We start from the raw sequence: 42810 nt of genomic DNA, 5'->3' as shown, positions 1-42810 counted from the left end.
CGTCATGGTGGATCAGCTCAGCTCATTTGCGTCTGAAGTAACCCGGGTGGCGCGTGAGGTCGGCACCGAAGGTGTGCTGGGTGGCCAGGCGAATGTGCCCGGCGTTGCCGGTACCTGGAAGGATTTGACCGATAACGTTAACTTCATGGCATCCAACCTGACCGGGCAGGTACGTAACATCGCGGATGTGACGACGGCTGTTGCGAAAGGAGACTTGTCGAAAAAAATCACGGTCGACGTTAAAGGTGAAATTCTGGAATTGAAGAACACCATCAATGTCATGGTGGATCAGCTCAGCTCGTTTGCCTCTGAAGTAACCCGCGTGGCACGTGAAGTGGGCACTGAAGGCAAGCTCGGTGGTCAGGCGTTTGTGAAAGGGGTGGGTGGGACCTGGAAAGATTTGACCGATAACGTCAACTTCATGGCATCCAACCTGACCGGGCAGGTGCGTAACATCGCCGAGGTGACGACAGCGGTGGCGAATGGTGACTTATCCAAGAAAATCACGGCCGACGTCAAGGGTGAAATTCTGCAATTAAAGAACACCATCAACGTCATGGTGGATCAGCTCAGCTCGTTTGCTTCTGAAGTAACGCGGGTGGCGCGTGAAGTCGGTACTGAAGGTAAGCTCGGCGGTCAGGCGAATGTACCTGGTGTAGCGGGTACCTGGAAGGATCTGACCGACTCGGTCAACTCCATGGCGGGTAACCTGACTTCTCAGGTGCGTAATATTGCTGATGTGACGACGGCGGTGGCGAATGGCGACCTGTCCAAAAAAATTACGGTCGACGTGCGTGGTGAAATCTTGCAGTTGAAAGACACCATCAATACCATGGTGGATCAGCTTAATTCCTTCGCTTCAGAAGTGACACGGGTGGCGCGTGAAGTGGGTACAGAGGGGCGTTTGGGCGGCCAGGCGAATGTACCCGGCGCCTCTGGTACCTGGAAAGATCTGACCGATAACGTGAATTTCATGGCATCCAATCTCACCGGGCAGGTACGCAATATTGCCGACGTGACGACGGCAGTGGCAAATGGCGATTTGTCCAAAAAAATCACAGTGGATGTTAAAGGCGAAATTCTGGAATTAAAAGACACTATCAACGTCATGGTGGATCAGCTCAGCTCATTTGCGTCCGAAGTAACCCGTGTGGCGCGTGAAGTGGGTACTGAAGGCAAACTCGGTGGACAGGCGCAAGTAAAAGGTGTTGGTGGTACCTGGAAAGATTTGACCGAAAACGTGAATTTCATGGCGGCCAACCTCACAGCGCAGGTACGGGGTATTGCCGGTGTGGTAACAGCCGTGGCTAATGGGGATCTTAAAAAGAAACTGACCGTGGCTGCGCAGGGTGAAATTGCATCGCTGGCCAATACCATTAATGAAATGACGGACACGCTGGCCGTATTTGCCGACCAGGTAACAACCGTTGCTCGTGAGGTGGGTGTCGAAGGTAAGCTCGGTGGCCAGGCCAGTGTGCCAGGAGCATCGGGTACCTGGAAAGATTTGACCGAAAACGTCAACCAGCTTGCCGCCAATTTGTCGACCCAGGTACGTGCGATTGCAGAAGTGGCGACCGCGGTAACACGAGGGGACTTGTCACGCTCGATTCAAGTTAAGGCACGCGGTGAGGTGTCCGATCTCAAGGACAATATCAATGAGATGATCCGTAACCTGAAAGAAACGACACAAAAGAATGCTGAACAGGATTGGCTCAAAACCAATCTGGCACGCTTTACCCGTTTGCTGCAAGGCCAGCGTGATTTGAGTACGGTCACCAAGTTGATCCTGTCTGAACTGGCGCCGCTGGTATCTGCCCATCATGGAGTGTTTTACATGATGGACTCGAATAACGATGCTCCCTTGCTGGAAATGATCGCCAGTTATGGCTACCGTTCAAGCAGTAAATTACCGACCTCCTTTCTGCCTGGCGAAGGCTTGGTAGGGCAGTGTGCCTTGGAAAAAAACCGGGTATGGTTGACCAATGTGCCGCGTGACTATATCAAGGTATCATCCGGCCTGGGCTCTGCGCCGCCGACTAATATCGTGGTCTTGCCTATCCTGTTTGAACAGCAGGTAAAGGCGGTTATCGAGATTGCCTCGCTCGACAAGTTCACGCAAACGCATATGGGTTTCCTGGATCAGTTGATGGAATCCATCGGCGTTGTTTTGCACACGATTGAAGCGAATAGCCGTACTGAGAGTCTGCTGACTCAATCCCAGTCACTGGCACAAAAACTGCAACAAACGAACCAGGAGTTGGCGGAAAAAGCCAGCCTGCTGTCCGACCAGAATATTGAAGTGGAACGCAAGAATCGCGAGGTCGAACAAGCCAAACTGGCGCTGGAAGAAAAAGCAACGCAACTGGCACTGTCATCCAAATACAAGTCCGAATTCCTGGCCAATATGTCGCATGAATTGCGTACGCCACTGAACAGCTTGTTGATCCTTGCCCAGCAACTGAGTGACAATCCTCAGGGTAATTTGTCTGGCAACCAGGTGGAATACGCTAAGACGATTTTTGGCTCCGGCAGTGATTTGCTGACGCTGATCAACGATATTCTCGATTTGTCGAAAATAGAATCCGGTACCGTCACGCTGGAGCTCAGCGAATCGCGCCTGTCGATACTGGCGTCTTATGTAGAACGTACTTTCCGCCACATGGCAGAAGCCAAGAATATCAATTTCTCGATTACCCTCGACCAAGGTTTGCCAGCTGCGATCAGAACCGATACGACACGCTTGCAGCAGATTCTTAAAAACCTGCTATCCAATGCCTTCAAATTTACCTCACGCGGGGAAGTGCGGCTCAGTATTGGCGTCGTGCAGTCAGGCTGGACTGCTGACCTGCCACAGTTAAGTCATGCTGATGCAGTACTGGCTTTCTCGGTGGCAGATACAGGCGTTGGTATCGCCAGCGACAAGCTGCAATTGATTTTTGAAGCTTTCCAGCAGGCAGATGGCAGTACGGCACGTAAATATGGCGGTACTGGACTGGGGCTTTCCATTAGCCGCGAACTGGCGCGTTTGCTGGGAGGGGAAATCCGTGTGACCAGTATAGTTGGACAAGGCAGTACATTTACATTGTTCTTGCCGTATAGCGGAGGTGGGCTGATTAGCCAGATGCCGCAACAAAATGCAACTTCAGCCCCCCCGACACTCACCAGAGTGCTGGAAGCCCCCATGACTGGTTCTGATGGATTGGCGCGTGCTGTATCGATTGAAGCGGCGACGATGAGCCTGAACTATGCTGAAGGTGAAGCTGCATTCGATGACAGGAATATGATCGCCAGTGGTGATCCTTCCTTGCTGATTGTCGAGGATGATGCCAGGTTTTCTGCCATTTTGCTCGCTTTCGCTAGGGAAAAGGGCTTTAAGGGCATCGTCAGCCAAAGCGGTGATGCAGCGCTGACACTTGCACGCGATTACTGTCCGACCGCCATCCTGCTCGATATAGATCTGCCAGACTGTGATGGTTTTACCGTGCTGGACCGCCTGAAGCGCGACCCAGGCACGCGGCACATTCCTGTACATATAATGTCCAACTCGGACGAGCGCGAGCGCGGTCTGCAACATGGTGCCATTTCTTATCTGACCAAGCCAATCAAGCGCGAAAGGCTGGAAGAGGAATTTAACCGCATACAACAATTCCTGATCAGAAGGAAACGCAGTTTGCTGGTAGTGGAAGATGAAGATTTACAACGTGGCCGCATTGTAGATCTGATAGGTGAGCATGATGTACAAATCACTGCCGTAGAAAGCGGTCAGAAAGCGCTGGAAGCGCTGAGAAGTACACATTTTGACTGTATGGTGCTGGATCTGACTTTGCCTGATATCGATGGTTTTGAATTGCTGGAAACCATCAGCAAAGATAAAAAACTCAGGGACTTGCCTGTCATCATTTATACGGCCAAGGAGTTGTCGCGCAAGGAAGTCACCAAGATACGCAAGGTCGCTAAAACCATCGTCGTCAAAGATGCCCGTTCGCCAGAACGCCTGCTTGATGAAACGGCACTGTTCCTTCATCGCTCGCCTGCCGATCTGCCCGAATTGCAAAGACGCATGCTGGAAGACATGCACGCGTCCGATGGCACGCTGGCTGGGCGCAAAGTACTTGTCGTTGATGATGATTTGCGTAACATCTTTGCCCTGACGACAGTCTTGGAAAGGCAGGATATGAAGGTCGTTTTTGCGGAAAACGGCAGGGATGGCATAGAACTGCTGGAACAGGATCCCGAGATTGAGATCGTCTTGATGGATATCATGATGCCGGAGATGGATGGCTACGATACCATGCGCGCCATCAGGAAAGTACCCAAGTTCAAAAGCATGCCCATCATCACCTTGACGGCCAAGGCCATGAAAGGTGACAGGGACAAGTGCTTTGAAGCGGGAGCGTCAGACTATATTACCAAGCCTGTAGATAGCGCGCAGTTACTGTCACTGATGCGTGTCTGGCTGACGGAATAAGCAGGTATCCGATGAACGCATCAAAAGTCGAGGATATAGAACTCGATATGCTGCTGGAAGCCATTTACCGCTATCGCGGTGATGACTTCCGCGGTTTTGATCGCATGGTATTGGTGGAAAAACTCAATACCTTAATGAAGCAGAATTCGATCAAAACCTATTCAGCATTACAAGACAGCATATTGCATGACAACGCGCAGTGGGATGCTTTATTGCATGCTCTTCTCTTGTGCCCATTTCCCTTGTTTGGCGAACCACAGCGACTACAATTCTTGCGCAGCCAATTATCACCATGGCTGCGTTCACATTCGCATACCCGAATATGGATGGCAGATTGTTCCAGTATTGAAGAAATTTACACCCTCGTTATCTTGCTCCAGGAAGAGCAGGTATACGAAAAAGCGGCAGTCTACGTAACCTGTTCAAACGAAGCACTTTTGCAAGAAATGACGGACACAGGGTTCTCTGTCGGGAAATTCGCTGAGTATGAAAAAAATTACTTTTCAAGTGGCGGGCACGGCAGGCTGGCCGACTACTTTCAGGAAAAAGACGGCAAGCTGATACTAACGGATCATCTGCAAAAAAACCTGATCTGGTCACAATTCAGCCTGATCACGGACACATCGTTTAATGAATTTGAACTGATCAGTTGCCGTAGGGCGCTCCTCAATTTTGGCGTTGCCCTGCGTCACAGGGCCTTGCGCCTGTTCGCTGCCAGCCTTACTCCATTTGGCTTGCTGGATGCGGATTTAGCCAGTCATTACAGCAACAAGATCAATATGGCATGGCATTATCAGGCTATCTCGGATGAATATGGCTTGTACCGATATCATCCTTAAGGCGGAGCTGCTTTTATCATTGATAAATTATTTCTGCCATTTTTGCAAAAGTCTTACCATGATGGTTTCATCTTTTTTCAATGTGAATTTCCCTTTTCTAGCCGCACGTTCACTTGCATGCCATTCCTCTGCCAATGTCCCTTCCATATATGAAATGGCGACTTGTGGATGGATATAGCACTTACGGCAGACTGCCTGAGTATTACCCAGTTTCCGGGCAACCCGGCGGACGGCTTCGGCCAGGTTGCTACGGGCGATTGCCTGTGTTTCTGCCGCGCCGATTTCCAGCAAGGCTTGCACTGCAAAGCTTGTTCCAGCCCAGGTCCTGAAGTCTTTGGCCGTAAAGTCACCATTGGCAGCGCTGCGTATGTAATCATTCACGTCAGTAGAATTAATTGTGTGAATCTGGCCTTCCTCGTCCAGGTATTGAAAGAGTGTCTGGCCAGGAAGGTCCAGCATGGACTTGATGATACGGCATAGTTTTGGTGCTCGTAGCTTGATGGTATGTTTCACACCGCTTTTGCCACGAAAGTCAAACTGAAGATAGGAGCCGGTCAGATGCACATGTTTTTCTCTGAGCGTCGTGATGCCATAAGAATGATTGGTGCGCGCATACTCATCATTACCTATGCGCATGCTGGTATCTTCTATCAGGGCTACTACCGTAGCGATGACTTTCTCGCGCGGTAGTCCCTTCATTGCCAGTGCCTTGCTTACCTGTTTTCTTATCTGAGGTAAAGCCGATGCGAACGGCAGCATGTTGTCGTACTTGGCCTCATCTCTGATGCTACGCCAATCTTTGTGATAACGATATTGTTTGCGTAACCGCGCATCCCTTGCTGTGGCCTGGATATGTCCATCTTCTTGCGTACAAATCCACACATCAGTCCACGCCGGAGGAATGGCCAGGGATTTTATACGTGCCAATGTTTGGCCGTTTTTCAAGGGCTTACCTTGCGGAGTGAGGTATCTGAACGCCGTTTTTCCACGGCTGTTGACAGGGTAGCGTCGAATTCCTGGCATTTGATCGCTGACGTAAGACAAGCCTGCCTTTTTTGCAGCAAATTGCACATCGCTTTTTATTAGTGAAACAGTTTTCTGCCTCTTGATGCCAGAGTTTGCAGCAGGATGTCGGTTTGCGATTGTAGCGGGTGTCATGTCTCAAGCTATTTTTTTAGATTGAGCATCACGATAAAACAGAACGGCACGGCGAGCTGTCAGATCTTTTGATATGTCAGGGTAGGAGAGTAGCTAATCAGGATAAGGCATTGCATGATCGGGAGAGAGTGGTGGAAGCAATGACAGCAAATGTTGTGAATGAAGATAGCGTTAAAGCGTACCGGAACGCTTTAACAGGCTTGGAAATAATAAAGCCATGATGAGACGGTGAAGTCTACATTAGCTACAAATTTCCAAACCTGTTCTTTCCTTGTTGGCTAAGGCAATTGTTCACACAATCGCACAACCACGCTATTCAGTTTGAATAGCAATAAGGAGTTAACGATTTTTGGAATCAGGAGCGGATTTGGAATCGTTACGTTGGGAGTTACCAGAACTATTATTGCCGCTGGCAGATTTTGAGCCCTGGCCGGAACCTTGAGCGTCATTTTTGTGGCTTTGCTGACCGGCCTTCACGTGTTGCTCGTGAGTACCGCCTTGAGTGTTACCAGATTTTTGAGGTTGGTTGTTGTTTGCTTGAGTAGGCATACTTAACTCCTTAAAGTTTTCCGCTGAATGCCGCGGTCGCGTTTTACTGATCGGTTGCAATCAGTAAGGACATCATAGTTGCAATTTTTTTTAGAGGGAGTAGGACCAGCGTAGGAAAACGCGCCATATCCATGTCAGATGATGTAAGCCATATGTTGACGGTGCAGTTTCATGGCTTTGCAAGTTGGCAGTGCGTGTAAAAAAATATTCAAAACCATAGGAATAGAGGTCGATGGCATGAACCTGGTTTTTGCATCTGACAGTCTGTACGCGAACGTACAGTTATTAATGTCGTATGTCTTTAAAATCGAGTCATGCCAGCCAAGAAAGATAGTGATGAATACTGCTGTCGATACCGCGAATCAGTGCACACCTTCAACATCCACCGTTCAGTGCTACCCTGTGCAATACACGATCAATGGGCATGTGCAAAAAATCGATGTCGAGGCCTGGGTCACTTTACTTGACCTGTTGCGTGAAAAATTCAAATTGACTGGTACCAAGAAAGGCTGTGATCATGGTCAATGCGGTGCTTGCACCGTTTTAGTTAATGGGAAGCGTATTAATTCCTGCCTGACGCTTGCCGTCATGCAAAATAATGCCGTTATCATTACTGTGGAAGGTCTGGCTAAAGGCCGCTTGCTTACTCCTTTGCAACAGGCATTCATACAACATGATGCCCTGCAATGCGGGTATTGCACACCTGGTCAATTATGTTCCGCAATAGGCATGATGGCAGAAGGCGAAGTCAGAACTGTAGACGATGTCCGTGAATTGATGAGTGGCAATTTATGCCGCTGCGGGGCTTACCCGCAAATCATGGCGGCTATTACTGAAGTCATGGGCCTGACTACGCCAGAAGACAATACTGGGGCGGACATGGTACCCGGGGCGGTGGCAAAATGAACCCCTTTTCATTCTCTGCTCCTGTTGATGTTGCTGTGGCTTTACAGCAAGTAGGCATGGACAGATCAGGAAAAGCAAAATTCATTGCAGGTGGCACCAATCTGATTGACTTGATGAAGGAACATGTAGAAACGCCCGGCAGTCTCGTTGATATCAATCACTTGCCCTTTACGCTTATAGAGCCCAGTCCTGGTGGTGGCTTGCTGATCGGTGCAATGGTCCGTAATGCTGACACCGCCTATCACCCCTTGGTCAGGCAGCATTATCCCTTGTTGTCTCAGGCGATATTGGCAGGGGCATCCGCTCAAATTCGCAATATGGCCAGTAATGGTGGGAACTTATTACAAAAAACGCGCTGCGTGTATTTCTATGATGTAGCCGTGCCATGTAATAAGCGTCGACCCGGCAGTGGATGCCCTGCCATCGGTGGCTTTAGCCGTCAGCACGCCATACTTGGTGCCAGCGAGATGTGTATTGCTACTCATCCTTCCGACATGTGCGTGGCCCTGGCTGCCTTGCAGGCAATCATTCATGTCCGGTCTTCAGACGCATCAAGGCAGATTGCATTCGCCGATTTTCATCGCCTGCCCGGTGACAGGCCCGACATTGATACCAGCCTGGCTGATGGCGAACTTATTACGCATATCGAATTGCCACCTGCACAGCAATTTGTAGACCATTGCACCTATCTGAAATTGCGTGACCGCGCATCGTATGCCTTTGCACTGGTGTCAGTAGCTGCTGCGCTTGATATCGCAGACGATGGCAGCATACATGAGGCACGCATTGCCCTTGGCGGTGTCGCCCACAAGCCATGGCGCATGCCTCAGGCCGAAGCACTGTTGGCCGGCAAATTACCAACAAGCACAGCGTTTGTCAGGGTTGCAGATTCTTTGTTGAAAGATGCACAGGGGCAGGGCGATAATGACTTCAAACTTGGCATGGCACATCGCGCAGTCGTACGCGCCCTGGAAATGGCAGCCGCTTCTCCTAGGCATCAGCCTGATGTCACAAGGGTGGCAACATGACAGACCTGATCAGCGCATTGCACAGCCCCGTTGCCGATGAGGGAGCAGGTTTCGTCACTACAGGCATGCCGGTCTCCCGCATTGATGGCCGTGACAAGGTCAGTGGTCAGGCGCATTATGCTGCCGACATAGATGATGCAGATATGTTGTATGGAGTAGTGGTCAATAGCAATATCTGCAAAGGACGCATCGCCAATTTTGTGCTGGACCGGGCATTATCCGTGCCAGGGGTGGTTGATATTATCACTTATAAAAATCGTCCCAAAATACGTTCTTTTGATCTGTTCTATAAAGATATGGCGGCACCCGGCGGGTCGCCATTTCGCCCTCTGTACGATGAAAAAATTCTATATAGCGGACAGCCAGTGGCATTGGTACTAGCCCAGACGCTTGAGGCCGCGAGCTATGCGGCTTCGCTGGTGGAGGTTCACATCGATATTGAAAAACATGAAACCGATCTGAAGAACAACTTGCAACATGGCCGGGAACCCGGCAATACGCGAGGCGGTTCACCACCACCCAGAGAAAAAGGCAATGCTGACGAGGCCTATGCACAAGCCGCATTCAAAATTGAAGCCGAATATTGCAGTGCTGCCGAACATCACAATCCCATGGAATTGTTTGCCACTACGGTAATACATGATGATGACGGCCATCTGATGATTTATGACAAGACCCAGAGCTCACAAAACAGCCGCTGGTATGTCAGCCGCGTGTTTGGTCTTTCCAGCGATAAAGTCACGGTAAGAAACCCTTATGTAGGTGGCGCCTTTGGTGCTGGCTTGCGGCCGCAATACCAATTGCCTCTGGCCGTGATGGCTGCCCTTAAATTGCAACGTTCGGTCAAAGTCGTCATGACACGTCAGCAAATGTTTGGCATAGGTCATAGACCCGAAACCGTGCAGACTGTGAAGCTGGCTGCCGACCAGGATAGCAAGCTGAAGTCGATTATCCATAAAGCCATCACAACTACATCCCGCTTTGAAGAATATGTAGAAACCATCGTCAACTGGTCTGGACAGCTTTACGCATGTGACAACATCAAACTTGCTTATGAGCTGGTCAGTCTGGATCAATCCAGCCCGGTGAATATGCGCGCACCAGGTGCCGCGCAGGGCATGCATGCGCTGGAAGTGGCGATGGATGAACTGGCTTACCAACTCCGCATGGACCCGCTTGCATTCCGCTTGAAAAATTATGCTGATATTGACCCTTCTACGAGCTTGCCGTATTCGACCAAAGAACTGCGCGCCTGCTACCAACAGGGGGCCGCCCGCTTTGGCTGGCAAAACCGGCCCCTGGAGCCTCGCTCCATGCGTGAGGGGAATGAACTCATCGGTTACGGCATGGCTACCGGCATATGGGATGCCATGCAATTCTTTGCACGCGCCAGTGCAGTGTTGCACGCCGACGGTCGTCTGGTGGTTAGCAGCGCTGCTTCTGATATAGGGACGGGCACTTATACCGTCATGGCCATGATTGCTGCGACAAGCATGGGGCTGCCGCTAGAAAAAATCGTCTTCCAGTTAGGTGATTCCACTTTGCCGGTGGCACCGGTAGAAGGTGGCTCATCCCATGTCATGACAATAGGTTCGGCGGTACAAGGAGTATGTGAAAAGTTGCAAAAGCACTTGTTCAAGCTGGCGAAGAAAATGCCTGAGTCATGCTTTGCCAAAACCAGTTTCAAACAGGTAGAATTTGCCGATGGCAGCATGCGCATCCATGGAAAAGCAGATGCCGCCATTTCATTGACAGATATCATGTCTGCTGCAGACGAAACGCGCATAGAAGAAAAATACCTGATGTTGCCATCTGTATTGAAACAACACAAATACCAGCGGGCTACCCATTCAGCTGTGTTTTGCGAAGTCAGGGTAGACGAGGCATTGGGCACTGTGCGTGTGACACGCGTGGTCAGCGCGATCGCGGCCGGGCAGATCATCAACACCAAGACCGCACGCAGCCAGATCACTGGCGGCATAGTCTGGGGTATCAGTCAGGCATTGCTGGAAGAAAGCTGTATGGATCACAAGCTGGGCCGCGTCATGAATCACAGTCTTGCCGAATATCACATAGCCGTGAATGCAGACATCCATGATATTGACGTGATTTTTGTTGAAGAAGATGACCGCATTGTCAGCCGCCTGGGCGCAAAAGGCGTAGGAGAAATTGGCTTGATAGGTGTGGCTGCCGCGGTCAGTAATGCGATCTTTCACGCAACCGGCCGTCGTTTGCGTAGCTTGCCGATGACACCCGAAAAAGTCATGCAATAGACACTCATATAATCCAGGTCGGGACACTCTGTTAATTCCGGCTTTTTACATATGTCTATACGGTCTGACGCCAATATACTGCTTACCCTGCCTCGCTGAAAAACACCCGCTGGTGCGGGTGTCATACAACTAGTTTTACAGCCGGTTTTATAGCAAAATACGCCCAGTTTGTTCATGGGCCGAAACGGTTGATTTTGCCACTGATGACCATCATCAGACTGTAATAAGCCATTAGCAAGGCTTGGGCAACCTGGACATCTTTATCTTTCGTAAAAGGTGCCAGCATACCACCTGCGTTGAAAGCGAGATTACCGAGTGTGTCTGGCACGATGGCTGGGTCGTCATCGGGGCCGTCAGACTTGGCCTCGATGGTATAGTAAATATTGGCAATAACTGGTGTGTTCCAGGTCAGATTAAGAGCGAATTCCAACCACTGTGACAGTGCTGATCCGGCAAAAAAAAGGTCTATCACGAAGCCTTTGAGGAGAGAGATATCGGTGAGGATGCCGTTGAGTTTCTGATCCCAGCGCAGACCACGCCACATGATCGTCGAGATGTCTGGCGATACATAGGCGATGTTGGACACGGCAGCGATTGCAGGCCAAATGATGGTCGGCTTTGGCAATGGGTCCTCTCCTTCGCGGGCGGGTGGTGATACAGGAGGAGTGTTGAAGGAGGCCAGTATCATTCCCAGGGCACCTGCGATGGTGCAAAAACCAGTCACAAACGCAAAAGTCTCCAGTGCTTTACCATCGATTACTGGTGTATCGGTGGCCGCCATCAGATGCGCATCAGCCCTCACGCGTTGCGGGGCTGCATTTGACTGACGTGAGGGGGCAAGTATCTGTTGAACTTCAGTAAGTCCGACTGCGCTGATCAATGATTTTGTCAGTGCTGCATCATGCGGATATGGAGTGGAACCCGAGGCGATCTTGTAGACGATGGTGGCCGGTATGGCGCTGATGAGGCAGATCAAATCCAGGAATGACAGATCTTCATCCGCAACTTCATGGTATAGCCAGGACAGCACCGGAATATCTATTTTTGCCGTCAGCAAATCCAGGATGCCACCTGCAAGCTGGGAGAGCACGTCAACAGTGGCCAGCACAATATTCTCTGTGGTTTGCAACAGGCTGTCGGCGACGATGGTGAGGAATTTCTGTAATATCTGCGTCAGCGACAGCGTCCCGAATTGGTCGATGATGCCAGTCTTGAGTGAATTGGCAGCACCACTCAGCGTGGCTTCTTCGCGCGAGAGCAAGTCTAGCAAGTCTTTGAATATGGATTCTGTGAGGGTGGGGGTAGTGTAGGAAGAAACGGCAGCGCTTGCATTGCCTTGAAAATGATGCAAGCCAAGATTGGCCGGTGCACTATGTTGGCCGTCCAGCGGTCCGTGCGCCGCAGCGGTCGTATCGGGGGTTTGTCCGAAGGGGGGGATGTCGGCCCATTTATTGATGTCGTTTTGCAGGCTGGTGAATGCTGCTGTGATCTCTGCCTTGTCGGCACGCAAATTGGTGATGGCTTGGCGAACATATTGGGTAAAGACATTCTTCATTACTTTATGTGTGGCGACTATGTCCTTCCATAAGAAGAGAAACTCCAGGAACAGTATCAAATCTTCGATTGCGGTTTTGATGGCGTTAAATACCCATTTGACTGCGCCAACGACAGCTTCAGCACTATCGAGAATGCCTTGATAGACCTTGCCAGCGATTTTGGCGATAATACTCCATACCCCGCTTGCCGCATCTTCGACGATATCGACGGCGCTTTCCACGCCCGACTCCAGCCACTGGAAGATATCACCAGCATCGGCAACGATGGCATCCGGGAAACTGACCAACGCCAATGTTTGCCTGGGCGCTGGCAGCTTGCCGGAGAGGAGGGACGGGTGTTGGGGCGCGCTACTTGCAAGCCTGGTGTACGCCGCCATCAACTTGCTGTTGGATTTCGCCACCGTCTTGAGATCACTGCCGGGAGTGTCTGGCGGCACCAGCGGACGTGTGCTGCCATCGGCATTGGTGATCACTGCGGTTGTCAGGCTCGCTTCAGAATTGAGCTGTGCCACTTTGTTCATCGGCCCATCCATGGGGTTGATGGACACCGTTGTTCCACCCGGTACAGAGACGACAAACCGTGTGCCATGGATGGTATTGTCCACGCTTTCGATGATAGTGACACTGCCGAGTTGATCGGTATTTACGGTGACTGGTGTGGTGTCGAGCACGTAGTACAGATTGTTGATGAAGAAGCTGCCGCGTGACAGTGCGCTTAGCATTAGCGGCGAATTGGCTACTGGCCGATTGCTATCGTCGCTTAACTGTAGTCTGGTGGTGTAAGAAGAAAAACTGTGCGGTACAGTAATTGGTGCCGGTGCTGGCATGTTGATCCTGTGGCTAGTCCATAAACCTGTCTGCGGTGACCGCGTCATCTTGAATATGGCATCGTCGCCGACGGCAAACAGGGTGTTGCCAGAATTGGCTCTGTTGACATACGGCGAAACCTGATCGATACCTGACAGTATCGGCAGCGGGTGACTCCAGGCTGTGGCTGTCGTCAACGCCTGGTTGGCGCAGACGGAATAAAATACCTGATCATCCTGATTCAAGCCCCAGATATAGGTCTGGCTGTCAGTGCGATAGGCGAACAAACGTGTTACGCCAAGCAGCAAGCTGTGTTCAAACAGTAAAGTCGCGGTGGCAGAATCTTGCTGTGCCGCGCTGGCGAAATAATACAATGCGCTGCCGCTGGTCACGAATAAGTCTGTAGACATGTCCGGATTACGGGTCGCTGCGATAGCGTCGGCAATGATTCCACCGGGCAGGTCAAGCCGGGTCGGCATTGGCGGGCCATCGCCAAAAATATTGATCAGCGGGGCAAACACCAGTTGGCCGCTGCTACCAGCCTTGCCTGCGGTATAGATGCCGTCCACCATGCCATTGGGCAGACGGCCCATGCAACTGCTGTAGTGACCCGTTTCGACGTCGACAGGCAAATCGTGGCGATGCCAATAATAACCATCCGTTTTTGTGGGGTCAATATAAAACCTGATGACGTCCTGGACGGGGCTGGCAGGGTCGCGCAGTATATCGACAACGATATACTGTCCACCACTGCCAGTTTCACCCAAGAAAACATGGGCGATCTCCAGTGTGGTGGGCTTTACCATAGGATTGTCGAACTGAATTGAATGCCAGTTCGGTGCGCTTGCCCAACTGATATCTGTGTTGGAATTGCCCAAGCAAAGATATAACTGGTCTCCAGAATTGCCGGTCACCACCATGGCGATACCGAGCGAACCATCGTTGGCACTTTGACCCGCTTCAAAAGTACGGCAGGCAGCGTTAGTTTGTCCTGGAAAATCTAGCTTGATGCGCGCGGAACTCAAGTCAATTTTTGACCAGCCAGCGACAGATTGGCCACTGCTTTCGCAGATCAGGTTAAACACGCCATCGGTATCAATTGCAAACAACAGGGTATGTCCGTCTGCAGTCTGCAAAGCTTCAAATTTTTTTTGCGGTGAAATTAATTCGGCATGCAGATAATTTTTCATCAATTCGGATGAAAACGTCAGTTGTGCGTTAGACATTGCGTTCCTCATTCTGTATGGTTTGGATATGGAGCGTCCAGGCATGGTGGACACTCCGTTCGGTCTTGTGATGTCAGTCCTGCGCTGATCAGTTCAAGTCCGGTTCAAATCCGGCCTGACACCAGCCAAGCATCCATCAACTTGGTTTTACATAGGTAATTTTTGCGACCAGGTCCTGGTGCTCAGAAAACGCCACGTCTTTATAGGTAAATACGCGCGCCCCTGGAAACACGAAACTTTGCAATCCCAGACCGGGAATATCGGTGATCTTGGTAGACAGGTAACCGGTGACATTCTTTTTAATGTCTTCACCAATATCCTTGACGCTGGTGAAATGATTAGCAAACCAGCCAGCGTCTGGCGATTTGGAATTATCTTCCGGGGTACTGACAGGATTGCTGATTTGCAGTTGCCCGTTTTGCCCGACTGACAGCGTATAAACATCGGTCAGAGTTTTGTCAAACGGGTTGTAGGTCACATCTGATAAATCCCACTTCACATAGGCCCTTATCTTCAGATGCTGCACGATAGTGATCTGGTTTCCTTTGAAGCTGACGCTGCAGTCATAATTACTCCAGAGTTTCAACTTCCCATAAGTTGCTCCAGCACTTGTATGGTCTTCGGCACAGCTGTGATAACTGATGCTCAACACAGCGTCGCCACTGGGTGGGATAACGACGGTTTGCGGTGTTTTTCCCGGGCTCAAAGTCCAGTTATAATCGACAATACCGGTAATCGGTGCCCAAGTATGGTCGCAGGTAACATACACACTAACGCCGATGCAGGAATTGCGAATGACGGGCATCAGAATGTTTTGATAGTAGTTCGCCAGCGTATTGCGGTTGATGGCGATCACACCACTTTCATTGTTAAGCTCTGTGGGATCGACCCAGTTCCAGTCAAAGCTGGCCACTCCAGGCAAAGCGTGATTGTTGGCGGCACACAGATAATTCAATGTGGTGACCTTTTTCTGATCAGGTGTGGGGGTGGGGATGACGACACCGTTGCCATCGAGAAAAAGACCAACTTCCCGTTCTATGCCGGTTAGACGCAATGTGGAGCCATCAGGTGTGTTGGCGACTGCGTGAACTGACAGCACAGGTACGCCATGCGCCTTGAGTGTCGCAAAATAACCATTCACGAAAGAACGTGTCAGCACCGTGGCGGCATCCGAAGTCGGCGCGAGCCCCTCTATCACTGGGATAGACTCCAGTGCAGCATTGTCCAGGTCAAACAGCAACTGTTGCAGGCTGAATGCACCAGACCCGAGATTGACCAACTGATTCAGGAGAGCTGTTTTCTCGGCCGGATGACTGTTGAAGTAGGGTGTGTCGAGCTCTTTGCTCAGATCTTGATAGACCAGATTGACCTTGGTCGTAAAATACCAGGATTTGTTGGCAGGTTGCGACCAGACATTCCACGCGCCAACGCTGCTGAAACCACCTGGCGGCGTATTCTGGATGATTTGAAATTCACTGCACAAGAGATTGAAGGTGACATTGTTTGCTGATGAACCCAGGCTAACGATGGCAGGTAAGTCCTGCGGCAAGATGCCGGGCGGTAACCCCAGTTTCATTTTGATGCCAACCATGAAACGGCGCATCGTCAACGCGGTGATGCGAGGATCGCTGTAAGTGGTGCCGTCAGGTATCGTAAAGGGGTCAATGCCATCGGTACGCGCCTTGAGATCAGCCAGACTGATGGCAATAGTGGGATTACCCAAATCGTCAGCAAGAAAGCAAAACACCGTTTCGGGTTGCGAGATTGTACTCAGATACTCTTTCAGTCCATCGTTAATACTGGCCTCAGTTGTTGCAACCACGAAGTCATAGTTATATTTAGGGCTTGAAAGAAAAGATTGATTTGCAGACATGATGTTCCTTATCGGTTAGAGGGTTATGTAGCGGTAGCTAATCTTTGCCATCGCAGTTAACAAACAACAGGAAACTAAAAATCTGATACTGCTCATTTCCTTACCAGATCAACGCACTAACGGTGCCCGTGGCAGCTGACAAGCTCCTTAGTCATTGTGAAATAGGAACAGCTTTTAAAATGTTGGCTGGCTGTGGAGGCTTATCGATGGCTGTCTGTTATGCAATCCTTTAATTTCCTTTTTTGCATTATAGTGAGACAATAATTTTCATTAAATAGTCTGATTGGACTATAGAACTGCAATCTGCTTACTTGCTATGCTCCACACGAAACCAGTGAATGCCGTTATGTTGCCGACCACCATTCTCCTTGTTGACGATCATGCTTTAATGCGGGCTGGCCTCGCACTGCTATTACGTTCAAGTATTTCCGAAGCTCAAATTGTGGAAGCGGCCTCACTTGATGAAGCCATGCACTCTACCGCCCAGGTGCCCAGCATTGTCCTGCTGGATATTCAATTGCAGGGGTTGAATGGTCTCGATGGAATTGCGCTGCTTCAGCGTAAGTGGCCGCAAGCGCCTATTGTCATGCTTTCCTCGGACTCGTCGCCAAAAACGGTGCAACAAGCACTTGAGAGAGGGGCTATTGCTTTTGTCTCCAAAGGAGATACTGCTGATAACATACTTACGCTTGTCGGCCAGGTGCTAAGTGGACGGGTAATAAAATTCCCTCGTCCTGGCGAGGCGGATACAAACGAAAATCGTTTTGAGCAGACACATTTGACGCCGCGACAAAGCGAGGTATTGAATTTACTTTGCCAAGGATTGGCTAACAAAGTGATCGCACGACGACTCAATCTTTCAGAAAATACTGTACGCGCCCATGTGCAAGCGGTACTGGCATTCCTGCAGGTTACAAGTCGTTCTGAAGCGATTTTCGTGGCTCATCGCCGCGGGCTGATCGGTTAGCCGGAGAGATCAAAGCGGATGCAAGTCAACCAGGCGATTCTTGGCGAGCGTGTACGGTATGCAGAAAGTAATTTCCTTGCTACCGCACTCATCAATCTGACCGGAGTATGCGCAACTACATGGGTATTTTGGAGTATCGTCAACCATGTCTATTTGCTTGGGTGGGTAGGGTGCTTTGTTGGTTTAACTATCACCTGGTTTCTAGTTATCCGACAATTTCGCGGACATTCATTAAATGCAGAACAAATCTACCGTTTGTTCGGTTTCATCAGATTGCTTGGTTTTGCAACCAGTGTCGCCTGGGCTGTAGGCATGTTTTTCTTTTTCCCCTTCGGTCAACCCTTGGAGCAGTTCGCATTCTTTTGTGCGGTCATTTTGCTGGGGGTTTGTACGGCAATTTATTTTGCACATGACTTTCGCGCCTTCCTTAGCACTTTCCTTCCATTTGGCCTATCAGCCGTTTGCATCATGGCGAGCCAAAGACCGTTTATTTTGCCGTTGGTGCTGTCAATTACCATGTTCATTCCTACACTGACAGTATTCGCACGCTATCTGAGTAAAATGGTAAGTGATTCATTGCGACTACGTTTTGAAAATATTGAACTGGTTGCTGAACTCAAGACACAAAAAGAAGTGGCTGAATCCGCGACCTTGGCGAAATCTCGCTTCATGGCTGCAGCCAGTCATGATTTACGCCAGCCTGTCCATGCGCAAGGCTTATTTTTAGAAGTCCTCGCTCGCAGCGAACTTTCTGCTGACCAGCGACAGGTTTTGGGTAACATTCGCTCAGCATCTACCGCATCCGCTGAAATGCTGGACAGCTTGCTCGATTTTTCGCGCATCGAAGCAGGTGTCATCGAGGCAAATGTACGCTCATTTCACCTGCAAGCCTTGTTGAACAAGATTGAAAATGATCTCGCACCGCAAGCCAATATCAAAGGCATTGTGTACCGTTTGCGAGAAACAAACATTGCCGTTCAGTCCGACCCTGCACTGGTGGATTTGATCATACGTAATCTGATATCAAATGCGATTCGCTATACCGATCAGGGAGGTATCTTGGTGGCGTGCCGCAGACGCGGTGATTATGCTGTGATAGAGGTATGGGATACTGGCATCGGTATCCCGGTATCTCAGCATAAGGAAATTTTTCGAGAGTTCCATCAACTCGGCAATCCTGAACGAGATCGTCGAAAAGGACTGGGATTGGGTCTTGCGATTGCCAACGGTTTGACGCAGAAACTTGGGCATTTATTAGAATTGAGGTCCCGCCCGGGACGAGGCAGCGTGTTCAGACTGGTCTTACCTTTGACCAATGCCAGTGTTGTGGCTCAAAATGACATTGGTGACGCGCTCTGCAACACGTACAAAATCAGTGCCAGAGTGCTGGTAATTGATGACGAGGCATCCGTACGAAATGGTATGACTCAATTACTGGATGCCTGGGGCTGTCAATGCAACGCCGTTGAATCAATCGAAGATGCACTAGTGACTACTCGACTGCTTGCGCCGGAAATCATTATCAGTGACTACCGCTTGCGGGAATTGAATAATGGTGCTCAAGCTATTGCCATAGTACGCAAGCAATGTGGTGAGGACATACCCGCGCTTTTGATCACCGGCGATACCGCACCGGAGCGACTTCGGGAAGCAAGTGCCTCGGGTATTCCTTTACTGCACAAACCGGTTTCTCCTGCGCTACTTTATCGCCGAATGACTGAGTTGCTGAATGAGTCACGGCACGGATTTGACAATGAACGAACAGAAGTACACGAGTTCAATCAGTAATAAAGTATCTCCGGGCAAGCGCGGTGATTGCCTGAAATCAAGAGCAGAATATTAGAGAGTTGATTAAGCTAATCGGTTGCTGGCTTATTTGTTTCATGCACGGGGGATAACCCTTTCCTACTCAAAGTTATTCTGTCAGCAAGAATAGATCTGAGTTCCACCATCATATTTTGCTGCGCTTCGATCTTTGCAATAGCGCTTGCCTGCTCGACTTCCATCCTGTGTATCTGTTCCTTTTGGTTATTGCCTGCCGCAACAGACTGAAGCAGCAGTGCCTCCAGTTCTTTGATTTTGATGTCTTTTTCTTTCAACTGGGGTTCCAGCACCTTTGCCCGTTGCTCTATCGCACGCAGTGCATCTATCTGGCTACTGAGCTTTCGGTGGCTGGCCTGTTCGTCATAAATCGTTTTTTGCGCTTGTGATATTTCAGCGACCCAGCGTGCCCCGTCCTGGTTGAGACGAGTTACTTCATTCTGTTTGGCGACTAATGCCTGTTGCAGTTGCCGTAATTCAGCCTGGAGTTGTTGCACTTGCTGCTCGTGGCTACGGATGTCCTGGTTCCGTTGCTCTTTCACCGAGTTGCGGTAATGTTCAAGAGCATCCCGGGCATGTTGATGCTTCTCTTCGAGCGATAGCCGGTGGACATCATTTTCAGCCAGACGTTCCTTGAGATCGATCACTTGCTGGGCCAGGGTATGGTGGGCCATGGACTCACTTTGCAATACCTCTTTTGTTTGCTCGTGTGCTTCGATTTCTTGCTTGATGGCTGCAATTGTCAGATCCAGTTTTTCTTTTACTTGTGCATGTTTTGAGGTGACTTCTTTAATTTCTGCGGCATGCTGCAGATCCTTTTCAGTGAACTCCATAGACATGTCAACAATACGGCTACTTGCCTCGGATTCTAACTGGCTAGCGAGCTGAGCGACCAGGTTTTGTAGGGCTGCACTGATCGAGGTTTTTCCATCCACTGGGCTACCACTTTCTTCTTCCAGTTCCTTTAAATATTTATGAATAGTGGTTTTTGAACCAGTATTGCCTAGCGCAATTCTCACCGCATCTACTGACGGATGACGTCCTTGGGCCAAGATTGAATTACGTGCTTTTTCAACTTCAGGTTTAAGCAATCCGGTTCTGGCCATGTTTTACTCCATGAAATTTAGTAATGTGGTACGTATTATGTAATTACATACTATTTAATTATAAATTACAAGGTTAAGCATAAATTAATTAACACCGGATAAGATAGGTTTATCCAGTGTCATGGTCAAAAATGGACTAAAATCGACGAATTATTTGATATGGTACCAATTGGCCAATGAAACGAGAATTTGGGGCAGATGCAGCATGAGCAAAATCGATCATTACTTGCATGCCGGCACCCGCGACAATACGCGGGTCGCGTATCAATCGGCTGTCAGACACTATGAAGTGGAGTGGGGCGGTTTCTTGCCTGCTACAAGTGAAAACATCACCCAGTACCTCGTTGATCATGCCGAAAAACTCGCCATCAACACATTGCGCCAGCGCCTGGCCGCTTTGGCGCAGTGGCACATAGACCAGGGGTTCCCAGACCCAACCAAAGCCCCCTTAGTCAAAAAAGTACTGCGAGGCATACAAAGAGAGCATCCAGCACAGGAAAAACAAGCCAAGCCTTTTCAGCTTGACCAGCTCGAAATTGTTGATCGCTGGATAGAGCAGGCGATTGCCACTGCGAATGCAACCGGCGACCGGGCTGCAGAATTGAGGCACACCAGGAACCGGGCATTGCTGCTTTTGGGTTTCTGGCGCGGGTTCCGCGGAGATGAGCTGACCCGCCTGCAGGTGGAATACATTGAGATCATTCCTGGTCAGGGCATGAGTTTTTTCTTACCCTATACAAAAAGTGACCGCCAGAATAAAGGCGTAACTTTTAAAGCGCCGGCACTAAAGCAGTTCTGCCCAGTTGCCGCTTATGCGGCCTGGAAAGAATTGGCGGCACTTGAGTCCGGCCCAGTATTCAGATCGGTGAACCGCTGGGGGCAAATTGGGGAGCAGGGACTTCATATGGACAGCTTGATACCTCTGCTGCGTACCATATTCAAGGATGCTGGCATCACTAACCCCAATAACTATTCGGCGCACTCACTAAGGCGTGGATTCGCCAACTGGGCAACGGGTAATGGTTGGGATCTGAAAACCCTCATGGAATACGTAGGCTGGAAAAGCGTACAAAGCGCCATGCGGTATGTGGATGCGGCCGATCCTTTTGCGCAGCACAGAATTGAGTCAAGTTTGAGCACATCAGACCAAATGCCTGGATCTATGTCCATGCTGAAGTAGGAGTTTTGGCTGCGCATGCCACTGGCACGTCAAAAAACTCTTGAATCATTTGGCAAATCCTGATGAAAATCAGTGTTCTTTTACAAAAAAAGAATAGGCATTTTTCAGTCTTGGAATGTATTACTCTAAAGCTGTTGCATAGGTGTTCTCGCTATTTACTAACTTAGCAATGAAGCGTTTCATATGTGGGTCTGTGCGCTCAAGCGGAACTTCTTCGAACGAAAACCAACGTACATCCACAAACTCGCCTTCATCAAATTTAAAACTTTGGTGGCGACTGGCGCGCACTACGTACCATAGCGAAACGTCCGTATGTCCTGCTGTCAGTCCTACAGTCGTTGTTATGGTCACGAATAGAGGTGCCCCTATTGGATGTGATGCCGCAAAGCCGAGTTCCTCTTCTAATTCACGCTCAACTGTGACACGCGGATGTTCGCCTTTTTCAACATGTCCACCTGGCGGAAGCCACAAATGGGCATTCCTATGATCCACCAATAGGACATGTCCATCATCTACAACGACAAAATATGACACGAGATGCATTGGCGGCGTGGCTGGCTTTGCTATGCGACACAAATCAACCCCGGAGTCTATCCATGCAAGGCAACGGGAAATATCATCACGCTCCATGGCGTCGAAGGGAGCGATAGAAATAACTTCATCTCGGATTTTCTTACGCATAGTAGTTTTTAGTAGTTAGTGGTGCTTTGCAATGAGCGGCATGAACGGGAGAGCATTATGCAGCAAATCGATTGCTGGAAACATATTAAATATTGACGCAATTTTACGAGAAATCCATGCCTTTATTCTGGAGGCTATTTTACATAATATAAATTATGCGAAATTATAGTCATTAAGGGCAAGCCAAAAATGATTGTAAAGAATATTGAAAATTATCTAAACAAGCGCGACAAATGGTTTCTATTTTATCGGGCCCAACGCCGTCGGCTTGCCTCCGCGTCTGGTATCGGAGCTGCATTTCAGCAGCTTATTTAGAATCTGCTTTCGTTGCACTACCATTTTGCAATTCTGGATGCTCAGTCAGTAATTGTTTTTGCATGGCGGTGATGCGACGTAATTTTTCTTCGCCTTTGGCAATCTCTGCCGGTGCTATACCCATGTTACGGGCGCGAGTGATTGCTTCGCGCAAGCGTGGAAGCTCTTCGTCTGCGGCCTGTACATAGGCAGCATACAGGTGCGTGTTTTGGCGGGCTTCGTACTTCTGGTAGGCTTTCGGATCAGCCAGTTCGGCTGCAGTGGGCATTTCCTTAGTGCCTTGATCATGCTGGATAGGTGGCGTGCGTGGATCGCCATCGCGGGTAGCCGCCAGGCTCTGGGCAGCAGAAAGTTGTGGCCCGGTAGGTAGCAACGGCACGAATTTTCTTTCCTCTGTGCGCTCTGGAAATGGCGGCGGCCACGAGGCTGCACGCTCACGTTCAGGCTTTCCTGGTCCAATGGAGCTGGAAAGATTGACTTTGGCTTGCTGTTGGGTCTGGCTGTCTTCAGGCTGCGGCCAGAATTGCCAGACTGTCAGTCCTGCCGTTACCGTGATTGCTGTTGCGATGAAAATGCTCTTCATAAATGTAAATGCCTTAGCTCGCTAGTTATTTATTAACTCATTCATTCAGCAGTGCCACCTGGTTGATCTCAATTCTTGCGTTCTTACGCAATTGCGCCTGTAGAGTCGATAACTGACGGATGGCTTTTTCCTGTGCCAGCGCCCTGCTGGCTTGATAACGCACGGTTTCTGATGCTGGATCCTGATAGCCTTCATTGCGTTTTTCCACCAGTACGATTTCCCAATAGGCTTTTTCGTCAGGTGCTACAGCAGCGCGTATGGGTGGAGATACCTTGCCGGGTTCTTGCATGTAGGCCAATTGCGCCAACCAGGATAATTTTCCTTGATGGACAATGATGCCCATGTCACCACCCTGCTGTGCATCAGGTGCGATGGAATACTGCCGTGCCAGGTCGGCGAAATTGGTGCCTTGGCGTGCCAGGTCGGCGACCTGCCTGGCCAGCACCTCATTGGCGAGGCGAATATGACGCGCTTTAACAGAAGTAATACGCTTGAACTCTTCCTTGTGAACTCGATAGTAGAGCTGTACTTCTTTGGGTTTTACTTCAGCCGCAAGCTGATTTAAGAGTCTGCTTTCCGAATCGGTATCTGCACCTATACCATGCAGGCTCATGATGGCTTGCACTGCATTTTTTTCTTCCAATGCCCGCCTCAGATCCTTGAGTGCCGACTCACCAAAGCGCTGACGTGCCCAGTCAAGCACATACAAATTGGCCAGATAGAGTTGCGCCTGCTGACGAATGGAGTCACGGTTACGGTTGAAAAACTCCACCCTTCCCTGCACATTCTGGCGACGGAAGATGTCATGCAGGCTAATACTGGCAGCTGGTGCGAAGTTGCAGCGCAAGACCATGACACGGGCAGCAACAGTCTGCTGTGCCAAGTTCAGACTATAGTCAAGCATGAGCCTGCTTCTGGGGCCGAAAACACTGTTCAACTCGTCTTCATCCAGCTTGCCTTGCTCCCGAATCAGCGCATCCAGCCTGCCACCTGCAAGCTTGCTGATAGCTGTTTCCAGATCTTTGCGATAAACGGTTCGCAGATAGCCGCTCAACTGATTATCCAAAGTCACATCGGGTTCAAAAGCCACCCGCCTGGATGACTGCAGTTCCTCTTCGGCAAACCGGCCACGGGCTTCTTCCGCAAGCAAGCGGTTGCTGACGATGCTGTCGAGGATATCGGCACGCCTGGTTTTGGGTTTATCCAGTTGCGCCATGTGGGCAAATACATCCAGTGTTAGCTTATAGACAGGAGTGCCATTGAGATGTGCTGCCAGTTCGTGTTGGGGTGTGGCCTGATTCATCACCATCACAGTGGGGGCAATGTCCACAGCCATTGCAGTGGACATTGCTGAACACAGTACAGATAGGCAGCCAACAATGCCTATTACACGCATTTTTCGTTGCAGGCCGTAGCCTTGTCTGTACATGATATGCCTCAACTGTTCAGGCGATTGGCGGCACGGTTCAACACATGAACCATCATGGCAATTGCGTGTGGCACGACCAGACGACCAGTGCGGACGCGGTCACTCTGGTCGGTAGATGAGAGAACGATACCGCCATTTTGATAAGAATAGGTACCGCCTTGTGTCAGTAATTGACGTATATCGGTAGCGTTAGGTGCCAATGGTGTGAAATCGGCCATCGCGGCTGCCACCAAAGCCGGGTCATTCAGGCTCTGGCTATCGTAATAGCTGTTGACCCATTGTTCCCAACCTGAGTGATTACGGGCTGATGTTGTCCAGGTATGGTGGGGCTGCAGCAAATCAGTAGAGTGCATGACAAAGCCCAGGCTCTGCAGGCTGGGGCTACTCAGGAACTGCTGGAACCAGTATTGCGCCAGATTATCGATGGGCTGGAAGGGGATTTTTTCAAAATCAGCATATTGGCTGGGTGTGGAATAACCACCCAGGCGATAATGTGCTTCGGTCACTCCATATGTGTTGTATTTGCTGCCGTCGCCAAACCAGCCCTTCATGCCACCAGGACCGTCATCAAGATAATCACCAACCAGCCAGGATGCCGCCAGATTGTCTACATCGCCAGCCACGGTAAGCTTGGCATAGTTATAGCCGCCAAAAGGGTTGCCGTGCACATCAGGGCCTGCAGTATGGTTTTGGAAATGCCAGTATGAAGTGTATTTGACGATGCTTTGTGCTGCACCCCAGACTGGTGCCAACTGGCAGTCGCCGGTAACAGCGCCGCAAATATAGGTATCGGCAAAGTCATCTACATCGTAAGCACCCTGGCCCATCGCTGTGGCGAATTGGTCTACGGTAATGCCAGCGCGTGCCAAGCCGCTTGCCAGCGCTTTATAGTTGGTCTTGTCAGGGTTGTTTTTCATAAAATTAACCGCGTCGATGGCAATACGACGATGGGTCTCTTGCAGGAACGCATGTGCAGGTGCAAAACTACAGAGCAAGGTGGCTATAGCCGCCAGTTTGAGAACAGATTTCATGGAACGTCCTTCAGGTTTGAGTATAAAAAGGAGCGAAACTTGGACTGCTGAAATGATCGCCGCGACAAGCCCCCATCTGTCTACGCAGAATGAATTGGGAAGCCATCGCAAGCACGCATAAATATTGGAAATTAAATAATATTAGCGCATTAGCTTTTTAACATGAACGGAAACTGAAAGCTTACTATTTTCTCTAGAATGTGACCTCTAGTTTTAGGTAACCAGCGCGTCACTTTTTGTGGGTAGATATTCAATTGAAACGAAATAATTCGTTACTCATATTTATCAAAATTGGATTTATCAAAATGGTAAACTGACGTTTTAGTTGTGATTTCTCAACATGAGAAAGTATTTGGCTTTTGTCGCCAAAATTTAGCCTATATTTAGTGACCTTTCTCTTTTAGATTTTTTATGCAATCGTTTAGCAGCACAAAGACAATAACAAACCCAGAAATTTTGTACGGTGAGGAAAGGCTTGATTTTTTACGAGAGGAAGTGCTGGCAGATTTGCTGGAGACAAGCGCGAATGCTTTTCCCGACAAGCTAGCCCTGATCTCTGGCGAACAGTCTGTCAGTTATCGCCAGTTAAATGCTGATGCAGATCGTGTTGCCTCTGTCTTGATTGCTGCCGGTGTGCGACCTGGGCACATTATTGGCTTATGGCTGCCGCGTGGCGTTAATTTGCTGCTTATGCAGGCAGCCATTGCCAAATCTGGTGCTGCCTGGCTGCCATTTGATGCTGATACCCCTATAGACCGCATAGCTATTTGCCTCAATGATGCAAATGCTTTTGGCATCTTGAGTTGTCAGGCTTTTGCACCACAATTAACCGGGCTAAGCTGCCAGAAATGGCTGGCTGAAGAAGCTTTAACTGATGTTGGGCAAACTATATTAAAGCGCGGGGTTGTCAAAGGCAGTGATCCAGCCTATGTGATTTATACCTCAGGCTCTACAGGCAAGCCTAAGGGCATATTGGTGAATCAGACCAGCATCTGCCATTTTTTACGTAGTGAAAACCATGTGTTGGGCATACGATATGATGATCGCGTGTACCAGGGATTTTCATTGGCATTTGATATGTCATTTGAAGAAATCTGGATCAGTTATCTGGTTGGCGCCACTTTGTGGCTGGCACCAAAAGAAATTACGGCTGATCCAGATGCTTTGCCGCTGGCCTTGAATGAAAACCGCATCAGCGTTTTACACGCTGTCCCCACCCTGCTCGCTTTGTTCAGCCATGAAGTTGATAGTCTGCGCCTGATTAATCTGGGTGGTGAGATGTGCCCCGAGGTGTTGGTCAAGCGCTGGTCGCGTCCTGGGCGGCAGATGTTCAATACCTATGGGCCGACGGAAGCCAGTGTATCGGCCAGCCTGGCGCAATTGCAGCCAGATCAGGCTGTCAATATAGGCAGGCCTTTGCCGAATTATTCTTTGCTGGTTATTGCGACCGATGTTGAAAACGGTCTGCGCCTCTTACCGGCAGGTGAAACTGGCGAGCTTTGCATTTCCGGCCCCGGCGTCGCGATGGGCTATCTTGGGCGACCTGATTTGACTGCTGAAAAATTCTTACCCAATCCCTGGACCAGAAATTCACATGAAGCCAGGTTGTATCGCACCGGTGACCTGGCCTGTTTTAATCCTGACGGCAGTGTGCAATGTCTGGGACGGGCTGATGATCAGGTGAAAATCCGCGGCTTCAGGGTTGAGTTGGGTGAAATTGAGTCTGTTTTAGCCAAACAAACTGGTGTGGGTGCAGTTGCCGTTGTCTTGCGTAAGGACGAAGAGATTGATCAGATTGTGGCTTTTATGGTCAACGATCAATTGCCTGCAAATTCTGAAGCCAGCGCTTTTGCACAGCATGCCGCTATCTTGCGTGCAGAATTGAGCCGGGTTTTGCCAGTTTATATGGTGCCTGCCAGGTTTGAATACCTGGCTGAAATGCCAAGACTGACTTCGGGCAAGATTGACCGCAACACGCTCAAGAAAATCGAGTTGGCCAAACAGGCGGCGAATAACGATTCTGATGTTCCGCAAACCGAAACAGAGGTCGTGCTGTTTGAAGCTTTGGCCAGTCTGTTTCCTGGGCAGGCAATACAGCGTGCATCAGATTTTTTTACAGATCTGGGTGGCCATTCTTTAATGGCAGCAAAGCTGGTGTCGATTTTGCGCAAACACCCTCGCTTTGCCTATTTCAGGATCAGTGACATTTATGCACATCGCATCATTGCAAAGATGCTGGATGTTCTTGAATCTACGGGACAAACCCAGGATGCCACTGCCGAAAGCAACAAGGCACAATGGGTAGCTGCCCCCGATTGGAAGCGCTGGCTTTGCGGTCTGGGACAGGCAGCGGCCATACCCTGGCTGGTGGCCATGCGCATGGTGCAATGGCTGGCACCTTTCTTCGCTTATCACTTCTTCACGGGCGATCCTGGAGACTCGATTGCGAGGGCAATTTTCTTGTCCGTTGGTGTTTTCTTATTATTGACGCTGATCGAATTTGCTGTCGCCATCATAGGCAAATGGCTGATTGTCGGGCGCCTGAAGCCCGGGCGCTACCCCTTGTGGGGATGGACTTATTATCGCTGGTGGCTGGCTGACAGACTGGTTGAGGCAGCCCCTGCCTATATGCTGAGCGGTTCTTCCTTATACACATGGTGGTTGCGTGCACTGGGTGCAAAAATAGGTTCTGATGTAGTAATAGGTTCAATGACTTTGCGTGTGCCAGATTTGTTGTGCATAGGCGATCGTTGCAGCATAGGCAATGCCAGTAATTTTGAAAATGCCAGGGTGCAGCATGGCGAGTTAATCCTGGGAACCATCACGCTGGAAGACGATGCGTATGCTGGGTCATATGCTGTGCTGGAAGGTAATGTACACATAGAAGCTGGTGGCCATCTTGATGGACAATCTGCACTGAGTGAGGGACAGCGGATACCAAAATCCAGAATCTGGAAAGGTTCCCCAGCCAGGGATGTGGGCGCGTTTGACGCCTCGATTTTCCCTCCAAGGCCACAGGCTACGCGCTTGCGTCTGATTGGTGAAACTGTGTTTTTTGTGTTTGGCTCACTCTTGATCAGCGCTCTGTTTTTCATGCCGGTTTTCCCCAGTTTTGTGACGATAGACTGGTTTGACAACTCCGAACTCTTCCCTGGTCTGCAAAGCAATTCAGTGGCTTTTCAGCTAGTAAAATATTTCTTGCTGGCTTTTCCTGCTACTGCGGTGTTAATTGTGTGCACTGCCCTGCTGTCTGCCGGCATACGCTGGAGTATTTTGCCAACCTTAAAGCAGGGACAATACCCAGTTCATGGCAATACTTATTGCGGCAAATGGCTGGTCAATCAAATTCAGGAATCCAGCCTGAATGTCTTGCATGGGGTATATGCAACGGTATATGCCCCCTTCTGGTATCGTTTGTTGGGTGCAAAAGTAGGACGTGGTGCTGAGATTTCAACCGCTTTGGGCGTCGTGCCAGACATGCTGACCTTAGGCGATGAAACTTTTATTGCTGATGCAGTATTGCTGGGTGATGAGCAAATCGATTGTGGCTGGATGAGCATGCATCCTACCGTGATTTCGCGTCGCAGCTTTGTTGGTAACGGCGCATATATACCTGACGGCACGATCTTGCCTGAAAACGTATTGATAGGCGTACATTCCAGTGCGCCGGATAATGAACAAATGCATGAGGGCGATACCTGGCTGGGTTCGCCAGCCATCCATTTGCCGGCCCGTGAGGAGACCAAAGGCTTCCCTGAAAACCTGACTTTCCGGCCTTCAGTAATTCGTCGTCTGGGACGTGGCTTGATTGAGGCTTTCCGTATCATTGCGCCGCATGCGATGGTGATTGCTGTTGGCTACACTATTGTTCTGGACTTGATGCCTTTGGCTGGCGATGACCGCTGGAGTGAAGTTGTGTATTACCTGGTTGTTGCCGGTTTGCTGTATGGCGTGGGCAGTTTTGCTTTTGTGCTGGTGTTGAAATGGTTACTGATTTTCCGTTACAAGAAAAGCAGTGTCCCCATGTGGACACCGTTTGTCTGGATATCAGAGGGCATCACCAATCTGTATGAAGGTATTGCGGTGCCGAATTTCATGCGTTATCTTCGTGGCACGCCGTGGCTGCCTTTGGTATTCAATCTGCTTGGTTGCAAAATCGGGCGTGGGGTGTACATGGATACGACAGATATTACCGAATTTGACTGTGTCAGCATCGGCGACTATAGCGAAATCAATGCCTTGGCCTGCCCGCAAACACATTTGTTTGAGGACAGAGTCATGAAAATTGATCATGTCAGTATTGGCGAGCGTGTGTACATGGGGCCACGCAGCTCGGTTTTGTATAGTGCCGTAGTAGCGAATGGTGCCAGTCTCGGTGCATTGACTCTGGTGATGAAGGGTGAATATATTCCCGCCAATTCCAGTTGGCATGGTTGCCCTGCTGCTATGACAGGCGCTTGATATGTTGATATGAACTGGTTTGCTCATCCACGGGATGGCAAGCCAGACCAGAGTTTGTTGATAAGGGCGGCTAATTTTAATATGGCCGCCCGTTATCCATGTCGTCGAATAAAAGAATTACGTGCGGGATAACGCACAGATGCCGTCGAGACAGTCTGTCATGATGAAACAGATCTTAAGCAAACATTAAGTAGATTCACTGAACTTGTGCAGGAATGGTACAAAACATAAGCGCTGACATGACAAAACTCCCAGAAAAATTTGCGCAAAAAACCACAACCCCAATGCCGAAAAAGACTATTCGCATTGAATTAGCGAAATCTACCATTGTAGCTATCGTTGCTGTGGTGTTAGGTTTTGCATTACTCTCGCAACTGGTTCCGGTCATTCTTGTATTGATCACTGCACTGATGCTGGTTGGCACTCTTAATCCGGCAGTTGACTGGCTTGAACATCATAAAATTCGCCGCTTTACCAGTATAGCGATCGTGTTCACTGTATTGATGATGGTCCTGGTCGCCTTAGCCGTTTTCACGGTACCGCCGTTTATTGCTCAAGTGGTTAGTCTGGTCGAGAAAGAGCCTGAATTGCGTGGACGCCTGATCAAATTTCTCGCTGCTTATCCCGTTACTGAATCTCTTGCGGACGGCTTGAGCCATATTCAATATGCTGCGCTCTTCAAATCCTACAGTAGCGAAGCAATGGCTTTTTCAAGAGGTTTCTTCGAGATTATTGCGTATGGTGCAGGTTCCTTCTTTCTTGCCTTGTACATCATGATAGACCGCGACCGCTTGCGCGGCGCATTGTTTGCAGTCATACCCCGCGCTCACCATATCAAGCTGGCACGCATCATGCTCAATCTTGAAACCATCGTTGGTGGTTACGTACGTGGGCAGGTTCTCACTTGCGCAATGATGACGGTCTTCCTCTTTATTCTGCTTACTGCCTGTGGCGTGCCGAATGCAATAGCAATTGCGGCGTTTGGTGGTATCGTGGACGTGCTCCCCTTTGTTGGTATCTTCCTCACCATGATACCTGCGGTGTTGGCGGCCCTGGCTGTCGGTGGTGTTGCCGCGACCGTAGTTTTCGTGCTGTTACTTTGCTATGAGGAATTTGAAAGCCGGATATTAATCCCCGTCGTCTATGGACGTGCGCTACGTTTGCCCTCTTCCATAGTGCTGTTCGCATTGATTGCAGGTGGTTCGCTGTATGGTATTGGAGGTGCACTGCTCGCGTTGCCGGTTGCGGCGACCTTGCTTATGCTGGTTGATGAGTTGAAAGTAGAATTGCCGGGTGAAAGTTTGCAACCCAGGGATTTGGCCGTACAAAGGGATGACATCGTCGGCGAGGCTGAATATCTGCGACGCACAGATGGCATGCCGGCGGAAGCAGCGGCAGGAATCGCGCTAGAAATTTCTGGCGATAGAAAACTCAGCGAAGAAGATAAAACAATGAAAGATTCAGTTCCGGCTGAGAATACGGTTGAAAATACTTAAGCTGGCGTAAATTGATCGTCCTTGACTTTGATGCCACACTATTTTTATTGACCCTTCTTAGGATATTTGGGCTGGCTCAACACTTGCCCCATTAATGCCGTACCTGGTGTTTCCCTGCCACCTGGGCCTGCTTCGAATCGTATATTTTCAAGCTGCAATTCTTCTTTGCACACAGCACATGCTGGTATGGCGCTGGTGATATGGCCACAGTGTTGATGACGTACAAGTAAAGGCTGCTGTCCTTCTGCTGTGCGCCATTTATCTCCCCAGGCAGTCAGAGCCAGTAATACTGGATACAAATCCCGTCCTTGCTGAGTAAGGCTATACCGCCATACACGCTTGTCCTGTTCATCGGTCCTGCGCTCAACGATGCCCTGCTCCATCATTTTTTTCAGTCGGGCTGTCAGAATATTGGATGCTACACCAAGATTGCGCTGAATATCATCAAAGCGCTCAAAACCCAGAAACAGATCGCGCAAAATCAGGAGTGACCACCACTCACCAATGACTTCCAGCGTGCGGGCAATCGAACAGGAAAAATCAGAAAAAGAGCTTCGCTCCATAATTTAGCTTGCTTGATGCAAGTTAACTGTTTACATTACTTGCATTATGCCAGTGAAAGTTAGCCATGTATGCTTATATCGTTGAGAATAAATTTCGCAAAACCTTTGCCGCTATCAACGCAGGCGATGTCAGTCTGATGCTTGATAGTCTGGCCACTGATTTTGCATATCGCTTTGAAGGAGATTCACCAATTTCTGGCTTACGTAATTCACGCGCATCCATGGCTTTGTGGTGGGAGCGCTTATTCCGCCTGTTCCCTGGCTTGCACTTTGAAGTAAAAGAAGTTGCTGTCATCGGACCACCGTGGGATACCCGTATCCATGCCGTGTTGGATTTTATTGTGCCGCACCAGCCAGATGGTCCCTACAAGAATATAGTGATGCAATTCATGCGCATGAGCTGGGGAAAGATCACCTACATCCATACACTGGAGGATACTCAGCGTTGCGGGCGTTATCTGGCATGGAGTGCCGCACAGGGATGTGACGAAGCATTGGCATCCCCTATTACTGATCAGTCCTGGCCTGGCCCCGGCCCTTTCCTGCGAGCTTAGAACTTGCACTTGGATATCAAGTGCTCAAATGCATATTTGCCAAAACCCTATCCCTCACAGAACCGGACTTGCTTGCAGCAAGCAAGTCCGTCCAATGTGATGGATATATTTGCTACCAAGAGTTATTCGTTCAATTGTGAGATGGTTTTACTAGCTCGCTTGAGCATGGCTCATTGTCTACCAATTAGCTTTGGACAAAATAATCAGCCATTTGCGGAACATCAGTATTTCCAGGTGCCCGGCCTGTATGCCTGTACTGCAATCGAGTACAGGATTTACATAATAAGAGCGCTGCCTGAAGTCGCGGCAGACAAAAATTTCACGGCGCCCCAGACGCATCAAAAATGATGTTGGGGCAAATTGCAGGCTGAAGCGTGTATCAAAGGACTGTTCGAGGTTTGCCATAATCAATCTCCATATCGGTTGGTATGTGATAGAGGAACGTTCGTCAAAACAGCCATGCGTTCATCCATGAAGCGAACTTTAACACAAAATACTGTATATGCAATCAGTATTATGTGACATTGTGGTTTTCTTATCTTCATACACTTCTACACAATCTCTTATCCCAGTCACGTAAGTCCAGCACATAAAATAAACTTTGAAGTCTTTCGCCATATTACATATACTGTATATTTAATCAGTATATGTAATATGACCCACGTTTCCTCACTTCCTCCTGAACGCATACACCCTGCATTGTGGCGTGCATCGCAGCTGGCGCGTTGTCAGGGTGGCTATCTGCCTAGTGGTTATGCTGAGCTCAATAACGAATTGCCAGGTAATGGCTGGCCGCAGGGGCAATTAACCGAAATTTTGCTGCCGCAGGTTGGCACTGCCGAACTCAGCTTGCTTAAGCCTGCCTTAAGTCAGCTTGATGGGCGCCCCATTGTTTTGTTGACGCCGCCTTATATACCGCAAGCATTGGCTTTTGCATGCACAGGTTTGCAATCATCGCAGTTGATATGGATACACTGCCAGAAGCATGTAGATGCCCTGTGGGCAGCAGAGCAGGTGCTGCGCAATAGCAGTTGTGGCGCGCTGTTGTTCTGGACATCCAGCATCCGTAGTGAAGCTTTGCGTCGTTTGCATCTGGCAGCACAAAGCTCGGAGACTTTATTCTTTTTGATGCGTGACATGCGGGCGGCACATCAAGCCTCTCCTGCCCCCTTGCGATTGAGTGTGCAAACCAGCCAATATGGCCTGGAACTAGGCATCCTCAAGCGCCGTGGCAGCCAGCGCGATGCGCCGCTGGCATTGCATGTCCCCGATCATCCTTATTTGTATGCCTATGCTCATCCATGCAAAGAAAAACTTGCGACAAACTATGGCAACCTGCCCTCCACTGTGGATAGCCGTTCACCTGCCTTTACTCCAGCTTGAGGTGTTTGTTACGCCCTTGTTTGCTCAGCAAGAGACGCAAGTCAGTGTGATTCTTCATCAAGGCCGGGTGACATCCATGTCTGAATCTGCCGATCAGGCTGGCATACGTCTGGGCATGCGCGCAGGGGGTGTGCAGATGCTGTCTGCCGATGCTGATTACTATCAGCGTGACCATAATAAAGAAAAGCTGGCGCTGCAGGCAGTGGCAACTGCGCTGCTGCAATACTCACCACAAGTCTGTCTGGCAGAAGACGATTGCATACTGGTTGATATCAGTGCCAGCCTGAGCCTGTTTGGTGGTATACGCGCTTTGCGTAAACGCGTGCAAGAAAGCATGCGCATTCTGGGCTATACAGCTACAACTGGCATTGCTCCCGTTGCCAGGGCTGCGTGGTTATTGGCCAAGCAGGCATCGCGCAAACTACCCAGAGGACAGCATGTTTTTAAACTGCAAAGATTGAGCCAGCGTCTGGACAGGCTACCAGTCAAGTTACTTACTGCAGCTGAGCCTTTGACTGAATTATTGCAGGGCATAGCCTGCTATAGCCTGCGGGATTTGCGGCAATTACCCCGCCCTGGCCTGCAGAGGCGTTGCGGCAAAGCTTTACTCATAGAGCTGGATCAAGCTTATGGTGAGCAAGCCGAAGTACACGAATGGTATCTGGCGGCACCAGAATTCAAAGTCAAAATGGAGTTGCCAGACCGTATAGAGCTTGCAGAATCACTTCTTATTTTTGCCCGCAGTCTGCTGGCCCAGTTACTGGGATGGCTGGCAGCACAGCAACTGGCAGTTACGCATATACACATGGAGTTATTGCATGAACGTGGCCGTCAGGCCATCCCACCGACCATGTTTGACCTGCAACTGGCACAAGCATGCTGGCAAGAGTCGCATCTGCTGAGTTTGTTTAAAGAGAAACTCAGCCAGCTCAAACTACATAGTGCCGTCATCGGCATGCTGCTGGAGGTAAAACAGACTATCTTGCGCGAAGCACAAAGCTATACCTTGTTCCCCGAACCTGGTGGACAAGCAAATGAACATAAGCGCTTGCTTGAACTCCTGGTCGCCCGTCTGGGCGAAGATAATGTCTTGCAGCCAGCACCACAAGCAGACCATAGGGCTGATATTGCCAATCACTGGATTTCTGTCATCAAGAAAGCTCCGCCACCTTGCCCTGCTCACGCTTTGGCAGCTTATGCCTTGCGCCCTAACTGGTTGCTACCGCAGCCGCTGGCGCTGGACATCCACGAGCATCGCCCTTATTACGGCTCAGAACTCAAACTTGTTTCTCCGGCTGAGCGTATAGAAGCAGGCTGGTGGAATGAGCAGATACAAACCCGGGATTACTACATCGCTGTCGATAAGCGCCATGTGCGTTACTGGATTTATCGCGAGCGCGCCAATGATCCCGACAGTGAAGAACCTGTCTGGTTCTTGCACGGCATTTTTGGATAGTATTTTGGATAGATCAGCATGAATACCTTCCTGCCCGAATATGCCGAATTATTTTGCATGAGCAATTTCAGCTTCCTGCATGGCGCATCACATTCAGAAGAACTGGTGGCGCGTGCGATTAAACTGGATTATCGCGCCCTGGCCATTACCGATGAATGCTCCTTTGCTGGCTTGGCAAGAGCATATACAGCAGCAAAAAATACCGGCTTGCATCTCATCGTCGGCGCCCACTTCAGACTGGAAGATGTAGAAGCACCTGAAAATAATGTGCATCTGATTGCTCTTGCACAAAATCGTGAAGGCTATGGCAATTTATCTGAAATGATCACTCTTGGCAGATGCCGGGCAACCAAGGGTAGTTACTTATTGACGCCCAAAGATTTCGTCACGCCACCGCCAGGTTTGGAACACTTGTCTGGCTTGCCAGATTGTCTGTTGATACTGGTGCCAATCTACCCTGCAGAAAGTGAACTACTACTGAAACAAGCGAAATGGTTGAAGCAAAACTTCCCTGGTCGCGCCTGGATAGGTTTGAATTTACTGATGCAAATTGCAGATGAATATCAGAAACAGCAAATTGATACAGTAGCTGAAGCAGTGCAATTACCCGTCGTTGCCATTGGTCAGGTCACCATGCATGTACGTTCACGCAAGCCCTTGCAGGATACGATGACTGCCATACGCCTGTGCCAGCCCATCACTGAGTGTGGTTATACCCTGGCGATGAATGCAGAGCAGCATCTACGCTCCCGCTTGCGGCTGGCGACGATCTATCCGCTGCATACCCTGGCCGAAACAGTGAAAATCGCGGATCTGTGCAGCTTTTCATTGAATGAATTGCGCTATGAGTACCCACATGAACTGGTGCCTAAAGGATATACACCAGCCAGTTATTTGCATGAACAGGTATATAAAGGTGCAGCATTACGATATCCGCAAGGTTTGCCTTTATCTGTCACACATAAAATAGAACATGAACTACTTCTGATTAATGAACTCGCTTATGAGCCTTATTTTTTAACGGTATTCGATATCGTTAAGTTTGCAAGAGAAAAAAGGATACTTTGCCAGGGGCGCGGCTCGGCAGCCAATTCTGTCGTTTGTTATTGCCTGCATATTACCGAAGTCAATCCAGAGACACATACCCTGTTGTTTGAGCGCTTCCTGTCCAAGGAGAGAGGTGAGCCGCCCGACATCGATGTCGATTTTGAACATCAGCGTCGCGAAGAAGTCATGCAGTATATTTATGAAAAATATGGACGTGATCGTGCTGCCATAGCTGCTGCTGTACACACTTACCACCCGCGCGGCGCCTTGCGTGATGTGGGAAAAGCCCTGGGCGTAGACCTGGCCATCGTCGATGCCGTGGCAAAATCACATCGCTGGTTTGATAGCAAGCAAGAATTATTCAAGCGATTCACTGAATGCGGCCTGGACATCAATTCTCCTATCGCCCAGCAATGGGCCTTGTTGACAGGTAAATTACTGCGTTTCCCGCGTCATCTATCCCAGCACAGCGGTGGCTTTGTCATCGCACGCGGCAAATTATCCAGGCTGGTGCCGATAGAAAATGCGGCAATGAAAAATCGTAATGTGATTCAATGGGATAAGGATGACCTTGAATCTTTGGGCCTGCTCAAGGTTGATGTGTTGGCCCTGGGCATGCTGTCGGCATTACGGCGGGCTTTTGATTTGATGGCTAGCTTGCCAGGCAAACCTAAGTGCATGCAGGATGTGCCACGTGAAGATCCACTGACTTATGACATGATCTGCAAGGCGGATACCATTGGTGTGTTCCAGATAGAATCCCGGGCGCAGATGAGTATGTTGCCGCGCTTGAGACCCAGAGAATTCTATGATCTGGTAATACAGATTGCCATTGTGCGGCCCGGCCCTATACAAGGTGGTATGGTGCACCCTTATTTACAAAGGCGTCAGGGCAAGCAACCTGTAGAAATGCACAAAAATCCGGGTATGCGGGCAGCGTTGCAACGCACTCTAGGGATACCTATTTTCCAGGAGCAGGTCATGCAAATCGCTATGCATGCGGCAGACTTTACGGCAGGAGAAGCGGATGGTTTGCGCCGTGCAATGGCAGCCTGGAAACGGAAAGGCGGCCTGGAAGGCTATGAAACCAGGATAGTAGAGACCATGGTCAAGAATGGTTATGAGCGTGATTTTGCACAAGGTATCTATGAGCAAATGAAGGGATTTGGTGATTATGGCTTTCCTGAAAGTCATTCAGCCAGCTTCGCCATCCTCGCGTATTTCAGTAGCTGGATCAAACGTCATGAGCCTGCAGTGTTTTTATGCTCGCTATTGAATTCTCAACCATTAGGTTTTTACTCGCCTTCGCAATTGATACAGGATGCCCGCCGTCATGATGTGCAAGTCAGCGCCATTGACGTGACTTGCAGTGACTGGGACTCTTCACTTGAGGCAGAGACGCAGTTCAATAAATTTACCGAGACCATGCAGCCCACCGTGCGCATGGGTTTCTCCTTATTGTATGGCATGTCCGAGGAAGCTGCCTTGCGTATCATGCAGGCGCGCCAGCAACAGACTTTTATTGATGTGCATGATCTGGCAAAGCGCGCGCAACTGAGCCAGCATGATTTGCATGTACTGGCTGCCGGCAATGCATTGTCAGGTCTGGCTGGACATAGAAGGCAGGCGTTGTGGCAGGCAGTAGGCGCAATGCCTGATAAGGATTTGTTGCGCGTCACCAAGGTACAGGAACAAATGCCGCAACTGAAAGCACCTTCAGAAGCTCAGGAGATTTATAGTGATTACCACGCGACCGGATTCAGCCTGCAGCGTCATCCCCTGGCTTTGTTGCGGCCACAGTTGCTGGCCAAACGCTTCTTGCCTGCAGAAATGCTGAATACCTTTCAGCAAGGGCAATTTGCGCGCGGCTGTGGCCTGGTCACGGTAAGACAAAGACCACAGACAGCCAAAGGCGTCATCTTTATCACCATAGAAGATGAAACCGGCCCGGTGAATGTCATCATCTGGCCAAATGTACTGGAAAAACAGCGTAGTGAAGTATTGAGTGCACCACTGCTGGGCGTATATGGTATATGGCAATGCGAAGCCGAAGTCAGGCATCTGGTTGCCAAACGCCTGGTGGATATGTCACATCTTCTGGGACAACTGGAAGTGGGTAGCAGGAACTTTTGTTAAGCTCCTTCTCACCTCTTCCCTGCTCTGCAAAGACGCAATAATTACTCTTGATTATCCTCAGGCAAAGTCAGGCGACCGGTGTGATAATCATATTCATAAACCTCGCCATAGCGCCCCCATTCTATGGCGACTTCGAGTACGCGTTTTGCTTCGTCAGACTTCAAAAACTCTTCCAGCAAATCTATTAGCGGTTGTTCAGACAGGCTGCCACTCGCTTCCGATTCCAGATTACGGCGTATATGTGCTGCCAATGGAACATGGGTCAGCAATTGCTGGCCAAACAATTCCTGCTTTTGCGCCTGCTCTACTTCTACATATTTTTTACCCAGCGGCGTCAACATGATGTCGCCTTTTTCCAGCACGGCGAAGCCCAACAGGCTTAAGGCCTCATAAGTCGGGAATAATTCTTCATCCGACAATTCAGCCTCTTCTGCCAGTTGCGGCAAATCGGCACGGCCGTTGAATGGGGCTTCTGCCAACAAATCGAGAATACCTTCGATGCGGCTGACATCCGTCTCAGGCAAGCGATAGCCCAAGTGGCGCGTATTGGGCGTATCTGCCGCAGCCTCATGCGTCGCGCGCATGGTCATCAAGCCATATACTTCATCAATCAAGGCACGGACTTCAAGCGAATCCACATCACGCGGCCTGGGCAGGTCTATCTTGATTTCGCATCTGACCGAGCCCGGGTCACTGGATAAAATAATGATGCGGTCTGCCATCATGACGGCTTCTTCAATATTATGAGAAACGATGAGGATACCCTTGGTGGATATGCGGTCATCTTCCCACAGCTCCAACATGTCATTACGCAGGGTTTCACCTGTCAACACATCCAGGGCAGAAAAAGCTTCATCCATGAGCAGCACATCAGGATTGGTAACCAGTGCCCTGGCTATACCCACACGCTGTTTCATGCCACCAGAAAGTTCACGTGGCAAGGCGCCACCAAAACCAGCCAGACCTATCAATTCGAGAACTGCATCGGCTCTTTGCTCCCGCTCTGCTGCTGGCACACCCTGAGCTTCGAGCCCCAGTTCCACATTCTGTTGCACAGTCAGCCACGGGAATAAGGCAAAGGACTGGAACACCATGGCTATACCAGCTACTGGCCCACCGATGGTCTTGTCACGATAAGCCACTTTGCCTGCATCAGCCGGTATCAAACCAGCCATGATGCGCAGTAAAGTAGATTTACCTGAGCCAGATTTACCCAGCAAAGCGACGATTTCACCATCTTTGAGTTGAAAATCAACCTTGTCCAGTATCAGGCGCGATTTACCATCCGCTGCTTTAAAGGATTTTGCGACCTGATTCAGATCGAGTAATAAATTTTGAGTCATCTTGAATTCCTTGATGAATGATCCAGGCGTAAGCGCTATGGCTCAACGCAGATGGTCTTCGGCCAGCAAATACAATTTGCGCCAGAAAAAACGGTTCAGCAGCATAACGAATATGCACATCACGCCTATGCCTAAAGCGATGCGGTGAAAGTCCCCAGTCTCCGTCATTTGCTTGATATAACTCCCCAAGCCATCAGCCACCAGTGTGGTTTTACCCCAGGTAACATACTCAGTCACGATACTCGCATTCCATGAGCCACCACTGGCAGTGATTGCGCCTGTGATATAGCTGGGGAAAACTGCAGGCAAGTACACCCGTTTCCATTTCAGCCAGCCTTTCAAACCCAGGTTGTCTGCAGCGAGCCGCAGTTCATTAGGGATAGTGGCAGCACCAGCCACGACATTGAACAGGATGTACCACTGTGTGCCAAACACCATCAAGGGGCTGAGCCAGATATTCGGCGTCAATTTGAATGTCACCATGGCAAATACCACCAGGGGAAACATCAGATTCACAGGAAACGCCGCCAGAAATTGCGCCATCGCCTGCACTTTTTGGGAATACTGGGGGCGCAAACCTATCCAGACTGCCACCGGCACCCAGAACAAGGAAGCCAGGGCAATCAGCAACATGACACGCACCAGGGTAATCAAGCCCAAGCCCAGCACATGCGCCACTTCAGCCCAGCCCACAACACTGTGTATGAAAATGAACAGGCTGTACATGGCAAAAACAGATGCCAGCAACAAAACTGTATCCAGGACTTTAGGCCAGGCCGGATGGGTAAAGCGTTGATTTACCTGCACAGTCGTACCATCACCTTGCACACTAAACCATGACAAGCCGCGCGCAAGGAAAAGCCAGAACCTGGCTATCCAGGCACGGAACAAACGGCTGTTACGCATCCAGTCCAGCAACCATGATTGCTGTGCTGTGTCACCTTGGGTTTCTTCAAAGCGGAACTTGTCAGCCCATGCCAGTAACGGGCGGAAAAATAATTGGTCATACAACAAAATACCGATGAGCATGGCCGCAATCGCCCAGGTGATGGCCATACCATCCCTGGCTTCAATCGCTACCGCGATATAGGAGCCTATGCCTGGCAATTTAATATCTTGACCTGCTACAGAAATAGCCTCCGCCGCCACCAGGAAAAACCAGCCACCAGACATGGACATCATCATATTCCAGAGCAAGCCCGGCATGGCGAATGGCAGTTCCAGACGCCAGAAACGCTGCCAGCCAGAGAGCCTGAAAATCTGCGCTGCTTCTTTCAATTCAGGCGGTACATTGCGTATTGACTGATACAGGCTGAATGCCATATTCCATGCCTGGGATGTAAAAATCGCAAAAATGGCAGCACATTCCACGCCCAGTAAATTACCAGGGAACAAGGCAATAAAAGGCGCAATCGCAATCGCCTGAAAGCCAAGAATAGGTACAGATTGCAAGATATCCAGCGCCGGTATCATGACTTTTTCAGCTGCCTGATATTTGGCTGCAATGGCTGCAAATATCAGGCTAAAAATCAATGAAAAGGCTAATGCAGTGAACATGCGCAAAATCGTGCGCAATAAATAGTAAGGCAGATAGGCAGGATCAAGACTGATTTGCAGTGCCTCGCCCACGGCGAAAGGACGGCTCATCTGCATGGCGGCAAAGGCAAAAATACCCAATATAGCCAGTACTAACGGGAGTAAAGCCCAATCCCAACGATTTGGACCTTTGCTCTCAGTGATTGCCTGGAAACGGAACAATTCAAACATGAATGCTCCTTAGCTCACTCAGGGTGAGAAAGAAAAAACGAGACATACCAGCCCTCCTGTCGCAGACTGAAGTCTGGACAAAGATAAACTACGCGGCAAAAGACCAGCCTGCTGACTAGCAATCAGCGCCACGCAAAATTTAAAACAAGGGTAAAAGTAGAGAGCAGCTTGCGCTGCGAAAGACTACTACCCGCCAAATGGCAAGGTAGCAAGAGAAAATCTGTGCTTACATTGCCATATTGATTGAAAATCGACAACTATAACTGTCCACAGATGTGCTCCGAAAATGAGATGCGCGAACTTTAACATAGACTTTGTTTTGCAGGCAAGATGTTGCGATGCAAAATTTTATTTCTTTACGGCTTGCATGCGCTCTTTCAGGATGGCAGCAATTTCTCTTTGCTCCACTTCCACTGCGAAGTCGAGCGCGGTTAAACCCAGGTCATTCTTTAACGTGGGATCAGCGCCTTCTTCCAGCAAAAGATTGACGATAATATGCTTGCCCGAGCGGGCAGCCATCATCAGGGGAGTAGTTTTGTTTGGCGATTCAGCGTCTATGTAAGCTGATTTTTCCAGCAATAAGGCAACAATATCCTTGTTGCCGCCTGCCGCCGCATAGTGCAAGGCACACCAGCCGACTTGATTAATCTCGGCGCCACGCTCAACCACGGCCTTAACGAAGGGAAAATTACCAAGATAGCTGGCCAACATCAAGATGGTGTCGCCGTTACTGGCTCTGGCTTCAAGTTTGATATCTTTGCGATCAAGCAAGGCTTGGAAGACTTTTTTTGAATCTTCACGCAAAGCA

Annotated in this window: 28 protein-coding genes (1 of these 28 running past the window's edge); 14 read left to right on the top strand and 14 right to left on the bottom strand. The window is 49.7% G+C overall.

Features of this window, described 5'->3' with window-relative positions:
• Window positions 1–4468 (top strand): response regulator (locus AC3WQT_RS12900; RefSeq protein ID WP_492704357.1); only part of this gene is annotated, 4468 nt, incomplete at its 5' end.
• Between the two features lie 11 nt (window positions 4469–4479).
• The gene (locus AC3WQT_RS12895) at window positions 4480–5307 is read left to right on the top strand and encodes a CheR family methyltransferase (RefSeq protein WP_492704356.1); all 828 of its coding nucleotides are present in this window, start codon (window positions 4480–4482) and stop codon (window positions 5305–5307) included.
• A gap of 27 nt (window positions 5308–5334) precedes the next feature.
• Here AC3WQT_RS12895 and AC3WQT_RS12890 read toward each other — a convergent pair whose 3' ends face one another.
• Both AC3WQT_RS12890 and AC3WQT_RS12885 read right to left on the bottom strand, forming a co-directional pair.
• Window positions 5335–6378, bottom strand: a complete 1044-nt coding sequence (locus AC3WQT_RS12890) for a DNA topoisomerase IB (protein ID WP_492704355.1) — start codon at window positions 6376–6378, stop codon at window positions 5335–5337.
• A 426-nt stretch (window positions 6379–6804) separates the two neighbouring features.
• Complete coding sequence (locus AC3WQT_RS12885; RefSeq protein WP_492704354.1) at window positions 6805–7014, bottom strand: hypothetical protein; 210 nt, start codon at window positions 7012–7014, stop codon at window positions 6805–6807.
• Between the two features lie 336 nt (window positions 7015–7350).
• Here AC3WQT_RS12885 and AC3WQT_RS12880 point away from each other — a divergent pair, with 336 nt between their 5' ends.
• The 3 genes from AC3WQT_RS12880 to AC3WQT_RS12870 are packed head-to-tail and all read left to right on the top strand — an operon-like array spanning window position 7351 to window position 11221.
• Window positions 7351–7920, top strand: coding sequence for a (2Fe-2S)-binding protein (locus tag AC3WQT_RS12880; RefSeq protein WP_492704570.1), 570 nt, complete (start codon window positions 7351–7353; stop codon window positions 7918–7920).
• Window positions 7917–8948: an FAD binding domain-containing protein gene (locus tag AC3WQT_RS12875; protein WP_492704353.1), complete on the top strand. Its 1032-nt coding sequence runs from the start codon at window positions 7917–7919 to the stop codon at window positions 8946–8948. Before AC3WQT_RS12880 ends, AC3WQT_RS12875 begins: the two co-directional genes overlap by 4 nt.
• The gene (locus AC3WQT_RS12870; protein WP_492704352.1) at window positions 8945–11221 is read left to right on the top strand and encodes a xanthine dehydrogenase family protein molybdopterin-binding subunit; all 2277 of its coding nucleotides are present in this window, start codon (window positions 8945–8947) and stop codon (window positions 11219–11221) included. Before AC3WQT_RS12875 ends, AC3WQT_RS12870 begins: the two co-directional genes overlap by 4 nt.
• A gap of 172 nt (window positions 11222–11393) precedes the next feature.
• Here AC3WQT_RS12870 and AC3WQT_RS12865 read toward each other — a convergent pair whose 3' ends face one another.
• Both AC3WQT_RS12865 and AC3WQT_RS12860 read right to left on the bottom strand, forming a co-directional pair.
• Entirely contained in the window at window positions 11394–14810 is a 3417-nt protein-coding gene (locus AC3WQT_RS12865) for a hypothetical protein (RefSeq protein WP_492704351.1), read from the bottom strand.
• Between the two features lie 136 nt (window positions 14811–14946).
• Window positions 14947–16683: a hypothetical protein gene (locus AC3WQT_RS12860; protein WP_492704350.1), complete on the bottom strand. Its 1737-nt coding sequence runs from the start codon at window positions 16681–16683 to the stop codon at window positions 14947–14949.
• Between the two features lie 346 nt (window positions 16684–17029).
• On the opposite strand from AC3WQT_RS12860, the gene AC3WQT_RS12855 reads away from it, so the two are divergent.
• Together AC3WQT_RS12855 and AC3WQT_RS12850 are read left to right on the top strand one after the other, a co-directional pair.
• Window positions 17030–17650, top strand: coding sequence for a response regulator (locus AC3WQT_RS12855; RefSeq protein ID WP_492704349.1), 621 nt, complete (start codon window positions 17030–17032; stop codon window positions 17648–17650).
• Window positions 17651–17668: 18 nt separating this feature from the next.
• Complete coding sequence (locus tag AC3WQT_RS12850; RefSeq protein WP_492704348.1) at window positions 17669–19438, top strand: ATP-binding protein; 1770 nt, start codon at window positions 17669–17671, stop codon at window positions 19436–19438.
• Window positions 19439–19506: 68 nt separating this feature from the next.
• On the opposite strand, the gene AC3WQT_RS12845 is transcribed toward AC3WQT_RS12850, so the two are convergent.
• Window positions 19507–20577 (bottom strand): DNA-binding protein, encoded by a 1071-nt coding sequence (locus AC3WQT_RS12845; protein ID WP_492704347.1) that lies wholly within the window; start codon window positions 20575–20577, stop codon window positions 19507–19509.
• Between the two features lie 205 nt (window positions 20578–20782).
• Between AC3WQT_RS12845 and AC3WQT_RS12840 the strand changes: the two genes are divergently transcribed.
• Window positions 20783–21757 carry a site-specific integrase gene (locus AC3WQT_RS12840; protein WP_492704346.1) on the top strand — a complete coding sequence of 325 codons (975 nt, stop codon included), beginning with the start codon at window positions 20783–20785 and terminating at the stop codon, window positions 21755–21757.
• A 120-nt stretch (window positions 21758–21877) separates the two neighbouring features.
• Here AC3WQT_RS12840 and AC3WQT_RS12835 read toward each other — a convergent pair whose 3' ends face one another.
• The 4 genes from AC3WQT_RS12835 to AC3WQT_RS12820 all read right to left on the bottom strand — a co-directional run bounded on the left by AC3WQT_RS12835 (window position 21878) and on the right by AC3WQT_RS12820 (window position 25796).
• On the bottom strand, window positions 21878–22438 hold the full coding sequence (locus AC3WQT_RS12835) for an NUDIX hydrolase (protein ID WP_492704345.1): 561 nt from the start codon (window positions 22436–22438) through the stop codon (window positions 21878–21880).
• A gap of 307 nt (window positions 22439–22745) precedes the next feature.
• Complete coding sequence (locus AC3WQT_RS12830) at window positions 22746–23336, bottom strand: hypothetical protein (protein ID WP_492704344.1); 591 nt, start codon at window positions 23334–23336, stop codon at window positions 22746–22748.
• 37 nt (window positions 23337–23373) lie between these two features.
• Window positions 23374–24684 (bottom strand): peptidylprolyl isomerase, encoded by a 1311-nt coding sequence (locus AC3WQT_RS12825; protein WP_492704343.1) that lies wholly within the window; start codon window positions 24682–24684, stop codon window positions 23374–23376.
• Between the two features lie 89 nt (window positions 24685–24773).
• Window positions 24774–25796: a phospholipase gene (locus AC3WQT_RS12820; RefSeq protein ID WP_492704342.1), complete on the bottom strand. Its 1023-nt coding sequence runs from the start codon at window positions 25794–25796 to the stop codon at window positions 24774–24776.
• 411 nt (window positions 25797–26207) lie between these two features.
• Between AC3WQT_RS12820 and AC3WQT_RS12815 the strand changes: the two genes are divergently transcribed.
• Both AC3WQT_RS12815 and AC3WQT_RS12810 read left to right on the top strand, forming a co-directional pair.
• Window positions 26208–30257, top strand: a complete 4050-nt coding sequence (locus tag AC3WQT_RS12815; protein WP_492704341.1) for a Pls/PosA family non-ribosomal peptide synthetase — start codon at window positions 26208–26210, stop codon at window positions 30255–30257.
• A gap of 239 nt (window positions 30258–30496) precedes the next feature.
• Window positions 30497–31753 (top strand): AI-2E family transporter, encoded by a 1257-nt coding sequence (locus tag AC3WQT_RS12810; RefSeq protein ID WP_492704340.1) that lies wholly within the window; start codon window positions 30497–30499, stop codon window positions 31751–31753.
• 44 nt (window positions 31754–31797) lie between these two features.
• Here the strand turns inward: AC3WQT_RS12810 and AC3WQT_RS12805 are convergent, their stop codons facing one another.
• A complete protein-coding gene (locus tag AC3WQT_RS12805; protein WP_492704339.1) occupies window positions 31798–32316 on the bottom strand; it encodes a winged helix-turn-helix transcriptional regulator in 519 nt (172 codons plus the stop codon).
• 65 nt (window positions 32317–32381) lie between these two features.
• On the opposite strand from AC3WQT_RS12805, the gene AC3WQT_RS12800 reads away from it, so the two are divergent.
• Entirely contained in the window at window positions 32382–32870 is a 489-nt protein-coding gene (locus tag AC3WQT_RS12800; protein ID WP_492704338.1) for a nuclear transport factor 2 family protein, read from the top strand.
• Window positions 32871–33047: 177 nt separating this feature from the next.
• Here AC3WQT_RS12800 and AC3WQT_RS12795 read toward each other — a convergent pair whose 3' ends face one another.
• Window positions 33048–33275, bottom strand: a complete 228-nt coding sequence (locus AC3WQT_RS12795) for a hypothetical protein (RefSeq protein ID WP_186951405.1) — start codon at window positions 33273–33275, stop codon at window positions 33048–33050.
• 249 nt (window positions 33276–33524) lie between these two features.
• Here AC3WQT_RS12795 and imuA point away from each other — a divergent pair, with 249 nt between their 5' ends.
• The 3 genes from imuA to AC3WQT_RS12780 are packed head-to-tail and all read left to right on the top strand — an operon-like array spanning window position 33525 to window position 38892.
• Complete coding sequence (gene imuA, locus AC3WQT_RS12790; RefSeq protein WP_492704337.1) at window positions 33525–34253, top strand: translesion DNA synthesis-associated protein ImuA; 729 nt, start codon at window positions 33525–33527, stop codon at window positions 34251–34253.
• Complete coding sequence (locus AC3WQT_RS12785) at window positions 34198–35709, top strand: Y-family DNA polymerase (RefSeq protein ID WP_492704336.1); 1512 nt, start codon at window positions 34198–34200, stop codon at window positions 35707–35709. The genes imuA and AC3WQT_RS12785 overlap by 56 nt, the downstream gene beginning before the upstream one ends.
• Window positions 35710–35727: 18 nt before the next feature.
• Entirely contained in the window at window positions 35728–38892 is a 3165-nt protein-coding gene (locus tag AC3WQT_RS12780; protein ID WP_492704335.1) for an error-prone DNA polymerase, read from the top strand.
• 41 nt (window positions 38893–38933) lie between these two features.
• On the opposite strand, the gene AC3WQT_RS12775 is transcribed toward AC3WQT_RS12780, so the two are convergent.
• The 3 genes from AC3WQT_RS12775 to AC3WQT_RS12765 form a co-directional block, all read right to left on the bottom strand.
• Window positions 38934–40235 (bottom strand): ABC transporter ATP-binding protein, encoded by a 1302-nt coding sequence (locus AC3WQT_RS12775; protein WP_492704334.1) that lies wholly within the window; start codon window positions 40233–40235, stop codon window positions 38934–38936.
• Window positions 40236–40277: 42 nt separating this feature from the next.
• Window positions 40278–42002: an ABC transporter permease gene (locus tag AC3WQT_RS12770; protein WP_492704333.1), complete on the bottom strand. Its 1725-nt coding sequence runs from the start codon at window positions 42000–42002 to the stop codon at window positions 40278–40280.
• 348 nt (window positions 42003–42350) lie between these two features.
• Window positions 42351–42810, bottom strand: the 3' portion of a protein-coding gene (locus tag AC3WQT_RS12765; RefSeq protein WP_492704332.1) for an ankyrin repeat domain-containing protein. 215 nt of this gene lie beyond the right edge of the window; only the last 460 of its 675 coding nucleotides appear in the window; its start codon lies beyond the right edge, outside the window — the gene reads right to left on this strand; it ends in the stop codon at window positions 42351–42353.

The sequence above is a fragment of the Undibacterium sp. FW305-107 genome, from assembly GCF_058788535.1.
This window is presented reverse-complemented; position numbering and strand designations above follow the sequence as displayed.

What these genes read in the sequence shown, in the direction of transcription:
- AC3WQT_RS12895 (WP_492704356.1), top strand. Translation starts at nt 4,480, where the DNA reads ATGAACGCATCAAAAGTCGAGGATATAGAACTCGATATGCTGCTGGAA.
- AC3WQT_RS12885 (WP_492704354.1), bottom strand. Translation starts at nt 7,014, where the DNA reads ATGCCTACTCAAGCAAACAACAACCAACCTCAAAAATCTGGTAACACT.
- AC3WQT_RS12880 (WP_492704570.1), top strand. Translation starts at nt 7,351, where the DNA reads ATGAATACTGCTGTCGATACCGCGAATCAGTGCACACCTTCAACATCC.
- AC3WQT_RS12875 (WP_492704353.1), top strand. Translation starts at nt 7,917, where the DNA reads ATGAACCCCTTTTCATTCTCTGCTCCTGTTGATGTTGCTGTGGCTTTA.
- AC3WQT_RS12870 (WP_492704352.1), top strand. Translation starts at nt 8,945, where the DNA reads ATGACAGACCTGATCAGCGCATTGCACAGCCCCGTTGCCGATGAGGGA.
- AC3WQT_RS12865 (WP_492704351.1), bottom strand. Translation starts at nt 14,810, where the DNA reads ATGTCTAACGCACAACTGACGTTTTCATCCGAATTGATGAAAAATTAT.
- AC3WQT_RS12860 (WP_492704350.1), bottom strand. Translation starts at nt 16,683, where the DNA reads ATGTCTGCAAATCAATCTTTTCTTTCAAGCCCTAAATATAACTATGAC.
- AC3WQT_RS12855 (WP_492704349.1), top strand. Translation starts at nt 17,030, where the DNA reads ATGTTGCCGACCACCATTCTCCTTGTTGACGATCATGCTTTAATGCGG.
- AC3WQT_RS12850 (WP_492704348.1), top strand. Translation starts at nt 17,669, where the DNA reads ATGCAAGTCAACCAGGCGATTCTTGGCGAGCGTGTACGGTATGCAGAA.
- AC3WQT_RS12845 (WP_492704347.1), bottom strand. Translation starts at nt 20,577, where the DNA reads ATGGCCAGAACCGGATTGCTTAAACCTGAAGTTGAAAAAGCACGTAAT.
- AC3WQT_RS12840 (WP_492704346.1), top strand. Translation starts at nt 20,783, where the DNA reads ATGAGCAAAATCGATCATTACTTGCATGCCGGCACCCGCGACAATACG.
- AC3WQT_RS12835 (WP_492704345.1), bottom strand. Translation starts at nt 22,438, where the DNA reads ATGCGTAAGAAAATCCGAGATGAAGTTATTTCTATCGCTCCCTTCGAC.
- AC3WQT_RS12830 (WP_492704344.1), bottom strand. Translation starts at nt 23,336, where the DNA reads ATGAAGAGCATTTTCATCGCAACAGCAATCACGGTAACGGCAGGACTG.
- AC3WQT_RS12825 (WP_492704343.1), bottom strand. Translation starts at nt 24,684, where the DNA reads ATGTCCACTGCAATGGCTGTGGACATTGCCCCCACTGTGATGGTGATG.
- AC3WQT_RS12820 (WP_492704342.1), bottom strand. Translation starts at nt 25,796, where the DNA reads ATGAAATCTGTTCTCAAACTGGCGGCTATAGCCACCTTGCTCTGTAGT.
- AC3WQT_RS12815 (WP_492704341.1), top strand. Translation starts at nt 26,208, where the DNA reads ATGCAATCGTTTAGCAGCACAAAGACAATAACAAACCCAGAAATTTTG.
- AC3WQT_RS12810 (WP_492704340.1), top strand. Translation starts at nt 30,497, where the DNA reads ATGACAAAACTCCCAGAAAAATTTGCGCAAAAAACCACAACCCCAATG.
- AC3WQT_RS12805 (WP_492704339.1), bottom strand. Translation starts at nt 32,316, where the DNA reads ATGGAGCGAAGCTCTTTTTCTGATTTTTCCTGTTCGATTGCCCGCACG.
- AC3WQT_RS12800 (WP_492704338.1), top strand. Translation starts at nt 32,382, where the DNA reads ATGTATGCTTATATCGTTGAGAATAAATTTCGCAAAACCTTTGCCGCT.
- AC3WQT_RS12795 (WP_186951405.1), bottom strand. Translation starts at nt 33,275, where the DNA reads ATGGCAAACCTCGAACAGTCCTTTGATACACGCTTCAGCCTGCAATTT.
- imuA (WP_492704337.1), top strand. Translation starts at nt 33,525, where the DNA reads ATGACCCACGTTTCCTCACTTCCTCCTGAACGCATACACCCTGCATTG.
- AC3WQT_RS12785 (WP_492704336.1), top strand. Translation starts at nt 34,198, where the DNA reads ATGGCAACCTGCCCTCCACTGTGGATAGCCGTTCACCTGCCTTTACTC.
- AC3WQT_RS12780 (WP_492704335.1), top strand. Translation starts at nt 35,728, where the DNA reads ATGAATACCTTCCTGCCCGAATATGCCGAATTATTTTGCATGAGCAAT.
- AC3WQT_RS12775 (WP_492704334.1), bottom strand. Translation starts at nt 40,235, where the DNA reads ATGACTCAAAATTTATTACTCGATCTGAATCAGGTCGCAAAATCCTTT.
- AC3WQT_RS12770 (WP_492704333.1), bottom strand. Translation starts at nt 42,002, where the DNA reads ATGTTTGAATTGTTCCGTTTCCAGGCAATCACTGAGAGCAAAGGTCCA.